Origin of the sequence: Streptomyces sp. NPDC002698, assembly GCF_042888945.1 — a bacterium.
In the GTDB taxonomy this organism is placed as follows: domain Bacteria; phylum Actinomycetota; class Actinomycetes; order Streptomycetales; family Streptomycetaceae; genus Streptomyces.
On sequence record NZ_JBIAQM010000043.1, the window covers coordinates 1 to 53,261 of the forward strand.

Annotated in this window: 44 protein-coding genes; 11 read left to right on the forward strand and 33 right to left on the reverse strand. The window is 74.9% G+C overall.

Features of this window, described 5'->3' with window-relative positions:
* The coding region (locus ACFYW9_RS35870; protein ID WP_389159312.1) for an ABC transporter permease at window positions 1–207 on the forward strand (207 nt) is incomplete at its 5' end.
* Between the two features lie 327 nt (window positions 208–534).
* Window positions 535–1,329 (forward strand): LmbU family transcriptional regulator, encoded by a 795-nt coding sequence (locus ACFYW9_RS35875; RefSeq protein ID WP_389159313.1) that lies wholly within the window; start codon window positions 535–537, stop codon window positions 1,327–1,329.
* Between the two features lie 28 nt (window positions 1,330–1,357).
* Here the strand turns inward: ACFYW9_RS35875 and ACFYW9_RS35880 are convergent, their stop codons facing one another.
* On the reverse strand, window positions 1,358–2,008 hold the full coding sequence (locus ACFYW9_RS35880; RefSeq protein ID WP_351867738.1) for an FMN-binding negative transcriptional regulator: 651 nt from the start codon (window positions 2,006–2,008) through the stop codon (window positions 1,358–1,360).
* Between the two features lie 456 nt (window positions 2,009–2,464).
* Here ACFYW9_RS35880 and ACFYW9_RS35885 point away from each other — a divergent pair, with 456 nt between their 5' ends.
* From ACFYW9_RS35885 to ACFYW9_RS35895, 3 genes are all read left to right on the forward strand, one after another.
* Entirely contained in the window at window positions 2,465–3,817 is a 1,353-nt protein-coding gene (locus ACFYW9_RS35885; RefSeq protein WP_389159314.1) for a lysine N(6)-hydroxylase/L-ornithine N(5)-oxygenase family protein, read from the forward strand.
* 274 nt (window positions 3,818–4,091) lie between these two features.
* Window positions 4,092–5,000, forward strand: a complete 909-nt coding sequence (argB, locus tag ACFYW9_RS35890) for an acetylglutamate kinase (protein ID WP_389159315.1) — start codon at window positions 4,092–4,094, stop codon at window positions 4,998–5,000.
* Window positions 4,997–5,722 (forward strand): hypothetical protein, encoded by a 726-nt coding sequence (locus ACFYW9_RS35895; protein ID WP_389159316.1) that lies wholly within the window; start codon window positions 4,997–4,999, stop codon window positions 5,720–5,722. Before argB ends, ACFYW9_RS35895 begins: the two co-directional genes overlap by 4 nt.
* Before the next feature lie 77 nt (window positions 5,723–5,799).
* Here ACFYW9_RS35895 and ACFYW9_RS35900 read toward each other — a convergent pair whose 3' ends face one another.
* The 15 genes from ACFYW9_RS35900 to ACFYW9_RS35970 form a co-directional block, all read right to left on the reverse strand.
* On the reverse strand, window positions 5,800–6,741 hold the full coding sequence (locus ACFYW9_RS35900) for a BTAD domain-containing putative transcriptional regulator (protein ID WP_389159317.1): 942 nt from the start codon (window positions 6,739–6,741) through the stop codon (window positions 5,800–5,802).
* A complete protein-coding gene (locus ACFYW9_RS35905) occupies window positions 6,738–7,493 on the reverse strand; it encodes a thioesterase II family protein (RefSeq protein ID WP_389159318.1) in 756 nt (251 codons plus the stop codon). The genes ACFYW9_RS35900 and ACFYW9_RS35905 overlap by 4 nt, the downstream gene beginning before the upstream one ends.
* A 477-nt stretch (window positions 7,494–7,970) precedes the next feature.
* Entirely contained in the window at window positions 7,971–8,432 is a 462-nt protein-coding gene (locus ACFYW9_RS35910; protein WP_389159319.1) for a nuclear transport factor 2 family protein, read from the reverse strand.
* Between the two features lie 29 nt (window positions 8,433–8,461).
* Complete coding sequence (locus ACFYW9_RS35915) at window positions 8,462–9,730, reverse strand: MFS transporter (RefSeq protein WP_389159320.1); 1,269 nt, start codon at window positions 9,728–9,730, stop codon at window positions 8,462–8,464.
* Between the two features lie 82 nt (window positions 9,731–9,812).
* Window positions 9,813–11,114: a M16 family metallopeptidase gene (locus tag ACFYW9_RS35920; protein WP_389159321.1), complete on the reverse strand. Its 1,302-nt coding sequence runs from the start codon at window positions 11,112–11,114 to the stop codon at window positions 9,813–9,815.
* Window positions 11,111–12,427 carry a M16 family metallopeptidase gene (locus ACFYW9_RS35925; protein ID WP_389159322.1) on the reverse strand — a complete coding sequence of 439 codons (1,317 nt, stop codon included), beginning with the start codon at window positions 12,425–12,427 and terminating at the stop codon, window positions 11,111–11,113. Before ACFYW9_RS35925 ends, ACFYW9_RS35920 begins: the two co-directional genes overlap by 4 nt.
* Window positions 12,424–12,966 carry a GNAT family protein gene (locus ACFYW9_RS35930; protein ID WP_351867767.1) on the reverse strand — a complete coding sequence of 181 codons (543 nt, stop codon included), beginning with the start codon at window positions 12,964–12,966 and terminating at the stop codon, window positions 12,424–12,426. Before ACFYW9_RS35930 ends, ACFYW9_RS35925 begins: the two co-directional genes overlap by 4 nt.
* A complete protein-coding gene (locus tag ACFYW9_RS35935) occupies window positions 12,963–13,883 on the reverse strand; it encodes an aminoglycoside N(3)-acetyltransferase (protein ID WP_389159323.1) in 921 nt (306 codons plus the stop codon). The genes ACFYW9_RS35930 and ACFYW9_RS35935 overlap by 4 nt, the downstream gene beginning before the upstream one ends.
* Complete coding sequence (locus tag ACFYW9_RS35940) at window positions 13,880–15,829, reverse strand: prolyl oligopeptidase family serine peptidase (RefSeq protein WP_389159324.1); 1,950 nt, start codon at window positions 15,827–15,829, stop codon at window positions 13,880–13,882. Before ACFYW9_RS35940 ends, ACFYW9_RS35935 begins: the two co-directional genes overlap by 4 nt.
* Window positions 15,826–17,100 (reverse strand): TfuA-like protein, encoded by a 1,275-nt coding sequence (locus tag ACFYW9_RS35945; RefSeq protein ID WP_389159325.1) that lies wholly within the window; start codon window positions 17,098–17,100, stop codon window positions 15,826–15,828. Before ACFYW9_RS35945 ends, ACFYW9_RS35940 begins: the two co-directional genes overlap by 4 nt.
* Window positions 17,097–18,293 carry a YcaO-like family protein gene (locus tag ACFYW9_RS35950; protein WP_389159326.1) on the reverse strand — a complete coding sequence of 399 codons (1,197 nt, stop codon included), beginning with the start codon at window positions 18,291–18,293 and terminating at the stop codon, window positions 17,097–17,099. Before ACFYW9_RS35950 ends, ACFYW9_RS35945 begins: the two co-directional genes overlap by 4 nt.
* Complete coding sequence (locus ACFYW9_RS35955) at window positions 18,290–19,267, reverse strand: JmjC domain-containing protein (protein ID WP_389159327.1); 978 nt, start codon at window positions 19,265–19,267, stop codon at window positions 18,290–18,292. The genes ACFYW9_RS35950 and ACFYW9_RS35955 overlap by 4 nt, the downstream gene beginning before the upstream one ends.
* The gene (locus ACFYW9_RS35960; RefSeq protein ID WP_389159328.1) at window positions 19,267–20,133 is read right to left on the reverse strand and encodes a JmjC domain-containing protein; all 867 of its coding nucleotides are present in this window, start codon (window positions 20,131–20,133) and stop codon (window positions 19,267–19,269) included. Before ACFYW9_RS35960 ends, ACFYW9_RS35955 begins: the two co-directional genes overlap by 1 nt.
* Before the next feature lie 72 nt (window positions 20,134–20,205).
* Complete coding sequence (locus ACFYW9_RS35965) at window positions 20,206–20,382, reverse strand: hypothetical protein (protein ID WP_351867782.1); 177 nt, start codon at window positions 20,380–20,382, stop codon at window positions 20,206–20,208.
* Between the two features lie 362 nt (window positions 20,383–20,744).
* Window positions 20,745–21,965, reverse strand: a complete 1,221-nt coding sequence (locus ACFYW9_RS35970; RefSeq protein WP_389159329.1) for an aminotransferase class V-fold PLP-dependent enzyme — start codon at window positions 21,963–21,965, stop codon at window positions 20,745–20,747.
* Window positions 21,966–22,366: 401 nt separating this feature from the next.
* Here ACFYW9_RS35970 and ACFYW9_RS35975 point away from each other — a divergent pair, with 401 nt between their 5' ends.
* Both ACFYW9_RS35975 and ACFYW9_RS35980 read left to right on the forward strand, forming a co-directional pair.
* On the forward strand, window positions 22,367–22,705 hold the full coding sequence (locus ACFYW9_RS35975) for a hypothetical protein (RefSeq protein WP_389159330.1): 339 nt from the start codon (window positions 22,367–22,369) through the stop codon (window positions 22,703–22,705).
* Between the two features lie 298 nt (window positions 22,706–23,003).
* On the forward strand, window positions 23,004–27,776 hold the full coding sequence (locus tag ACFYW9_RS35980) for an AMP-binding protein (protein WP_389159331.1): 4,773 nt from the start codon (window positions 23,004–23,006) through the stop codon (window positions 27,774–27,776).
* 34 nt (window positions 27,777–27,810) lie between these two features.
* On the opposite strand, the gene ACFYW9_RS35985 is transcribed toward ACFYW9_RS35980, so the two are convergent.
* From ACFYW9_RS35985 to ACFYW9_RS35995, 3 genes are all read right to left on the reverse strand, one after another.
* The gene (locus tag ACFYW9_RS35985) at window positions 27,811–29,046 is read right to left on the reverse strand and encodes a helix-turn-helix domain-containing protein (RefSeq protein WP_351867792.1); all 1,236 of its coding nucleotides are present in this window, start codon (window positions 29,044–29,046) and stop codon (window positions 27,811–27,813) included.
* 553 nt (window positions 29,047–29,599) lie between these two features.
* Window positions 29,600–31,717 (reverse strand): condensation domain-containing protein, encoded by a 2,118-nt coding sequence (locus tag ACFYW9_RS35990; RefSeq protein WP_389159332.1) that lies wholly within the window; start codon window positions 31,715–31,717, stop codon window positions 29,600–29,602.
* Between the two features lie 264 nt (window positions 31,718–31,981).
* Window positions 31,982–32,341, reverse strand: a complete 360-nt coding sequence (locus tag ACFYW9_RS35995; protein WP_389159333.1) for a hypothetical protein — start codon at window positions 32,339–32,341, stop codon at window positions 31,982–31,984.
* 762 nt (window positions 32,342–33,103) lie between these two features.
* On the opposite strand from ACFYW9_RS35995, the gene ACFYW9_RS36000 reads away from it, so the two are divergent.
* Window positions 33,104–33,352, forward strand: a complete 249-nt coding sequence (locus ACFYW9_RS36000) for a phosphopantetheine-binding protein (protein ID WP_351867802.1) — start codon at window positions 33,104–33,106, stop codon at window positions 33,350–33,352.
* A gap of 122 nt (window positions 33,353–33,474) precedes the next feature.
* On the opposite strand, the gene ACFYW9_RS36005 is transcribed toward ACFYW9_RS36000, so the two are convergent.
* The 10 genes from ACFYW9_RS36005 to ACFYW9_RS36050 all read right to left on the reverse strand — a co-directional run bounded on the left by ACFYW9_RS36005 (window position 33,475) and on the right by ACFYW9_RS36050 (window position 45,282).
* Window positions 33,475–34,296 (reverse strand): AfsR/SARP family transcriptional regulator, encoded by an 822-nt coding sequence (locus tag ACFYW9_RS36005; protein ID WP_351867804.1) that lies wholly within the window; start codon window positions 34,294–34,296, stop codon window positions 33,475–33,477.
* Window positions 34,297–34,644: 348 nt separating this feature from the next.
* Complete coding sequence (locus ACFYW9_RS36010; protein ID WP_389159334.1) at window positions 34,645–35,496, reverse strand: 4'-phosphopantetheinyl transferase family protein; 852 nt, start codon at window positions 35,494–35,496, stop codon at window positions 34,645–34,647.
* A gap of 123 nt (window positions 35,497–35,619) precedes the next feature.
* Window positions 35,620–36,384 (reverse strand): phosphopantetheine-binding protein, encoded by a 765-nt coding sequence (locus ACFYW9_RS36015; protein WP_389159335.1) that lies wholly within the window; start codon window positions 36,382–36,384, stop codon window positions 35,620–35,622.
* Between the two features lie 170 nt (window positions 36,385–36,554).
* Window positions 36,555–37,430: a BTAD domain-containing putative transcriptional regulator gene (locus ACFYW9_RS36020; RefSeq protein ID WP_389159348.1), complete on the reverse strand. Its 876-nt coding sequence runs from the start codon at window positions 37,428–37,430 to the stop codon at window positions 36,555–36,557.
* 314 nt (window positions 37,431–37,744) lie between these two features.
* Window positions 37,745–37,945 carry an acyl-CoA carboxylase subunit epsilon gene (locus ACFYW9_RS36025; RefSeq protein WP_389159336.1) on the reverse strand — a complete coding sequence of 67 codons (201 nt, stop codon included), beginning with the start codon at window positions 37,943–37,945 and terminating at the stop codon, window positions 37,745–37,747.
* A gap of 189 nt (window positions 37,946–38,134) precedes the next feature.
* Window positions 38,135–40,327, reverse strand: a complete 2,193-nt coding sequence (locus ACFYW9_RS36030) for a condensation domain-containing protein (RefSeq protein ID WP_389159337.1) — start codon at window positions 40,325–40,327, stop codon at window positions 38,135–38,137.
* Between the two features lie 122 nt (window positions 40,328–40,449).
* Window positions 40,450–41,832, reverse strand: coding sequence for a 4'-phosphopantetheinyl transferase superfamily protein (locus tag ACFYW9_RS36035; protein ID WP_389159338.1), 1,383 nt, complete (start codon window positions 41,830–41,832; stop codon window positions 40,450–40,452).
* On the reverse strand, window positions 41,826–43,211 hold the full coding sequence (locus tag ACFYW9_RS36040; protein ID WP_389159339.1) for a hypothetical protein: 1,386 nt from the start codon (window positions 43,209–43,211) through the stop codon (window positions 41,826–41,828). The genes ACFYW9_RS36035 and ACFYW9_RS36040 overlap by 7 nt, the downstream gene beginning before the upstream one ends.
* Window positions 43,212–43,267: 56 nt before the next feature.
* The gene (locus tag ACFYW9_RS36045; RefSeq protein ID WP_389159340.1) at window positions 43,268–44,314 is read right to left on the reverse strand and encodes an SRPBCC family protein; all 1,047 of its coding nucleotides are present in this window, start codon (window positions 44,312–44,314) and stop codon (window positions 43,268–43,270) included.
* Between the two features lie 95 nt (window positions 44,315–44,409).
* The gene (locus ACFYW9_RS36050; RefSeq protein ID WP_389159341.1) at window positions 44,410–45,282 is read right to left on the reverse strand and encodes a BTAD domain-containing putative transcriptional regulator; all 873 of its coding nucleotides are present in this window, start codon (window positions 45,280–45,282) and stop codon (window positions 44,410–44,412) included.
* A gap of 1,803 nt (window positions 45,283–47,085) precedes the next feature.
* Between ACFYW9_RS36050 and ACFYW9_RS36055 the strand changes: the two genes are divergently transcribed.
* Together ACFYW9_RS36055 and ACFYW9_RS36060 are read left to right on the forward strand one after the other, a co-directional pair.
* Window positions 47,086–47,388, forward strand: coding sequence for an ArsR/SmtB family transcription factor (locus tag ACFYW9_RS36055; protein WP_389159342.1), 303 nt, complete (start codon window positions 47,086–47,088; stop codon window positions 47,386–47,388).
* Window positions 47,385–47,777, forward strand: a complete 393-nt coding sequence (locus ACFYW9_RS36060; RefSeq protein ID WP_351867830.1) for a VOC family protein — start codon at window positions 47,385–47,387, stop codon at window positions 47,775–47,777. Before ACFYW9_RS36055 ends, ACFYW9_RS36060 begins: the two co-directional genes overlap by 4 nt.
* Window positions 47,778–48,272: 495 nt before the next feature.
* Here ACFYW9_RS36060 and ACFYW9_RS36065 read toward each other — a convergent pair whose 3' ends face one another.
* From ACFYW9_RS36065 to ACFYW9_RS36080, 4 genes are all read right to left on the reverse strand, one after another.
* A complete protein-coding gene (locus ACFYW9_RS36065) occupies window positions 48,273–48,926 on the reverse strand; it encodes a ScbR family autoregulator-binding transcription factor (RefSeq protein WP_389159343.1) in 654 nt (217 codons plus the stop codon).
* A gap of 359 nt (window positions 48,927–49,285) precedes the next feature.
* Window positions 49,286–49,951, reverse strand: a complete 666-nt coding sequence (locus ACFYW9_RS36070) for a ScbR family autoregulator-binding transcription factor (RefSeq protein ID WP_389159344.1) — start codon at window positions 49,949–49,951, stop codon at window positions 49,286–49,288.
* Between the two features lie 230 nt (window positions 49,952–50,181).
* A complete protein-coding gene (locus ACFYW9_RS36075; RefSeq protein WP_389159345.1) occupies window positions 50,182–50,952 on the reverse strand; it encodes an SDR family NAD(P)-dependent oxidoreductase in 771 nt (256 codons plus the stop codon).
* Complete coding sequence (locus tag ACFYW9_RS36080) at window positions 50,949–51,794, reverse strand: HAD family phosphatase (RefSeq protein WP_389159346.1); 846 nt, start codon at window positions 51,792–51,794, stop codon at window positions 50,949–50,951. Before ACFYW9_RS36080 ends, ACFYW9_RS36075 begins: the two co-directional genes overlap by 4 nt.
* A gap of 280 nt (window positions 51,795–52,074) precedes the next feature.
* Between ACFYW9_RS36080 and ACFYW9_RS36085 the strand changes: the two genes are divergently transcribed.
* Complete coding sequence (locus ACFYW9_RS36085; RefSeq protein WP_389159347.1) at window positions 52,075–53,250, forward strand: AfsA-related hotdog domain-containing protein; 1,176 nt, start codon at window positions 52,075–52,077, stop codon at window positions 53,248–53,250.
* Window positions 53,251–53,261: the final 11 nt, after the last annotated feature.

A 53,261-nucleotide genomic window follows, 5' to 3' on the forward strand; every position in this document is an offset into this window, starting at 1 on the left:
GCCTTCGTCCCGCTGCACTCCATGCCCGGCTGGTTCCAGCCGATCGCCCAGTACCAGCCCTTCACCCCCGCCATCGAAACCCTGCGCGGACTCCTCCTGGGCACCGAGATCGGCAACAACGGGTGGATCGCCCTGGCCTGGTGCCTGGGCCTCGCGGTGCTCGGCTACTTCTGGTCGGCCTCGACGTTCGACAGGGACGCGAACTGACACCCCGCGCGGCGGGCGACGTCCGCACCCTCGTTCCGCCCAGGGCGGCGTACACCGGCACCGGGCCGGAGTGCGCCGCCCCTTCCGTTCGGAAAACACCCGTCCACCGGTCCCCTTCTTTCCGGTCTTCTTTCCGGTTTCCCGGCGTTCGCGCGGCCGGTCCGCGGCCGCCGCATTTCCCGGCGAGACCGCCGCATTCGCCTGCGGGAAAGGCGGGCCCATTCGGCAAAAAATGTTCGACGTGCAACCGTTCGAGTGCCGCTCCGGTGCCACCCCAGGCTGTCCTGCGACGCTTATCGACGGTTATATGCACCGTTCTCAGGAGGCATGATGGCGCATCAGGCCGGTCAGACCGCGGGGCCGCACGGCGGCACCGCGACCACCGCCTCGCAGGTGACGCCGCGGCAGGCACGCGCCACGGCGTCCGCGCCGCGCCGGGTCCCGGTGCTGACGACCAAGGTGGGCCTGCAGATGCCCGCCAAGATGGCCTACGACGAGTGGGAGCGGGCCGGCCGGCAGCTCGCCGACGTCGTCGACTCCTCCTCCTGGTGGCTGGGCGACTGGATGGTGTACGGCAAGGACCACTACACCGACCGCTACCAGCGCGGGATACGCGCCGCCAACCTGTCGTACCAGACCCTGCGCAACTACGCGTGGGTCTCACGGCGTTTCGACCTCGGCCGGCGCCGCCCCGCCCTGAGCTTCCAGCACCACGCCGAGCTGGCCTCCATGCCGGTCACGGACCAGGAGCTCTGGCTCGACCGCGCCGAACAGCGGCAGTGGACCACCAAGCAGCTGCGCGGCGCCCTGCGCGCCGCCCGCCAGGGCGAGCAGCAGCCGGCCGCTCCCGCCCTGCCGGGCCGCCGCCTGGAGGTTCCCGGCAGCCGTCTGGAGTGGTGGCACCAGGCCGCCCAGCAGCTGGGCGTCGACTTCGAGCAGTGGGTGATGACCACGCTGGACAGCGCGGCCGCGACCGCCCTGGAGGCGTCCGGCACACCGGCGGAGCGCCCCGAGGCCGCCGGGCTCAAGGGCGTACCGGACAGGGGTGTGCAGGACAGGGGCGTGCAGGACGTGAAGGGGCTCGCCGAGCAGCGGAGCCGGCCGGTGGCCATCAGCGCCTGAGGTCTTCGGCGCCGGGGCCACCGGCGTCTCACGGCAGCCGGTTCATCAGCCCGGCGACCTCGCGCTTGTAGGTGCACCCGCTCTGCCCGAACGACGCCTGTACCCGCTCGCGCACCTCGCCCGGCTGCTCCTGGCTGAGCTTGAACATGCCCGAGGCCCCCGTGACCGTGAACCGGAAGGCCCCGACGGCGGGCACGAGCTGGCGGAAGTAGCCGAGCGAGTCGGTCATGTCCCAGCCGTCGCCGAACGCCTTCTCGAAGGCGCGCACGGTGGACTGCACCACGCCCAGCGTCTCCTCGGTCGAGTCGATCTTCTCCACCACGCCCCGGACGTGCACCGCGGTGAAGTTCCACGTCGGGGCGGCCGGAGTCTTCTCGTACACCGTGGGTGACACGTACGTGTGCGGGCCGGTGAACGTCAGCAGCAGCACGTCGCCCGACCGCAGCGCCGCCCAGTGCGGGTTGGCCCGGTTCATGTGCCCGAGCAGGGTGGTCCCCGTCAGCTCGTCGCCGGCGTCGCCGGACGCGTCGGGGTCGAAGATGACCGGCAGGTGCGTGGCGTAGGGACCGTCCTCGGGACTGCCGTTCGTCACCGCGAGAGCCAGCGGGTTGTCGCGGATCAGATCCGCCATCCAGGAATTATTCGGCTCGCGATAAAAGCTGGGCACGAACATTCGCATTCTCCTTTTCGGAAATCTGCCTGTTTCGAGGATTCCCAGGACCGTACGGCCGTCCCGCCGACAGGACAATGCTTCCACATGCCGAGGACCTGGAGAAGGTCTAAAGGGGTCTTCCAGCGGTCCTCGATTCTTCTTCGAGAAACGCTCCGGAAACACGCCGCTTTCGCCTTTTCCCGCCCGCCCCCGAGCCCCCGGCCCGCCCCCCGGCGCCTTCGGCCGCCCGGCGCGGCCGCCCGGCGCGGCAGGCCGGCGGACCTCGTCCGTACGGTGGGCTCTGGGCAACGCTCTTCCCGCCGCCGCAGGCGAACCCGCCTCTCCCACCAGCGACTCCGCCACCACTCCAGCGTCACGAGACCAGATCTCAGGATCGAGTTGCCAACATCATGGCAAGGTTTTGCCAGGCCGGAAGGCGTTGTGGGCCACCGGTTGATTTCCAGACGCATCGGGAGCATTCACATGGAGACAACGGGCAGGCAGAGCGAAGAGGTCTACGACGTGGTGGGTATCGGGTTCGGCCCGTCCAACCTGTCGCTCGCAATCGCTCTGGAAGAACACGGGGCCAGCACTCCCCAGCATCCGGTCACCGCCCACTTCTTCGAGCGGCAGCCCGCCTTCGGCTGGCACCGGAACATGCTGCTGCCGTCGACGACCATGCAGATCTCGTTCCTCAAGGACCTGGCGACGTACAGGAACCCGCTGTCGCGGTACAGCTTCGTCTCCTACCTGCACGCCTCGAACCGGCTGGTGCAGTTCGTGAACAACCAGGACTTCTTCCCCACCCGCCAGGAGTTCCACCAGTACCTGGAGTGGGCGGCCGCCGATCTGGACGACCGGGTCACCTACGGCGCCGAGGTCACCTCGATCCGGCCCGTCCCCGAGGCCGGGGCACCGGGCTGCGACCTCCTGGAGATCGAGGTGCGCGGCAACGACGGCACCACCCGGGTGGTCGCCGCACGCAACGTGGTCATCTCCACCGGCCTGGTGCCGCGCCTGCCGGACAACGTCGCGTCCGACGAACGGGTGTGGCACAGCTCGGAGTTCCTCAGCCGGTTCGACGCGCAGGACCCGAGGGACCTCAAGAGCGTGGCGGTGGTCGGCGCCGGCCAGAGCGCGGCCGAGATCACCCGGTTCTTCCACGACGAACTGCCGCACGCCCAGGTCTCGGCGGTCATACCCTCCTACGGCTACGCCATCGCCGACGACACGCCCTTCGCCAACCAGGTGTTCGACCCCGGCGCGGTCGACGACCACTACTTCGGCACCGAGCAGGCACGGGACGCCTTCTGGCGCTACCACCGCAACACCAACTACTCGGTGGTCGACTCCGACGTCATCCGGGATCTGTACCGGCGTTCCTACGACGAGCGGGTGCGCGGCACCGAGCGGCTGCACTTTCGCAACCTCACCCGGGTCACCGACGTCAAGCGCGCCGGGAGCGAGACACGGGTGAGCCTGCGCTCGCTGCTCGACGACCGGACGGAGGAACTCGCCGTCGACGCCCTGGTGTTCGCCACCGGCTACGACGGTCTGGACCCCGCCCGCCTGCTCGGCGACTTCGACCGGCACTTCCTGCGCGACACCGCGGGCCGGCACCAGGTGGAACGCGACTACCGCCTCGTCGGCGCGTCAGGGCTGACCAGCGGGGTCTACCTCCAGGGCGGCACCGAGCACACCCACGGCCTGTCCTCGGCCCTGCTGTCGAACATCGCGGTGCGCAGCGGCGAGATCGCCGATTCGATCGTGCTGCGGCGCACCGGGCGGGAGCTGAGCCGTACCGGCACCGTGCGGGCCGCACGCTCGGCCGCCTGAAGCGGCAGGCCGGGCCACCGTCCCGTTGACAGGACGTGACCCCGCGGCAGGACACTCGAGAACCCGCGCGCGACGACCGCGGCGCCATCTCTCGGGCCGGCCGGCGTTCACCGTCCCAAGAACCCGCAGCACAGCCAAGTCCTTTCGTGCAGCTTTCCAGCGCATGTCCACCGGTCATGGGTCCGACCCGTGGCCGGGGCCCCCACAGAAGGAGTCGTGACCCAATGAGCGCCAATTCCCCGGTCGGCGGGCTCGTTCGGCGGGCGAGGGTCTCATGACCGTCAGCGTGCACCAGGCCCAGGTCAAGGCCCGGTCCCTCGGCGACGCCCTGCCGTGGCTGGCCCGCCACCAGGGCCGCAGGGTCGTCATCAAACTGGGCGGACACGCCATGGTCGACGAGAACCTCACGGCGGCCTTCGCCCGCGACATCGCCTTCCTGCGCTACGCCGGGCTGCGGCCCGTGGTGGTGCACGGAGGCGGTCCCCAGATCGACGCCGAGCTCGAACGGCGCGGCATGAAGCGCGAGTTCGCGGCAGGACTGCGCGTCACCCCACCGGCGGCGATGGACGTGGTCCGCATGGTCCTGGCCGGCCAGGTGCAGCGCGAGCTGGTCGGGCTGATCAACCGTCACGGCCCGCTCGCCGTCGGCATGACCGGCGAGGACGCCAACACCCTCACCGCGGTGCGGCACGTGCCGTGGATCGGCGGGGAGCCCATCGACGTCGGCAGGGTCGGCGACATCACCGGCGTGGACACCGCCGCCCTGGACGGCCTGCTGGCGAGCGGCCGGATCCCGGTGGTCTCGCCGCTCGCCCGCAGCACCGAGGACGGCCTGGTCTACAACGTCAACGCCGACACCGTGGCGGCGGCGCTCGCGACCGCGCTGCGGGCCGAGACACTGGTCATGCTGACGGACGTGGCGGGGCTGTGCGCGGGCTGGCCGCACAGTGCCGAGGTCATCCCGCGGCTGACGGCCGGCGAACTGGAGAAGCTCCTGCCGGAGCTGAGCGAGGGCATGGTGCCCAAGATGACCGGCTGCCTGAAGGCCGTACGGGGCGGGGTGGGCGCGGCCCGGGTGATCGACGGGCGGATCCCGCACTCGGTCCTCCTGGAGATGTTCACCGACGACGGGATCGGGACGGTGATCGTGCCGGACCCGGACGAGGAGGAGGTCCTGCCATGAACGAGCAGTGGCGACAGCGACAGCAACCGCACGCCGACGGGCCGGCCGGCGCGCCCTGGCAGCCGGCGCACTTGGGGCGCGCCCCGCAACCGGCGGTGCTCGTGCACGAGTTGGTCACCGTGGCCGAGACGGACGAGGACCGGGCCCGGGTGTGTGCGCGCCGGCTCGCCGCCTGTCTGCCGCCCGAGGCCAGGTCCGTCCTGCTGGACGCCCTGGCCGAGGCGGGCCCCTGGCACGACGACGACGACCCGGGCGGGTACGCGGCCGGTGGCGGGCTCTGCTTCGACGGGCCCGAGTACACGGTGCCCCCGGCCCGTTCCCCCCTGAGCCTCCTGCCGGCCTACCGGGCACCCGGACCGGACCGGCCGGCCGCCGCCCCCGGCTCCGGCCCTGGCGAACCTGGCAGCTCCGGTGACCCCGGTGACGGAGAACGCGGGCCCGGTGACGGCGGCCTCTGGCCCGAGCCCCGCGACGAGCCGCCCGCCGCCGTCATCCGCCTGCGGTTCGCCGACGCGATCGCGCTGGAGCGTGCCGGCGCCTGCTTCGACGGTGCGGAGAGCGACCCCGAGACACTCATCCTCCAGGTCCCCGCGGACGCCGGCGTCCAGACGCTGCGCTCCGTGCTCGCGGTCCTCGACGCGGCAGCGCTCACGCCCGAGTCGCTCACCGTGCACACCAACGAACTCGACGACGTCTTCGCCGCGTTCACCCATCTGCTCTGAACCCCCGGCGGACCGGCTGCCGCGGCCGGTGCCCCGGCCGGTGCCGCCCGGTGCCCCGGGCGGCACCGGCCGCGGTGTCAGCGGCCCGCGTCCTGTTCCTGGACTCTGCGCATCAAGTCCGCCTGTTCCCGGACCAGTTGGTCGATCCGGGCCTGGAGGCTCGCGGCCTCCGCGGCCAGGTCCGGACAGCGCGGACGCGACGGGGCCAGCGTGGGGCAGTGGTTGAGGATCGCCTCCAGGCGGCACCGCAGCGCGGGGCCCGGTTCCACGCCGAGCGCGCCGACCAGCCGGCGGCGCGCGCGTTCGTAGACGCCGAGGGCCTCCGACTGCCGGCCGCACCGGTACAGGGCGACCATCAGCAGGTCGTAGGGGCGCTCGCGCAGCGGGTGGGCGGTGGTGAGGCGTTCCAGGTCGCCGACGATCTCGGTATGTCTGCCGCAGTTCAGGCTCGCCTCGTACAGGGCTTCCAGGGTGGTCAGGCGCTGTTCCTCCAGGCGGTCCGCCTCGGCTGTGCACAGGGGGCCGTGCGAGCTGTCCTGCAGGGCCGCGCCCTGCCACAGCGCCAGTGCCTGGCCCAGGAGGCGGGTCGCGTGCCGGGGGTCCTGGGGGGCGGCCGCCCGGCCCTGGCCGGACAGGTGGGTGAAGCGGGCCACGTCGGTCGAGGCCCTGCCCAGGCTCAGCAGGTATCCGGTGGGCAGGGTGCTGATCCATTCGTGGCCCGGGGCGGGCAGCAGCCGGCGCAGCCGGGCGACGTGGGTGTGCAGGGCGCTCGGCGCGTTGGCGGGGGGCCGGCCGCCCCACAGTTCCTCCACCAGGCGGTCCACGGAGAGCTGTTCGCCCGCGTGGACGACCAGCGTGGCGAGCAGGGCCCGCTGTTTGGGGCCGGAGGGCGTGATGCCCGTCCCGGTCCGTCGGTCGTACACGGCCACGGGGCCGAGCAGCCGGAACTCGGTCGCCTCGGTCGTCCTGGTCGTCTCGGTGCGTGCCGGGGCCGGTGCGGCGAGGCCGTAGAGGGTCATCGCGGTGTCGCAAAGGGGGCGCGGGCGGTCAGCAGGGCGCGGCGCACGTCGTCCTGGATCTGCCGGGCGACCTCGGGGAGGTGGTCCTGGAAGTAGAAGTGGCCGCCGTCGAACAGGTGCTGGCCGAGGAAGTGCTCGCTGGTCTTGGCCCAGCCGTCCAGGCGGTGCGGCGGCGCCACCTGGTCCCGGGTGCCGCCGAACACCGAGAGGGGCACCGGCAGCGGCGCGGTCAGGGGCGGGGTGCGCCAGGTCTCGCTCATGCGCAGGTCGGCGCGGATGGTCGGCTCGAACAGCTGCCACAGTTCGTCGTGGTCCATGACCTCGGAGGGTGTGCCGCCCATCGTGGCCAGCTCGTGGCGCAGTTCGGCGTCGGTCAGCAGGTGCCGGCGCACGGGGTCGCCGTCGGGGTGCAGTGTGCCGCGTGCGGAGATGCCGAGCCACAGGGGCGGTGTGCGGCCCGTGTCCAGGAGGCGGCGGGTCAGTTCGTAGGCGACGAGTCCGCCCATGCTGTGTCCGAAGAACGCGTAGTGGCCCGTCAGGCGGGTGTCCAGCTCGTGCAGGAAGTGGTCGAGCAGGGCGCCCGCGTCGCCCAGCGCGGGGCGCCGGTCGCGGGGGCCGCGGCCCGGTGCGTCGGGGATCTGCACGTCCCAGTGGGCGGGGAAGCTGGAGGACCAGCCGCGGTACGCCAGATGCGAACCGCCGGAGTGGTGGAACACGAACAGGCGCATCTTCGGTTCTTCCGCCTTGTGCATGGGCACTCCATTACGAGACGCTCCGGCGTCCGGTCCTACGGCCCGGGGCCCGGACCAGGGGAATGCCGACGATAGCGGCGTCCGGCCCGTGGCGGCCGCCGTCATGAGCGGACCTCGAACCGCTCTCGAGTCCTCCTGGACCGGTCCCTCGTGCGTCGACGCGCCCGCCCTCGTCGAGGACGGCGGGCGGGCGCGGACGGGGAGGGGATGTGCCTGCCCGACTTTAGGGCCTGTCTGACAATTCCCGTCTGCCCGGCGACGCCATGCACGCCCTCTCGCCGCACCGGCCCCAGACCCGAGTACGCCCAGTACGCAGGTCTGGGGCCGGCACGCCGAGAGCACGCACCTGACGCCGCCGGGCCGCCCTTCGGGCGACGACGCGAATTGTCAGACAGACCCTAGGCGGCCTTCGGCTTCGTGTCCCTTTGGCTGTACGGAACTTCGAGCCCGGCTGCAGCGGTGTTCGCCGGCCCCGGTTCAGGCCAGGTCGTCGCGGGTCACCCGGCGGTGCGCGATGCGCCACTCGCCCCGGGAGCGGACCAGGACGTCCTGCATGACGCACACGTACAGCACCTTGGGGCCGCCCTGGCCCGGCGTGACGTACACCAGCGCCGAGCAGCGGGTGTGCAGCGACCCGTCCGTCTGCGGCCGCACGTCGAGCATGCCGACCCAGTGGTCGAGGCGGCCGCCGGCCCTGCGCTGCCGGGCCGCGCCGGTGCGCACGTAGCGGTCCAGCGCGGCGCGCGCCCGTGTCGGCCCGGGCGGGGACGGCAGGTGCAAAAGGGCGTCCTCGGTGAAGGTCTCGGCCCAGCGCTGGGTGTCGTGCGCGTCCAGGAGCCGCATCTGGTGCGCGTAGAACCGCTGCGCCTGTGCGTACAGGGTGGCGAACTCCGTTCCGGGCAGGGTGTGTTCGGCGGTGCCCGCAAGCTCGACGGTCATGGTCCCAAGCCTCCGCTCGTGTCCGCTGTTCAGGCCGCCGTCTGCGGTTGGGGTGCGGACTCGGGGGCCGGTGCCGGTGCGGGGGCGGGTGCCGGGAGGTTGCGGCGGGCGCGGTCGACGGTGGGGCCGATGGCTGCCGTGCCGGCCAGGAAGAGGGCGGCCAGGGCGAGCCAGCCCAGGCGGTCGTGGCCGACGACGAGGAAGGCGACGAGGGCGGGTCCGAGGGTGGCCTGGATGACCATGTGGAGGTGGAAGGCGCCGAGGTATTCGCCGCGTGCGTGTTCGGGGGCGAGGCCGAAGCCGAGGCCGAAGCCGCTGGCGGCCTGCCACAGTTCGGCGAGGGTGAACAGCAGGACCGCGCCGAGCGTGACGGCGCCGGTGGCCCAGGATCCGGTGAGGGTCGCGGCGGCCAGGGCGGCGCAGGCCAGCACGCTCACCAGCCCCGACTTGCGGGCCGCGCGGACGGAGCCGTCCAGGGTCTCCGAGCCGCGGGCGGCCGCCACCTGGAAGAGGACCACCAGGACGGTGTTGACGGCGAGGATCAGCGGGACCAGGCCGCGTGGCAGGTCGGTGTTGCGGACGATCCACAGCGGTATGCCGGCGAGCAGGACGGCGCTGTGCAGGGCCAGGAGGCTGGAGGAGGCGATGACGCCGAGGAAGGGCAGGTCGCGCAGGACGCGGAAGGGTTTGCCGGCGTCGGCGGCGGCCCGGGCGCCGTTCGCGGGCAGTTTGAGCGCCAGGGCGGCCGCCGCCAGGAAGGTCAGGCCGTTGCCGAGCGGCAGCAGGGTGAGGGTGTCCTTGCCCAGGGAGATCAGCGCGGCCGCTGTCAGCGCGCCGGCCGAGAAGCCGGCGTTGAACAGGGAGCGCAGGGCCGCTCGCGCGGTGACGCGTTCGCCGTCGGGGACGAGTTCGGCGATCAGGGCGCCGAAGGCCGGTCCGCAGCCGTATTCCAGGGCGCCGATCAGGACGACCACCGGGAAGTAGACGGCCGGTGAGTGCACGGCCGGGTAGAGGGCGTAGGCGCCGGCCAGGAGGAACAGCAGGACGGTGAGCAGGCGCCGGGCGCCGGTCTTGTCGGTCATCCGGCCGAAGACGAGGCTGGCCACGAAGCCGCTGAGGCCGGCGGCGGACAGGCCCAGGCCGACGACGGTGGCGGGCAGGCCGGCCACGGTGACGAAGTAGACCGCGGAGCCGGCCATGAACAGGCCGTTGCCGAGGCTGTCGGCGAAGTGCAGCGCGCCGAGTGTTCGGGCCGGGCCGCGCAGTGAGGAGAACGTGCGCTGGACGATCGTTTTCACGGCGGTGGGTCCCATCCTTGATGTGGTCCGGGTCGGTGGGGCGGTCCGGGCCGGTGTCCGGCCCTGTGTTGCCGGGGTGTGCTCAGGTGTCCTCGGGTGCGGTGGGCGGCAGGCCGGGAAGGCGGGCGGGGGCGACGACGACGCCGGTCAGGGCGGGCGCGGCCAGGTGGGTGGCCGCGGCGCGGGCCACGTCGGCCGCGGTCAGGGCGCGCAGTCGGTCCTCGTAGCCGGCCGGCCAGTTCGCGGGCAGGCCGCCGGCCAGCACCGCGGCGTACGTCGAGGCCAGTCCGGAGCGGGAGGAGCAGGCCATCGCCATGGAACCGACGGCGTAGTTCTGGGCGTTGCGCAGTTCGCGTGCGCTGAAGGCGCCGTCCGCCAGGCGGCTGGTCTCCTGGGCGATGAGGGTCAGGGCGCGGGCGGCGCCGTCGTGCCGTACGTCGGCCTCCACGGTCAGTACGGCGTGTGCTCCCAGCGGGTCCAGGACGGCGCGGGGGGCGTAGGCCAGGCCCTCGCGTTCGCGCAGGACGAGGGTGAGGCGGCTGGCGTAGTAGCCGCCGAGCATGAGCGCGGCCAGTTGCAGGGCGGGGTAGTCGTCGTGGCCGCGGCCGGGCACCAGGCCGCCCAGGCGGAGCAGGGTCTGCGGGGTGGCGGGGTGGAGCAGGGTGCGGCGCGGGCCGGGGGCGGGCTGGGGCGGGGGTGTTTCGCCGGGCTCGTGGTGCGCGGCGGCCGTCGTGCGGGGCAGCAGGGCGGTCGCCTGGTCCAGGAGTTCCTCGGCCCGGTCCGGGCCGACGACGACGCTGCGGCGGCGGGGGGCCGGGGCGCTGTGCAGCAGGGCCTCGGTGTGCGTGCCGTCGACGCCGGCCGCCTCGGCGGCCGATGCCGTGCGGCCGTAGGGGTGGGGGCCGTAGGCGGCGGCGAGGAAGCTGCTGCGGGCCAGGAAGGCGGGCACGGTTTCGGCGGCGGCCAGCCGCCGGGCGACCCGGTCGGCGGCCGCGCGCACCCGGCGGGCCTCGTGGGGGCGGCCGGCGTCGAGGCAGTCGCGGATGCGGGCGCGGGTGGCGGCGAAGTCGTCGGTGAAGGTGCGTACCGCGATGACGGCGCGGTCGCTGCGTGCCTCGACCCTGAGGGTGGCGAGGTCCGCGGCGGCCTCGGTGAGGGCGTCGCGCAGGGCCTCGGCCATCACCTCGACCCGGCTCGGGTGCGCTCCGGGTGCCGCCGTCAGCGGGAACAGCAGTCTGGCTTCGGTCAGCCGGCCGGTTCCGGCGCGCTGGACGGCGACGGCCGTGCCGCGGCCCGTGGTGTGTTCGCTGTGCGCGGGGGCGCTGAAGTGCGGAACGGCCGCGGGCTGCGCGGGGGCGGTCCGGGGTGCGGTGGGGGCGGTCATCGGGTGGCTCCTGTGGGGACGGCGGTGACCGCGGTGGGGGCCGGGGTGGGAGCCGGCGGGGCGGGGCGGCTGGTGATGCGGGCGGCGGGGGCGGCGGCGTAGCGGGCGGCCGCGGCGGCCACCTCGGTGTCGGGCAGTTTCAGCAGGGCGTTTGGCAGGGCGGCCAGGTAGAGCGGGTCGCGGTGGACGGCGGCGCCGACGCACAGCCAGGACGCCTGGCCGGCCACGGAGTCCAGTTCGGCGTGCAGGGCCAGGGCGAGCTGGCGGCGGATGCGGGCCAGGGGTCCGGTGAGGTGCACGCTGCCGTCGGCGATGCCGGTGAGGACGGTGCGCAGGCAGTGTTCGGCCTCGTCGGGCCCGGTGTCCGCGGGGTGCGGGAAGTCCACGGCGAACAGGGCGTCGCGGGCGACGTCGAAGGGGTTGCCGGTGCGGTGGGCGCGGGCCTTGAACGCGCCCCAGGTCCGCCGGGTGCCAAGGTGGCAGGCGCAGTCGGTGCCCAGGGTCTCCAGCAGTTCGCCCAGCAGTACGGTGGCGAGGTGGGCGTGCGGTGCGGTGGCCGGGTCCGGGGTGCGAAAGCCGATCGCGGTGCGCGCGGTGCGGGCGATGTGTTCGTCGCGCAGGGCCCGGCGCGGGGCGGTGAGCGGGGCCTCGGGGGTGTGGGGGCGGTGCGGGGCGGTGCGGGGCGGCACGGATGCCAGGTGCTGCTCGACCAGGTCGCGGGCGTGTGCGGGGTCGAAGTCGCCGGCGAGGGCGAGGTGGATGTTGGCGGGTGCGTAGGACTCCTGGAAGAAGCGGCCCAGTTCGTCGGGGCCGAGGTCTTCCAGGGCGTCGATGTCGCCGTATCCGTTGTGCCGGTTGTGCCAGTGGTCGTGCAGCAGGGCGGGCAGGTCGAACAGGACCAGCCCGCCGTGCGGGCGTTGCAGCATGTTGCGGCGGATCTCGGCCTGGACGACGGCGATCTGCGCGGTGACGTGGGGCGGGCCGAGGTCGGGGTCGGTGAGGCGGTCGTGCTCGATGCGCAGGCCCAGATCGAGCGCGCCGGCCGGGAGGATCGCGGTGTACTGGGTGTAGTCGGCCGCGGTGCGCGCGTTGGTGGTGCCGCCGGTGGCGGCGACCGCGTCGGTGAGCGGCCTGCTGCTGGAGGCGCCCTGGGCCAGGACGTGTTCGAGCAGGTGGGCGGCGCCGGCGACCGGTTCGTTGCGAAAGCCGGTGGCGACGTGCAGGCAGGTGGCGACGACCTGGCAGCCGGGCAGCGGCTGCAGCAGGACGCTGAGGCCGTTGCCGAGGACGAGGCCGGTCGGCTGCGGGGTCATCCGGGCTCCTCGTTCCACAGGGGGGTGTCGGTGCGCAGCAGCGAGTAGAGCACCTGGTCGTGCCAGCGGCCGGAGCGCCACTGGGCGGAGCGCAGGGTGCCCTCGCGGGTGAAGCCGGCTTTTTCCAGGGCGCGTTGCTCGGCGAGGTTGGCGTGGTCGGTGAAGGCCTGGACGCGTTCGGCCCGGGTGTGGGCGAAGAGGTAGTCGACGAGCCGGCGCTGGGCGGCGGTTCCGGTGCCGCGTCCGCGGGCGGCGGGGAACAGGGCGATGGCGATGGTCCAGCAGGAGGAGGTGTCGGGGCGTCCCCAGGCGGAGGCGAACCACTCGACGCGGCCCACCGCCTGGCCCGCCGCGGTGATGGTGAGCATGCCGCCCTCGCGGCCCAGGAGTTGGTCCTGGGCGAAGCGGTCGCGCAGCCGGTGGGTGGAGGTGAACCCGAACCACTGGAAGGTACTGGTGCCGTCCTGGGTGGTGAACTCCCGCTCGAAGAGGTCGAGATCGCCGGGGGTGACGGGTCGCAGGGACACTTCGCTGCTCATCGGGTCTGCTCCTTGGCCGCCGGATCGGTGTGCGCCGCGCCGAGTTCTCCGGCGGGCACCGGGGCCCCGGCATCCATCACGTCGCGCCAGCCGGGCGGGGCGACGGCGCGGCTCAGGTCGCGGTGTTCGGCCAGCCAGCGGCAGGCGAAGCGCACCAGGTCGCGCAGCGGCAGGGCCCGGCAGTGCGCGCCGCCGATGTGTGTGTCGGCGAGCGGGGCGCCGGAGGTTTCGTAGGCGGCGCCGAGGGTGTCGAAGTCGCCTTCCCACACCAGGAGTTCGGGTACGTTCCGCCAGCGGCTGCCGCCGCGTCCGTCGGGTTCGGGCACCGCCCACAGGCCGTGGCGCCGGCCCCGGTAGGCGGTGGCGTACTCGGCGAGGTGCAGGGCGGTGGCCTTGTGCCAGGGGGCGCCGAGCAGCAGGACCGTCGCGTCGAGGTCCCACAGCCGGCCCAGGGGGCCGTGGGCGGCGAGCCGCCAGGCCGCGGGGTGTTCGCGCACGATGGTCTGGGCGCGGGGGCCCTGGGCGGCGAAGGAGACGTGCGGGTGGTGGGAGCGCAGGGTGCCGGGCTGGGTGCGCAGCAGTTCGGGCAGGACGCCCATGGTGCGGGCGGCCGGGGTGCGGCGGGGGTCGAAGGGCGGCATCTGGGCGGCGGTGCGCGGGTCGGCGGCGGCGCGGGCGAGGTCGGGTGCGCGCCAGGTCGCGGGATGGCACAGCTGGGGGGTGAAGGCGGGCATGACGAGGGTGCCGCGGGGGCCGAGGGTGTCGCGCAGGGCGAGCAGGACGCTGTGCGCCGCGCCGACGACGTAGCCGAAGGAGCTGAGGGAGGTGTGGGCGATGACGGTGGCGCCGGGGCGGATGCCCAGGGCGGTGAGGCCGTCGGCGATCGTGGACCGGGTGACGAGGTGACGGCCCGTCATCGTGGTTCCTCCGCGGGGGTGTCGGCTTCTTTCGGGGTGAGTTCGTCGGCGACGGCCGACAGGACCCAGCGGTACCAGGCGCGGATGTTCCCGGGCCGGCTGAGGGGGTGTGCCTCGGAGCGGAAGAACGCCACCTCGCTGCGCACCCCCTGGCGGACCAGGGCGCGGTGGGTGCGCAGGGTCTCGGTGGGCGGGACGAGTCCGTCCTGCAGTCCGTGCGAGAGCAGGACCCGGGTGCCGGGGCGTACGGGGCGCGGGGCGAGGCTGTTGATCTGGTAGAGCGGGCGCCATTCGGTGGGGTCGCCGAACTCGCGGATCCACTGCCAGCCCACGTCGCTGCCCTCGGCGACCTGGGTGAGGTCCAGGGGGGCGGCGTGGGTGACGACCAGGTCGGGGTTGAGCAGGTCGGCGGTGGTCAGGGCGAGGTAGCCGCCGAAGCTGCCGCCCATGAGGGCGAGGGGGGAGTCCAGCAGGCCTTCGGCGGCGCGGACGGACTCGACCTGGGCGGCGGCGCTGGCCGCGATGCCGCCGCGCCACTGGCGCCAGCCGGTGCGGACGGCGTCGGGGTAGCCGAGGCTGAGCGGGGGTTCGACCAGGACGACGGCCAGGCCGCAGGCGACGAAGGGCCACGGGTTCCACCGCCAGGACCATTCGGCCCAGCTCTGGAACGGGCCGCCGTGGTAGAGGACGACGGTGGCGTGGGGGGTGCCGTTCCGGGGCAGGCACACCCAGCTGGCGACGTCGCCGTCCAGGCCGGGGACGCGTTGGCGCCGGTAGTGCAGCCGGCCCGGCCGCGGGGGTGCCTCGGCGGCCACGACGTGTTCGCCGGGCCGGCCGGGGTGCAGTGGGCTGACCTCCAGCGCGGGGGGTGTGTCGGGGGCGGAGGTCAGGACGGCGGCCCGGCCGTCGTGGATGCGGGCGGTGATCACCGAGGCGCGGGCGGGCACCGGCCGCCAGGTGGCGTCGTCCAGGTCGTGGACGTACAGGCCGCGGCGGGGTCCGGACTCGGCGGTGCACACCAGGCGGCGCGGCCCGTCCCAGCCGATGGGGCGCTGCCACAGGCCGTCGTCGGCGGCCAGCAGTACGGGCTGGTGCAGTTCCTCGCCGACGAGGCAGGCGAACTGGGTGATGGGGGTGTTGTCGTGGCGCGGTGTGGTGCCGAGGTAGGCGACCTGCCCGCCGGGGCCGGGTACGGGGTAGCAGAGGTCGACGTCGTCGGAGAAGAGTTCGCGGGTCGCGTCCTCGTGGCCGGCGGTGAGGGAGAGCAGGCCGAAGTTGCGTACGCCGTGGCGGTGATGGCGCTGGGCGCCCAGGAGCAGGGTGGCCTGGGTGGCCCAGGCCGCCTCGCCGGAGAGGGCGAGGCCGGCGGGGACGTGGGGGGTGAGCGGGCGCGGGTCGGTGCCGTCCAGCGGCACGAGGTGGACCTGCCATTCCCCTTGGGGTTGTTTGGCGTAGCTGAGTGTCATGTCGGAGCCTTCGGCCCATACGGCGTCGGAGCCCGCCAGCAGGTCCTGGGGGTGTTCTCCGGGCCCGCCGAAGGTGCTGGTGGTCACCGCGATCTGGCCGCCGCCCGGCCGGGGGGCGAGTGCGCCGACGCGTCCGGGGGTGGTGAGCAGGAGCTGTTCGGGGCCGCCGTCGGCGGGGCGCAGTTCCACCAGGGTGCGCCCGTCGGCGCGGCGGACGCACACGTAGCCGCCGGGCACGGGCAGGGCCTGGGTGCCCCAGGGCAGGGTCCAGCCGGCGTGCCAGGTGCCGTCGGGGTGGCGCCGGTAGTGCACCAGGTGCGGGTGTTCGGCGCCGTGCCGGGTGGGGACGTCGACGCGCAGCAGCAGTCCGTCGTCGCCGTAGGCGGCGACCTCTTTGGGGCGTGGTTCGGTGCAGTAGGCCTCGGCCAGGGCCAGGCCTTGGGCGAGGCGGGTGGGGGCGGGCGGTGCGGTGGGGTTCATCGGGCCGCCGCCGGCTCCCGCAGCAGCCGGGCGATCAGGGTCAGGTCGAAGGCGCCGGCCAGCCGGGCGGCCTCGGCGGTGTCGCGGAAGCCGCGTTCCAGCGCGCACAGCCGGTAGTCGTGCTCGGAGCCGGCCTGCCACAGCCGGCTCAGCAGGGTGTGGCGTCGGGCGGTGGGCGGGGCTTGTGCGCCGGGCGGCAGCAGCAGTCTCAGGCAGCGCTGTTCCAGTTCGTCCAGGGTGGTGCCGGCGACGGCTTCGGCGGGCAGGTCCTGGTAGACGAGCCGGCCGGGCGGCAGGCGGAAGGTGCGGGCCAGGAGGCGTTCGTCGGCGGTCCAGTGGGCGGTGGCCTCGGTGCCGCGGGCCAGCCGGGCGTGGGGGCGGGTGGCGGGGGCGAATCCGGCCGCGCCGAGGAGCCGGCCGGCCGTGCCGGTGGTCCGGGTGGTGGCGGCGGCCATGCGCAGGGCGTAGGCGCGGTGCCGGTCGGGGAAGTCGGTGGCGAACAGCTGCTGGCAGGCCAGGGCGAGCCGGGCGCCGACGGCGGAGCCGGGTTTGAGCGGCCGGTGTTCGAAGTCCCACTGTCTGCCGTAGGAGCTGGTCCAGTTGTCGGCGGGGCCGGGGGCGTGGGAGGGCGGCGGGACGGGGCGGGCGGCCAGGGTGTGCAGGGCGTCGCGGGCGTCGCGGGTCTTGATGTCGCCGTGCCGCTGGAGGTGGTCCAGGAGCAGGTGCATGGCGTCGCGGTCGGGGCCGGCCTCGTGGCGCAGGCCCGTGGCGGAGCGTTCGGTGAAGTGCAGGCGGGCGGCGGCCTGTTCGAGGCGCGATGCCTGGTGGGTGTCCAGTTGCCGCGCTTCGAGCAGTTCGGTCAGTGCGTGGCGGACGCAGACCATCGCCTCGGTCAGCCGGCGGGCGCCGGCGCTGTCGTCGGTGTGGAGCACGGCGACGTCCGCGTCCGCGGTCAGGCGTCCGGCGCGGGCCTGGCCGTAGACCTGGCCCAGGCCCTGCATGCCGAAGCCGGCCAGTTCGGCGGCGCGCAGGGCGCCCAGGCTGGCGGTGCCGGCGACGTGCACGCCGCGGGCGAGCTGGGCGAGGATCTCCTTGTGCCGGATGGGCGCGAAGTGCTGGTAGACGCCGTCGACGATCAGAACCTGGTCCCCGGGGCGCAGGCACAGGTCGAACAGGTCGCCGTGCCGGACGGGCGGCCGGTACTCGAAGCCCGCGGGCCGCTGCTGTGCGGGCAGGGTGGGGCCGACGAAGGCGATGCGGCGGGGGGTCACGCGAAGCTCCTGCTGGCGAGGGACTGCGGGCGCGGGTGTTCCAGGGCGAGCCCGAGTCCGGGGGCGAAGACCTGGACGACGGCGGGCCACGGCCGGCGGTCCGGGGTGAGGTCGACGGCGATCACGGGCCGGCCGGTGGTGCGGTGCACGGCGGTGACGAGGCCGTCCAGCACCTCGCCGAGACGGGCGGCCGGCCCTCTGGTCGCGGTGGGCATCGGCTCGGTGTGCGCGGGGGTGGGGCGGGGCCGGTCCGGTGGGGCGCCCAGGCGGCGGAAGGTCCACTCGGGGATGTCGTCGCGTCCGCCGCTGATGGTGGAGCCCCGGCTCTGGACGGCTTCCAGCAGGGCCCGTTCGGCGGCGATCGCGGGGTCGGTGTGGCAGCCGGACCCGGCGAAGATCTGCCACATCTCCGGCTGGGTCAGCCAGCAGGTGTAGGCCCAGGTGCCGGGCAGGGAGGGGATGCGTTCCAGGGCGACGTCGGCGCCGGCGGCGTGGATCCGGGCGACGACCGCGCCGAGTCTGTCGCCCACGGTGTCCAGGTCGGTGGCGACCGCGTCGCCCGGGCGCAGCCGGGCCAGGGCGTCGCGTTCGACGGTCTCCAGCAGTGCGTGCAGGGCGGCCTCGACGTGGTCGTTGCCCGAGGCCAGGCCGTTGGTGGTGGTGACGAAGGTGGGGGGCTGCCAGCGGGCGGCGGCCCAGCCGCGCAGTCCGACGGCCGCCGAGGGCACAAGGGCGGGCGTGCCCAGGGCCAGGTCCCAGCCCCTGGTCCACTCCAGGACGGTGCGGTCGTCGACCAGGGAGACGGGGTGCAGGGTCAGGTCGTCGACCCCGTAGCCCGGGGCCAGGGTGCGGGCGGTGCCGCGGGTGACGCCGGGGGGCCGGGCCTGCTCGGCGACGGCGACCTCGAGGGACTCCATGACCGCGGAGATACGGGCGGCGGTGTGCGACATGCCCTTGCCGGCGCTGGCGACCAAGGTGGCGGCGGCGGGCCGGATCGCCGTCCACACCGGGACGTCGAGGATGTCCAGGCCGGTCAGGTCGGCGACCCGGGTGATGCCGCGGGCGCCGAGCTGCGGCTCCAGGCGGGCCCAGGTGGCCTCGAGGCCGGCCGTGCGCAGGGTGCCCTCGCTGACGGCGGCGGGTCCCCCGCCGCTCATCCAGGGTGCGCGGCCGGGCACCCGCGGTCCGCTCACCGGTGCTCCCTGCGCAGGGTGACGGCGGCCCGGGTCGCGGCGTTCTCGTCGGCGCGGGCGAGGTGGGCGAGCAGGGCCTGGCGCAGCAGCGCGGTGCGCTCCTCGAGGGAGTGGCGGTGGTGGCTGTCGTGCAGGTCCTTGAAGGCCTGCGTGCCCAGGAAGCCGGCGAGGAAGACCTCGGCGAGGTTCTGCGCGGTGGGCTCCTCCACGGTGATGGCGACGTGGATGGAGTTGCCCTCGCGGGCGGTCGCGTAGTGCGGGGTGCCGTGCGGCATGTACATCACGTCGCCGGGGCGCAGGGTCAGCTCGATGCGGCGCTCGTCGGGGATGGCGCCCTCGTGCAGGACGGAGTCGCTGGTGGAGGTCTCGTCGACGCGGCCCACCACCCAGTCCTTGACGCCGGCGACCTGCAGGATGAAGACGTGCGCGCCGTCCATGTGGGCCTGCATCGCCGTCCTGCCGGGCGGGCTGAGGAAGACGAAGGACTCCAGGCCGCCGCTGAAGTGCGGCTCCAGGGCCTTGACCAGGGTGCGGATGCGCGGGTGCCAGTGCTCGGCCTGGTTGAACTTGAAGGTGGCGCCGTTCGCGAAGTCCTCGCGGATCCGCTCCGGTTCGATGAAGCCGGGCAGTTCGTGGCCCACGACGTTGCGCTTGCGGGTCATGTCGCTGATCGCGGTGCGCACGCCCTCGTTGAAGACGGTGAAGTACGGCCGGGACAGCAGGCCGCAGTCGACCTCGTCCCACATCTCCTGCTCGGTGATGAGCCGGCTCAGGTCGCTGTGCGCGCGCAGCACGACGGGCTGGTTCGCCCAGTGCTCGCGGAAGAAGGCGCCGGTGTCGCCGACCAGGTGCTCCAGACGGTCCGGCACCCCGTCACGGCCGCCGTCACGCCCGGCATCGTCGGCGTGGCCGGTGGCGTGGCCGGCGGGCTGCGCCGGTGCGGCCTCACGGATCTCGGTGGTCGTGGTGGACATCAGCCGATCGCCTCCCGCATCGTCTCCAGCGCCGTACGCGCCCAGTGGTCCTCCTCCAGCGTCCTGGCCTGTTCGGTCAGGGCCGAGCGGACCTCGCCGGTACGCGCCCGCAGCGGGCGGGTGTGGAAGTGGTGGACGAGGTTGTGCTCGTCGTCGAGGAACCGCCGCAGGAGCGCGTCGACCAGGTCCTCGGGGGTCGGCTCGGTGAGCGTGAACGTCAGGTGCAGGGAGTCGCCGCCGCGGGCGACGGCGTCGTGCGGCCAGCCGTGCGGCAGGTACAGCACGTCGCCCGGTTCGAGGGTGAAGACGTGGGTGGGCCGGGCGGCGTCCACGTCCAGACCCGCCGAGGCGCCGACCTGGTCCGGTTCGGCGTACAGGTGCCACTCCTTGCGGCCTTCGAGCTGGATGACGAGCACATGGGCGGCGTCCCGGTGCGGGAGCATGCCGCGCGACTCCTCGGGCGTGAGGAAGACGTAGGAGTTGACCGCCACCGGCAGGAGCTCCTCCAGCTGCCGCGCGATGGCGCGGGTGGGCCGGTGCCAGTCCCCGATCTGGTTGAGCTTCAGGGAGGCGCCGTCCGCCATGTGGCGGGCGACGGCCCGCGCGTCGGCGAATCCGGCGGCCTTGTGCCCGATCACGTCCCGCTTCGTCGTGTACGACGACACCGTGGGCACCTCACCGTGCTTGAGCAGGGTGAAGTAGGGCCACTTGAGGAGGCTGGCGTCGAGCAGGCGCCGGACGGTGTCCGAGGTGAGCAGGGCCGAAGGGTCCAGGGCCTGCTTCTCGACGCGGTGTGCGACGCCCCAGGTGGTGTCACCGAGGAGCCTGCCGGTCAGGGCGGCAGGCAGAGGAGTGGCTGCGGTCATGCGCGTGCCAACCTTTCCGGTCGGGGGGCGCCTGGGAGCGGTTCGCTCCCAGGCGGCCGCCTGTCGTGCTGCTCAGGCCTCGTTGATCTGGCTGAGGACGGTCATGGGGGCGTCGGCGGCCTCCTCGTTGTTGTTGAGGACCGCGGCCTTCTCCGGGTCGAGGACGCCCTCGCCCGCCAGGCGGGACTCGGCCGGCGAAGCGACGGCGTCGGTCTCGTTGAGGGACTGGAAAACGTCGCGCAGAGCCATGCGAAACCTCCTTCGGGGCCACTGCCGTTCAGTGACCGCACCTGGAGGGAACACGAGCGGACTCGGGATGCGCCTGGAGACTGCTCGCGCCTTGCTCGAGCATCGGGCCACAGCCGCCGGGCGTACGGCGAAGCCCGGGAGTCCTTCCCCCCGGGCCCGGTGCGGCGGGTGGGCCGGCGGCCTGCCGGTGTCCCCGTCCGATGGCGCGGGCGCCGGGGCCCGAGGCCGGCGCGGATGGCGGGTGTCAGAGGGCCGCCCGCGTCCGCCCCGGCCGCACCGGTCGTCCCGGCCGGCCGGGGTGCGTGCCGTTCACGCGCCGGGCGAAAGCGGGCCGGTTTGCGGCGGCCGGCCCGTCACCAGGGTCAGGTGCCTGCGGCTTGCCGGCCGCGCGCGCGGGATCCCGGCCGCGCGCGCGGGATCCCGGCCGCGGCCGGCCGGGACGGCATCGTGTGCGGCGCCGGTGCGGCCGGCTCCGGGTGCCGGGCGGGCGCGGGGAGCGGGCGCGTCCCGGTCACGGCGTCCTTGAGGGCGTCGGCGAACACCTCGATGTCCTTCGCCGAGTTGTCGTGGTGGACGGATGCGCGTACGGCCGTGACGACACCCCGCTTCGGCAGGTACAGCGGGACCTCCTCGGCGACCGTCTTCCACACGACCACTCCGCGGTCCGCGAGCCGGCGGCGCACCAGTGCGGCCGGCACGTCCTGGTGCCGGAAGGTGACGATGCCGCTCTGGAGGCGTCCGGGGGCGATCAGCTCGGTGCCGGCCGTGTCCTCGACGGCGGCGCGCAGGCCAAAAGCGAGGTCGGTGCGCGCGGACACGGCCGCGTTCAGGACCAGGGCCTCGTTCAGCGCGGCGGCCGCGGCGCCGTGCGGCGGCAAAAGCGACAGGCCGCCGTGCGGGGCCAGGGCCTCACGCAACCGCGGTGCCACGCCGGCGAATCCGGCCGCGTAGGGGCCGCGCAGGAACCTCCAGCCGTCCCCGGTCAGCAGGTGGCAGCCGATACGGGCGGCGTCCACGGGCAGCTGCCCCGCCGCGTAGGAGGCGTCGACGGCGTACAGGCACCGGTGCGGGGCGAGGATGCGCCCGATGTCCTCGACGGGATGGACGATGCCGCAGCCCGAGGGAACGTAGGGGACGCAGACCAGGGCGACGTCGTCGCCGATGTGCCGTGCCATCCACTCCAGGTCGAGGTCGCCGTCGGGACCCAGCGGTACCACCTCCAGCCGGCAGCCGGTGCGCGCGCGCAGCGCGAAGACGGCGCTGAGGTTGGCGGCCGACTCGTAGGGAGTCGCCCAGACGCGGTCGCGCGGGCCCAACGGCAGCCGGGACAGCACGGCGGCGAACGCGTCGGCGGCGCCGGTGCACAGGAAGGTGTCCCCGGGCGGCGCGCCGAGCAGGGCGGCCAGGTGCTCGTGGACCTGCCGGTGCAGGACGTCCTCGAGGCGTTCGTCCAGCTCGTAGGGCCCGTAGCGGTCCTCGAAACGCGTCCACTCGGTGAGGACCTCCTCTACGGCCGCGGGCATGCGTCCGGCGCCGGCCGCATTGAGGTGGATCCTGCGGTCACCGTGGGATTTCTCGTTCACTTCAGGGGCCTCCCCCCACAGGTGAGGCAAATGATTGCCTACTTCATGGCAACACCTTGCCTTGAGTGTCGGAAGTTTGGCAACCTCGGGCAGCAGCGGCTCAGGTACGGCTCTAGCGCGGGGTCGACGACGGGGATCCCGGCCGCTCCCCACCCGGTTCTCCAGGAATTGCCAAGCGTTGCCAGAGCATTTCCGGCTCTGCCAAGGATTCTCGTTTCCGCAGCTCAGGGCGGCTTTTTCTAGGCAAATCCGTGGCTCCGGACCGCCTCCTGGAGTGTTCCTGGCGTGCACCTTGAGTCCGAATCGACCCATCCACGACCAATTTGCGAGCTTTTGTTGCCAATCTTCTTGGCAGAAGGTTGCCAAGCAACGAAAACGAAATTGACACCGAGGAGCCCGCCATGAACCGCATCGCCCGCATCGCCATCGCCGCCACCGCCCTGACCGCCTTCTCCGCCGCCGGCACCACCGCCGCGAACGCGATCGACTGGCCGGCGACGGCGAAGACGGTCTCCGCGGTCCAGTCCGGCAACATCGACTGGCCGGTCGCCCCCGCCGCCCTCCAGACCGGCAACATCGACTGGCCCGTCGCCCCCGCCGCCCTCCAGACCGGCAACATCGACTGGCCCGTCGCCCCCGCCACCCTCCAGACCGGCAACATCGACTGGCCCGTCGCCCCCGCCACCCTCCAGACCGGCAACATCGACTGGCCCGTCGCCCCCGCCACCGCCAGCGTCTGATCCGCGTCCGGGCATCCGTGCCCGCCCCGTGACGCCCCCGCAGGCAGCCATGCCGCGCGGGGGCTTCGGCGTTTTCGGGCGCCGTCGTGCGCGGGACCCCCGGGTGATCGCCGGGCACTCCCCCGGCTCCGGGCGCCTTGGCAACCTCGCGCCCCGGACCCTGGCGGCAACGCCCCCGCGCCACCAGCGGCTCCAGTGCCGCTCGACCACTTCAGGACGCCTCCTCAGGCCGCCCTTGCCAATATTCAGGCAAGGTTTTGCCAAGCCGGAAGGCGCTGTCATAAGGGAGCGGGTACCGATGTCCATCTCCGACCTCATCGAGCAGCAGGTCCAGGAGCGTCCCGACGCGGTCGCGGTGCGCCATCCCGGACAGGACGACGGCGCCGGCGGCCGCCTCACCTACCGGGAGCTGGGCCGCGCGGCCAACCGTCTCGCCGCCCATCTGCGGGCCCGCGGCATCGGCCGCGGCGACCGGGTGGCGACCTCGCTGCGGCCGGGCCCGGAGACGGTGACGGCGTTCCTCGGGATCGTGCGGGCCGGAGCGGTCTGCGTCCCCCTCGACCCCGCCGACCGTGCGCGGCGGCGGCGGCTGATCGTGCGCGACAGTGCGGCTGTCGCGGTGCTGACCGGGAGCGCGGGCGCCGCGGACTACGCGGGTCTGGACGCGGTGGTCCTCGCGCTGGACGCCGAGGCGGCCGAGATCGCCCGGCGCTGCGAGGCCCTGCCCGAGCAGGCAACCGGCCCGGACGACGCCCTGTGTGTCTGCTACCCCTCCGCCGCCACCGGTGCCGTCGAGGGGGTCGTCGTGCCGCAGCGCGCGGTGCTGGACCTCGTACGCTCCGCCGGTCCTGTGCGGCCGGACGCCGACGGCGTGGTGGCCGGGGCGGGGCCGGCCTTCGACGCGGTCGCCTTCGCGGTGTGGACGGCCCTGGCGCCGGGTGCCGGGCCGGACGGACGGACAGACGCACGGCCGGACGGGGACGGTGGCGGGCGGGAGGCGGCCGGGCAGGTGCGGGACCGGGTCGAGCTGTGCGGCCAGAGCTTCGGGCTCGGGGAGGTCGAGTCGGTGCTGAGCGCGCACCCGGCGGTGTCCGCCGCGGTGGTGTCCCTGCACGAGGGCGCGGACGGCGCGGGGCGGCTGGTGGCGCATGTGGTGCCGGCCGTCGTGGTGCCGGCGGCCGCCGAGGAGGACGCGCAGACCGCCCGGTGGAAGGAGATCCACGAAGCGCTCCACGCCGGTGCCGCGGCCCGTGGCCCGGGGGAGGACTTCACCGGCTGGAACAGCAGTTACGACGCGCTGCCGATCCCGCCGGAGGAGCTGCGGGAGTGGCGGGACGCCACCCTCGGGCGGATCCGGGAGCTGCCGCGCCGCAGGGTTTTGGAGATCGGTGTGGGCACCGGGCTGCTGCTGGCCCGCCTGGCCCGCGACGAGGAGGTCCACGAGTACTGGGCCACCGACTTCTCCCCCGCCGCGCTCGCCGCGCTCGCCGCGGGGGTGGAGGCGGACCCGTTGCTGAAGGACAAGGTGCGGCTGGACTGCCGCGGTGCCGAGGACACCGGCGGGCTGCCCGCCGGCCACTTCGACCTGGTCGTCGTCAACTCGGTGGTCCAGTACTTCCCGGGCCTGGCCCGTCTGCGTACCGTCGTCGAGCGGGTGCTGGCGCTGCTCGCCCCGGGCGGCTCGCTCCTTCTCGGCGATGTGCGCAGCCTCGATCTCGCCCGCTGTCTGCAGACCGGGATCGCGCTGGCCCGGCCGGGCGCCGCCGAGGGCGACCGGGAGGCGCTGCGCCGTGCCGTCGGCCGCCAGGTGGCCACGGAGAGCGAGCTGCTCCTCTCCCCCGCCCTGTTCGGGGCGCTCGCCCGGGACCTGCCCGCCGTGCGCGCGGTCGACGTGCGGATCAAGCGGGGTGCGCACCACAACGAGCTGACCCGCTACCGCTACGACGTGGTGCTCTCCACCGCCGAGCCGGTCGCCGACCTGGGGGTTGCGCCCGTGGTGCGCTGGGGCGCGGACGTCGCCGGCGGGCTGGAGGCCGTGGACCGGGCGACGGCGGCGCGTCCTGCCGTGCTGCGCCTGGCCGGGGTGCCCAACCGGCGGGTGCACGACGAGTACGCGGCGATGCGGTCCCTCTTCGATCCGCTGGAGGGCATCGACCTGGCGCCGCAGGACGCGCCCGCCCCCGGTCCGGAGGCGCTGTGCGAGAGGGCCGAGCGTCTGGGCTACCGGGCTCTGCCCACCTGGGGGGAGAGTCCCGAGCTCCTCGACATCGTCCTCGTCGATCCCGCGCGGGTGCCCGCGGGTGTGGTGACGGGCACCTGCGCGGCGCCCGCTGCCGGGGCCAAGGGGCGCACCGGTGCGGGGGCGGAGGGCTGGGCCAGTACTCCGGCCGCTTTCGAGGACGCCGTGGATCTGGAGGTGGTCCTGCGCGCCCATCTGCAGGAGCGGCTGCCGGAGCACATGGTGCCGTCGGCGCTGGTGGTCCTGCAGGCCCTGCCGCTGGACGGGGCCGGTGCGGTGGACCGTGCGGCGCTGCCGGTGCCCGCCCCCGCGGCCGGCCGCGGGGGCACCCAGCCCGGCACGCCGCTCCAGGAGATCGTGCGTGATCTGTTCGCCGAGGTGGTGGGCCTGCCCCGGCACCGGGTGCGGGCGGAGTCCGACTTCTTCCGTATCGGCGGCCATTCGCCGGCGGCGGCCCGGCTGCTGTCCCGGGTCCGCGAGGTTCTGGGCGTCGACCCGGGCAGCCGGGCGCTGTACGAGGCGCCGACCCCGGCCGCGTTCGCCCTGCTCGTCGGCGACACGCCCGCGGCGGTGACCGGGCCGGGCGACACGGCCGGCGACAGCCGGGCGTTCTCGCTGCGGCTGCGCGGTCCGCTGGACGGGCGTGCCCTGGAGGCGGCCCTGGAGGATCTGGGGCGGCGCCATGAGGCGCTGCGCAACTCCCGGCTGGGCTCGGCCGGTACCCGGCTGCGGGCGCTGGCGGCCGAGGACCATCTGCTGGAGCTGGCCCTGCCCGCCGACTCGGTGGATCTGTGGTCGCATGTGCCGCTGGCCGCCGACCTGGCCCGGGCCTATGGGGCGCGGGCCGGCGGGGGCAGCCCGCACCGCCGTCCCGCCGGGCTGGACGCGGCGCCCCGCGCGGTCTTCGGCGACCGGCCGCCGGCCGTGCTGCCGGGCAGCGGGCCGCGGTCGGGGCCCGCCTCCTACGGCACCCTGGACAGGAGCCTGGACGCGGACCTGCACGCGCGGCTGACCCGGCTGGCCGCCGGGCAGGGCGTCACCTTGTTCATGGTGGTGCACGCCGCGCTGGTGGCGCTGCTCGGCCGGCTCGGCGCGCAGGACCCGGTCACCGTGGCCGCGCCGGTCCCGGCGCGGGACACGGCCGCGCTGCGCGAGGCGGTGGGCCCCTACGGGCGGGTGCTGGCGCTGACGGTCGACACCTGCGGGGATCCGGCCTTCACCGAGCTGCTGCGCCGGGTCCGCGAGCGGGACCTGGCCGCCTACCGGGACGGTGGGGCGGCGCTGGCGGCGCTGCCCGGCGGGGTCGCGCTGGCGGTGGTGCAGGAGTGCGTGGGCCGGTTCGAGGCGGGTGGGCTGTGTGTGCAGGCCGAGCAGTGCACGCCCGCGGTGCCGGCCGCGGACCTGGGGCTGACGCTGACGGAACGGCAGGGTCCCGCGGGCGAGGCGGCCGGTATCGCCGTCAGCGTCTCCTTCCGTCACGAGACGCTCGGCGAGAGGGCGGCGGCCGCCCTTGCCGACCAGCTCACCGCCGTACTGCGTTCGGTCCTTGAGGCACCCGCCACGCGGCTGAGCCGGCTGCGGCTGCTGCCCGGAGCGGTGGCCGGGAGCGGGGTGTGGGCGGGTGCGCAGGTGCCGCTCGTGCGCCGGGACGTGGCGTCACTGTTCGCGGCGCAGGTCGCGCGGGCTCCTGGGGCGCTCGCGCTGGAGGGCCTGGACTACGCCGAACTCGACGCCCGTTCGGACCTGTTGGCGCACGCCCTGATCGAGCACCGGGCCGGTCCCGGCAGCTGTGTGCTGACCGCGCTGTCCTCACCGGCGGGGTTCGCGGTGGCGGCGATGGCGGTGGTGAAGACCGGGGCCGCGCTGGTGCCGGTCGACCCGGCGCTGGACCTGGCCGAGTCGCTGCGTCCGGTGGTGCTGCTGCTCGACGAGACCGCGGACCTGCTGCTGCCGGCCGTGCCCGGCGCGGCCCGGCTGGTGCGGGAGGACGTGGCCGGCCGGCAGGCGCCGGCCGGGCACTGGCCGGTGACGCAGGGCGAGCGGACCCGGCCGCTGCGCGGCGGGGACCCGCTCCTGCTGCTGCCCGGTGAGGGCGGCACCGTCGCGGTGGGCGGTGAGGCCGTCACCGCGGCGGTGCGGGCCGACGCGGCCTGGCTGGTGCGCGGCTACCCGGACGGGGACGCGGCGATCGGGCTGCTGGGCGCGCTGGTGGGCGGGGCGCGCGTGCACGTCCCGGACGGTTCGCTGGCCTGCGACGTGCCGCACGAGGTGCTGGGGTGGCTTGGCCGGCAGGGGGCGCGGGTGGTGCTGGGCGGCGCCGACGACGTGCTGAGCGCGCTGGTCTCGCTCGCCCGGACCGAGGGCGCGGAGCTGACCGTGAGCGGCGGCTGGGCCGAGGCCAGGCTGGTGGTCGAGCACACGCCGGGTACCCCGGCCCGGCCCGCTCCCGGCCACCGCGCCTATCTCCTGGACGCGCGGCTGTGTCCGGTGGGCCCGGGCCGGACCGGGTCCCTCTACATCGCGGGCGCGGGCGTGGCCCGCGGCTACACGGGGGCGGGCGCGGCGGGCGGTGAGCGGTTCCTGCCCGACCCGTTCGGCGGACCCGGTGACACCACCGCCCGGATGTGGCGTACCGGCCGGGCCGCCCGGCTGGACGAGTACGGCAATCTGCGGGTGCTGGACGGTGCGGCCCACGACGATCCGTTCGACGACGCGTCCGCCGCCTTCGTGGTGCTGGCCGACGCGGCCGGCCACCGGGCCCGGGGGCCGGCCGCGGCCGCCGTGCCCCGGGGCTGGCACGAGGCGCGCGCGGAGGATCTGTACGAGCGGTGAGGAAGTCCTGGGGGGGAGCCCTGGGGGCGGGTGCTCAGGTCCCGGAGGGGGCGGGGCCGCTTTGTGCGGCGGAGCCCGCCAGGGATTCGGCGAGGATGCGCCAGATGTCCGCGGCCAGGTCGATGTTGGCGCCGGCCTGGGCCTGCTCGGCCAGGTCCCGCAGTCCCTGGATGCCGCTGGGGTCACCGGAGCGGATGCGCAGCTGGTTGCGGAGGATGTCCAGGCGTACCCGGTCGCGGTAGCTCATCCTCAGCTCCATCTCGGCGAGTTCGCCGAGCAGGGCGTTGACCTCGTCGTAGCGGGCGAGGAAGAAGGCGACGTCCGCCTTGAGCGCGAGCAGGTCCTGGCGCAGGCCGGGGGTGCCGACGAAGGCGAGCGCGGGTTCGGCGTCGGTGAGGCACCGCTCGGCGGCCTGGGCGTTCGGCGGCTGCTTTTGCAGGTACAGGCGGCTGGCCGTGAACCGCAGGCGCAGCCACAGCACGAGGTCGTCCTGGCTGCTGAACTTCTCCAGGGCCTCTTCCAGGTAGATCTGCGCGGCGGTGTGGTCGCCCTGGCGCAGGCGTACCACCGCGGCGGTCCACATGGACTCCGCCCACAGTGCGTCGCTGCGGCCCGCGACGAGTTCGACCAGTTCGTCGGCGTGGGCCCGCGCGTCGGGCATGCGGCCCGCTTCGGCCTCCACCGAGATCAGTGCCAGCAGCACCGCGGCGCGGTCCTCCGCGTCGAGGTCGTCCTCGCGGGCCAGGTGGTGGGCCGCGGTCGCGGCGTCGAGGGCGGCGGTGATCTCGCCCAGCGCGCGCAGGCAGCGGGCGAGGCGGGTCAGGCCGCGGACCCGCAGGGCGACCAGTCCGACCGCGTCGCCGAGCCGGACCAGTTCCTCCAGGTACTCCCGCTCGCCGGCGTGGTCGCCCTGGAGGCGGCGCTGTCCGGCGAGCTGCCACAGGGCCTGCCAGCGCAGTACCGGTGCTTCGTGTCCCTCGGCCGCCAGGGCTTCGCGCAGTGTTTCCATCGCCGTGCCTGAGCCGGTGGAGGAGACCAGCGACAGGGCGTGGGCCAGTGAGCCGCCGGCGGGTTCCTCGAAGTCGGCCGCGTCCAGGCCGAGCCGTTCGGCGAGGTGGGCGACGGCCCGTTCGGTGGGCTGGCGTGCGCCCGACTCCAGGCGGGAGAGGTATCCGGTGGACATGCCGTCACCGGCCAGGGCGGTCTGGGACAGCCCGCGGGCCTGTCGCAGTTTGCGGAGACGACGGCCGAACGCGGGCTGACGCAGCATGTGACCATTCCCTGGGACGGGCGGGTGGGGGGCGGCCGGTGGGGCGGGACGGGGCGTGCGACCGCCCCGGTGCACCGGGTGCCGCAACGAGCCTAGGGGGCCGGGCAACGGCGGGGCAATGTTTTGCCAGATGCCGTGCCTCGGAGTTCGTGCGAACCTCATGGATTCGTCTGGCGTTCCTCGAGCGGTTCTTGAGCGGTTGCGGGCAATGTCTCAAGCGCCGGGGCCGGTACCTGCGCACCGGTCCGTCCTCGTTCACGGGAGCTGTCCTCGTCCGCGTCCACGGAGGGTCTGATGAAACACGCGGTTCCTGCCCGCCGCGCCGTCCGCATGGGCCTGGCCGGCCGACCGGCGCCGATGCGTGACACGTCGTCCGACGACGACATCAACTGGCCCTAGAAGGGGTCTTCCCCCCGTGGTGCTCTTCCCCCGTGGTGGTCTTTCCTCGCAGTGGTCTTTCCTCGCAGTGGTCTTCCCCCCGTGACGGTCTTTCCCCCCGTGACGGTCTTTCCCGTGGTGGTGCGGGCGTGACGGGCGCAGGAGGCGTGACGGCTCAGGGCCGGGCGGCTGACGTGCTCGCCCGCTGCAGGGCGCGTGCCAGGCTCCGGGGCCCGCCCGGGTCGTGGCCCGCGCCGCCGACCACGACCAGCGGTGTGCGCACTCCGGACGCGGTGACCTGCCTGGCCAGTTCGCAGGCCAGAACGCCGGTGCCGGAGTACCCGCCGAGGACCAGCCGGCCCGCCGAGCGGGCGAGCCGGGTGAGGACGTCGGCCTGGGCGGCCTGCCGGCCGGCGGTGAGCCGCAGCGCGGTCAGGGCTTCGGGTCCCCGGTAGTGCCGTACCAGTTCGCGGTGCCCGGTGTGCGGGGCGCCGGGGACGTCGAGCAGGCACACGGTGGCCGCCGTGGGTGCCGACGCGCCGCGCAGCACCACCAGGGGTGCGGTGTCCCAGGCGGCGGGGCCGTCCGGCACCGGGGGTGTGGCCGTCTTCGGCATCCAGGCCAGCACGTCGGCGACGGTGGTGGTCGCGCTCGCCGTGGCGGGCAGCAGGCGCAGCAGGCGCACGGTGTGTGCCAGCAGGGTGCGGGCGGTGCCGGTGTCGATGAGGTCGCGGTCGTAGGCGCAGGTCAGGACGAGCGCGCGGTGGGTGTCGTGGCCGGCGCGCAGGCGCAGGGCGTATCCGGCGGGCGTTCCGGCCGCTTCCTGTTCCTCCAGGCGGATGCCGTGGGCGGCGAGTTCGTCGCCGTAGGCGGTCTCGGGGCGCGGGCCGCAGTCGAAGGCGAGCAGGCCGCCGGCCCGCGCCGGCGCGCCGGCGCCGGTGGCCGCCGGTCTGCTCGCGGTGGCCCATTCGTAGGCGGACAGGTCCATCACCTGGTCGCGCAGGGTGCGCAGCAGCCGGGGCAGTCGCAGTGCCGGGTCGAGGGCGACGGTGAGGGGCAGTGCGTTCTCGAACGGGCCGGGGACGCCCTCGATGCCTTCCAGGAGCAGTCCGCGGCCGGGGAAGTCCAGGCCGAAGCCGACGGTCGCGGGGGCGGGTGCGTTCTGGCGGGCGCGGTAGAGGAGCAGGGTCCACACGGCCTGGAGGACGCTGCTCTCCGCGACGCCCCAGCGTGCCGCCCAGTGGGCCAGGTGGGTGCTGCGGGCCGGGGACAGGGCGGCGCGCAGCACACCGGTGCCGGTACCGGTACCGGTACCGGTGCCGGTGTCCGTGGGCCGGGCAGGGCCGGGCGCGGGTGCGGGTGCGGGTGTGGGTACGGGGGGCCGGTGGGCGGGGCCGCGCCAGAAGTCGTGGGCGGGGCCGGGGTCCTGGGCGCCGAGCAGGCGGGCGCAGTCGCCGAGGTCGGGACGGCGCCGGCCGCCGGGCAGGGTCCCCCCGGCGAGGTAGGCGCGGCAGCACTCGCGCATCAGCAGCCGCACGCTCCAGCTGTCCAGCAGGGCACGGTGATAGGTGACCAGGACGTCGGTGAAGGGTTCCGCGGTGTCCTCGGGGCCGCTGTCCAGCAGGGCCAGGCGTACCGCCGGCGGGCGTCGCAGGTCGAAGGCGCGGGCGCGTTCGCGGGCCGCCAGCGCCGTGCGCCGGATCACCGTGGTGCCGGGGTGGCGGACGATGTCGGTGAAGGCGCGGTCGAAGACGACGGCGCGGGGCCCGGGGTCCCATACGAAGGCGGTGCGCAGCACGCTCTCCCGCTCGCCGACGGCGTGCCAGGCCGCTTCGAAGCGTGCGGTGTCCAGGGGGCCGTGCCAGCGCCAGAGGATCTGCTCGGCCTGGTGGCCGGGCCGGGCCAGGGCGTCGGCGAGCCGCTGCTGCTGCAGGGGGGTGACCGGTTCGGTGCGCGGCAGCGTCCGGCAGGGCGGGCCCGCCGCTGCGGCGGCCGGCCCGGCGTCGGGGCAGGGCTCGGGGGCGGCGGTGAGCAGGTCGGCGAGCAGGCCCGCGGCGGCGGGCGCGGGGGCTCCCCCGGTGCCGGGCAGTTCGACGGTGTGCAGGCCGGGCTGGTGCCGCAGCAGCCGGAATCCCCCGTGCCGGGGACCGGGGCGGATCTCCGCGACGCGGTGCAGGGCGCGGTGGAAGGAGGCGGTGTCCAGCGCCCCGTGCAGTTCCATGGTGGTGGTGTCGTGCTCACCTTGTTCGGGGTCGATCACCGCGCACACACCATCGGGCCGGTCACCGTTCATCGTCTCCCCCTTTCCGGACACCCCGTACGGAACGAGCAACCGCCCCCGGGCTCGGGGGGCCGGCGGGCCCTGGCGGGCGGGCACGCGCCGACAGGGCCGGAGCCCCGGTCTGTTCACGCTAGCTCCGGCGCGTCCGGGCCGTCCGTTTTCTCCAGCGGCCCGCGAACGGTCCTCGGTTCGGGCGGCGCGCTGCCGTCCCGGCGCTCTGCCGTCCAAGCCGTCCCAAGCCGTCCCGGCGCGCTGCCGTCCGGGACCGCTGCCGTCTCAGCCCGCTGCCGTCTTCGCCACGAGCAGGTCGTGGCACTGCTCGACCCGGCCCGCGGCATCGAAGCGGAGCTCGGCGGCCAGCGACCAGGCCGCCCCTTCGGCACGGGCGGTGGCGCGCAGGGCGACGACGTCGTGGTCGGCGACGACGCTCTCCAGGGTCAGCCCCAGCCCGTCGGGCAGCGTGTGTCCGCCCGTTTCGGCGGCGCCCGCCCAGTGACGGGTGAGGTGATTGACCTCGCCCCGGTTGCCCGCCGCGACCAGCGCGAGGACGAGTTCCCTGTTGCGCTCGCGCAGGCTGCGCGCGGCGAGGAGTTCATGCAGCGCCCCGCTGAGGGGCTCGGTCAGTGCCAGTGCCATGGCGAGAGGCCCTTCCTCGTGGTCCGTCATCCCCTTTGCGGCCGTACGACCGGCCCGGAAATCATGGCTGTTCACGCTGGAGCGGCAATGGAGGACGGGTAAATCCCGGAACAGCGCGGCCAATCGACCGGAAATCCTTTTCCGAAAACCGTGAAATGATCCCGCGGCCGGCTTTCCCCTTTTTCTCCGCCTTTCTGAAATCGTTGCCGGTCGAATGCGCGGGCCGCCCGGCGCGGGTTTTTCCGCCCCGGCCATGGTTTCGTCCCGCGTCCGGCCGCGGCTCCACCGCCGCTGTAGGCGGCGTGGCCAGGCTGGCCCGGTGGGGGTGGAGCGACCGACAGGACCGCTATGACGCTGGCCGGCAGGACCGCGGTGATTGTGACGGACGCCTTCACCGACCGCGCCCGGAGGTGCTCCCGCGCCGTCCCGGCAAAGGGGCCCGCGGGCCGGGGCGGTAGCGCGCCCGCACGCCCGGGGATCGAGCGGGCGGCCGCCGTGGACACACCGCGCACGTCCGCGGGTCCGGCAGCGGCGGCCCCGCTTCCGCACGCCCTCCCGGCCCCGCCCCTCCCCCTCCCCCTCCCCCTCTCCCTGCCTCTCCCCTGTGCTTCCCGGCTCCGGCCGCGGCAGACGGGTGCGCCGGCGAACGGGCACGAGGGCTTGGGACCGGCAGGTGCGGGGCTGCACCACAGCCCACGCCGACGGCCCGCGCGGCGGACAGCGACCGATGAGACGACGACACACAAAGGGGTGAGGTCAGCCATGGCCTGGGACAAGAAGTTCGAGGAACTGCTGCGCGAGTACCTGCCGTTCCTCGACGCCGGTGAACCGCTGGAGGCCGACACCGACCTCAGGCTCGCGGGTCTGGACTCGCTGGGCGCGGTGGAGCTGCTGGGCTCGCTGGAGGGCGCCTACGGGGTGCACTTCGTGGACGATGTCCTCTCCCTGGACACCTTCGCCACGCCGGGGGTCCTGTGGGCGACGCTGACCCGGCTGCGGGCGCTCGTGTGAGCCCTCCCGCGGCACAGGCCCGGTGGCCGGACCCGATGGCGGTCCGGCCGCCGGGCCGCGGACCGGCGGTGGCGCGGGAGGGCGAAAAAGGCCGCCGGCACCGGGCCGGGCGGCGCCGTCCCTCACGCCGCGAACAGGTCGAACGTCGAGCCGTGGCGCGGTCCCGCCAGCATGTCCAGCTGCGGGTCCACGGCCAGCATGGCCTGGTGCATGCGCTGCAGCTGCGGGGAGGGTTCCACGCCCAGCTCGTCGATGAGCCGGATGCGCAGCCTGCGGTAGACCTCCAGCGCGGTGGCCTGCCGGCCCGAGCGGTACATCGCCACCATCACCTGGGAGTGCAGTCCCTCGTGGTGCGGGTGGCGGGCGGTCAGCTCGGTCAGTTCGGCGATCAGCTGCGCGTGACGGCCCAGCCGCAGGTCGGCGTCGATGCGCCGTTCGACGGTGACCAGCCGGCTCTCCTGCAGCCGCATCACCTCGATCTCCAGGACGGGACCGAGTCTCACGTCGACCAGCGGTGCGCCGGTCCACAGGTCCAGTGCCGTGCGAAACCGCGCCGCGGACACCTCGTCGTCGCCTTCCACGAACGCCGTCTGTCCCTGGCGGATCAGCTCCTCGTAGGCGTGCACGTCGACACAGCTCTTGTCGATCTGGAGCAGGTATCCGCCGTGCCGTGTGGCCAGAACGTCCTTCGCGCCGGACGGTGCGCCCGGGCCCATGGCCGTGCCGAGCCGCCGGCGCAGCTGGAGTATGTACGTCTGCAGGGTCGTCAGTGCGCTCGCCGGGGGCTCGGTTCCCCAGAGCTCCTCCATGAGCGTGGGAACAGGCATGACCCGTCCCGGGTAGAGCGCCAGCAGCGACAGGATCTGTCGCGGCTTGCCGGCCGTCGGAACGATTGATCCCCCGTTGACCTCGGCACTCAACGGACCCAGAACCTGAATCTCCATGGCGGCCTCCCCACCTCGTCGAGTTCCTTGTCCATTTCCTTTTGATGGCCGGAAATCTCCGCCGCTAGGCACGCTAGCCGTGTCCGTGCCCCCCGAGCGTTTTCCTGTAGCGGTCCTCCAGCGGTGCTCCACGTGAGGTGGTGCGCCGAATGTGCGCCTGCCCCGGGAACTCCGCGCCCGGAGGAAAACTGAATTACTGATTCCGGATTGCGGTCCGGTTTCGGGACGGCGGACGATACCGCGCCGCGTCCGCCCCTCTCTTTTTTTCATCCGTGCTCCGCCACGCCGCCCCATCCCACGCCACGCCGGTCCGGTCCGGCGTGGCGTGGCGGGCGTGGTGGTCCCGTCTCAGCCGTGGCCGTGCGGTGCGCCGCCCACGGGCCCGGGCAGGGCGATGGTGTGCGGTGCGGCCCGGTCCCAGGGGAATCCCTGGTGCAGTTCCAGGTGCGGGGCGCGGTTGTCGTCCGCGGGCAGGGCCACCGCGGCCAGCACGCCGGGCACCGGCTCCAGTTCCAGCAGCCTCCAGCGTCCGGCCAGGTCGTCGGCGGGCGGCTGGAAGGCGAGCACGCCTTGGTCGTCGTCCAGGGTGAAGGCGAACTCGTCGAAGGGCAGGCCCAGTCCCAGTCCGCGGGCCTTGGAGTAGGCCTCCTTCAGGGTCCACAGCCTGAGCACCCGGCGGTCGCGCCGGCGTCCCGGGGGCGCTCGGCGCGCCCAGTGCTGCTCGCCCGGGGTGAAGGTGGTCAGGATGGTCTCCAGGGCGCCCGCCTCGCGGTCCAGGCACTCCACGTCGACGCCGACGCGCTGTGTGCGGACGATCCCCAGCAGGCTGTAGCCGCCGGCGTGGGAGAGGTTGAAGTCGAGATGGCCGCCGCCCCGGGGCAGGCCGCCGGGCAACGGCTGCAGGAAGGGCCGCCCGCGGGAGGAGCGCCAGATGACCAGCTCGGCCTCGCCGAGGCCGGCCTCCAGCGCCAGCGCGCGGCGGACCAGGGTGTGGGCGACGAGGTACTGCCGGCGGTCGCGTTCGAAGAGGAACCGGGCGGCGGTCTCGTTCTCCCGTTCGTCGAGCCAGTGCGAGGCCAGGATGCCGGCGACGGCGGGCGGGAGGGCGTCGTTGGGGCACAGCCACAGCTTCACCGGGGGCACCGTCTCGTGGTGCGGGGCCAGCGGGGTGCCGGGCGGCTCCGGTGCGGTGAAGGTCATGGTGTCGTCTCAGTCCGTCTCGGTTCGCCGTCCCGCCATGGACGAGGGGACGTCGCGGCGCGGGGGCCGCCAGGGCCCGGGCGGGCGCAGAGCTGCCGGTGCTCCACAGGTGGTGGCCCCCGTTCAGGCCGGACGGTTCGCCAGCAGCGCGGCGGCCTCGTCGACGCCGATCCGCTCGCCGCGCACCGCGTCGAGGAGCGCGAGCACCTCCTGCCGGGACAGCGCGGGCGGCCCGGGCGCCGCGGTGACGGCGGGCGGCCGCTGCGCCTCGGGTGCCTCGGGTGCTTCGGGTGCCTCGGGTGCTTCGGCCGGGGGGGTGTCGCGGGCACCGGGTGCCGCGGGGGCCGGTGCGCCCCGGGTGCGGGAGGCGATGTAGGCGGCCATCGAGGCGAGGCTGGGATGCTCGTGGACGGTCAGGGGACGTTCGCTCAGGCCGTAGGCGCGGTTGACGCCGGCGGCGAAGTCCGCCGCCAGGATGGAGTCGATGCCCAGCTCCGCGAAGGCGGCGCCGCCGTCGATCTCCCAGGGGTCGCAGTGCAGGATCTGTGCCAGCTGGTGGCGCAGCACCTGCAGCACCGCGGCCACGGCGCCGGAGTCCTGGACCGCGGGGGCCTCGCCGGTGCCGCGGCGCAGGGCCGCCAGGTGACGGGCCAGGAGGGCCGGCGTGGCGTACTCGTAGAGGTCCGCGCCGGCGATCCGCAGGCCGAAGTGCCCCTCGATGGCCGAGACGAACTCGATGGTGAGCAGGGAGTCCAGGCCGAGGACGGAAAAGGGCTGCCCGGGGTCGACCCGGTCGGGGTCGGCGTGCACGACATGGGCCAGCACGGCCGTGAGCTCGGCGAGGATGTCTCCGTGGCCGTCGCAGGGCGGCGTCGGCTCGCTGGTCATCGGGTCGTCCCTTCGTGGATGCCCCCGGCCTTCGGGCCGGGGTGGGGTGCCTCCCGCTCGCGGGAGAGAGTCGGGCTCCGGCCCGGGCGGGCACGCCTGCGGGAAAGAGAGCGGGCTCCGGCCCGGGCGGGGCGGCGGCGTCCGCGTCACCGCCCCGGCGGGGTGGGCCGCTACCGGCCGGCGGCGGCCCGGGCCGCGGCGTCGGGGTGGTGCACGGCCCGGGCGGCACGGGCCGCGGCCGGGGCCGGCGCGGTCTCGGGCGCGTCCAGCAGGATCGAGTGCTGGAGCCGGCGCAGCCGCGGGGAGGGTTCCAGGCCCAGGTCGCGGCCCAGGGTGGTGCGCAGGTGGGTGTAGGCGTTGAGCGCCTCGCCGCGCCGCCCCGAGCGGTGCAGCGCGATCATGAACTGGGCGTGCAGGTTCTCGTGGCTGCGGTAACGGCTGGTCAAAACCGTGAGCTCGGCGAGGACTTCGCGGTGCCGGCCCAGCCGCAGGTCCGCCTCGATGCGCTGGTCCAGTGCGCACAGCCGGCCCTCGTCCAGGCGCCTGGCCTCCATGGCGAGCTGGGCCCCGGTCTGCACGTCCGCGAACGCGGATCCCGACCACAGGTCCAGGGCGGCGGCCAGGCTGCGGGAGGCGCCCGCGAAGTCGCCGGCGTCCATGGCCCGGTAGCCCAGTCCGGCCAGCCGGTCGAACTCGCGGACGTCGCTGGTGCCGCCCGCGGCGGCCAGCAGGTAGCCGCCCGGCAGGGTGACCAGGACGTCCTTGGCGGTGCGGCGTCGCGGCCCGGCGGCGGGCTGCTGTGCGGCGCCGTGCTCCAGCGCCGCCCCGATCAGTTCGCGCAGCTGCAGCACGTAGGTCTGCAGGGTGGTGCGTGCGCTGCGCGGCGGCCGGCCCGACCACAGTTCCTCGATGAGCGAGGCGACCGGCACCGCCCGGTCCGCGTGCACCGCCAGCAGCGCCAGCACCTGGCGGGGCTTGGGCGCCGTCGGAGCGACGGACACCCCGTTCTCCCGCACGTCCAGAGCACCTAATACGTCGATGTCCACGCCGTCTCCCCTGTCCACGTGCGCTGCTGACACTCCAACATTAAAAAACAGCACAGGCGGTATGTCAATACGAGACCGGTCGTCCTGTTTTTGACCACCCGTCCAGCAGCGGTGCAGCGGTCCCCGAGGACGGCCTTCCACGTGGCACCTCGCCCTGGAACGGCGGCCGTTCGCACACCCCGCAGCCTGCCCGCGGACCGGTACGGGACCGCGGGGCCCAAGGGGTCCGCCCGGCCGGAGCGGACCGGGCCTGCTGCCGGGAACACCCTCAAACAGACCGGCAAGTCTCCTCGTTCCGGGCTCCGCCGGGGGCCTCACCGCCAGCCGTGCGCCCCGTGGCGGTGAGGCCCGCGCAGCCACCAGCGCGAGCCGCCGTCCGGCCGGCCGGGGATCCGCCCGGGTGCCGGCCGGGCGCGCAGGGCCAGCAGTACGACGGTCAGCGCGGCCAGTTCCTCTTCGGTCGCGGTGCCGCGCTCGACCCGCAGAGCCGGCTGTGCGCGGTCCAGGTCGCCCATGGCGCCCTCCTTCGTCTGGCGCCACCCTTCGCGACGGCACTCAAGAAACGCTCTCGGCCCGCTGGACGGCACCGCCGCACACCGGACGCCGGACCCTGCCGGCCTGCCGGGACCCGGGCCCTGCCTGCACGCCAAGAACGCCTGCCGGGCGCCGGGCCCTGCCGGCGGGCGCTCTTGGCGTGCCGGGAGTCAGGCGCTGCGCGCCCGCACCGCCCGCAGGGCCGGGGGGGGGGGGGGCGGGGCGGGGGGGGGGGGGGGGGCGGGGCGGGGGGGCGCCGGCGCCGCCCCGCCCCCCCCCCCCCCCCCCCCCGCCCCCCCCCCCCCCGCGCGCCGCCCGCCCCCCCCCCCGCCGCCGGTGCCGGTCATGACCACGGCCGCGGCCACACCCGTCTCCCGCGCCGTGCGGCGGGCGGCGGCGTGGGCGACCCGGCCGGCGGGCCCGGCGCCGCACACGGTCAGCCGCCGGCTCCGGCCCAGGAGTTCCTCCAATACCCCGGCCGGCACCTGCCCCCCGGCGACCGTGAGCGAGACGATGCGTTCGGGCCCCTCGTACTGGCGCAGGAGCAGGTCGTAGGCACCGGGGGTGACGCCGGGGACGGTGAGCAGGCACACGAGATCCGCCCCGGGCCGCCCGGGGCGCAGCACCGCCGGCGCCAGGGCGGTGCCGGCCGCTGCCGGCGCCGTCATGGCGGGCACCTGCGAGGTGCCCAGCAGACGCAGGGCGTCGGCGACGGTGAACGCCCGGTCCGGGTGGTCGGGCAGGCCGCGCAGCAGGTGCAGGCACTGCGCCAGCGCGTCGGAGGCGTCGGCGTCGGTGAACCTGGCCCGGTCGTACAGGGCGCTCAGCACCAGGCAGCCCTCGCCGTCGTGGTGCGCGACGAGCGTGATGGGCAAGGCCGTGGCGCCGCCGGCGCTGTGCGGCGCGCCCGCCCCGATGCCCTGCGCCGCGAGTTCGGCCCGCAGGTTCACCGGCGGCTCGAAGCGGCCCTCGAAGCGCACGGTGCTCTCGGTGAGAGGGGACCCGGGGGCGCGCCCGCTCCACCGGCGGACCTGGTCGCCGCCGACCCAGGCGTAGGCGCTCAGGTCCAGTGCCGCGTCCCGCACCCGCAGCAGCAGGTCCACCAGCGGCGCGGCCGGGTCCACGGTGACCGTCATCGGCAGCGGGTTGCCCAGCAGCCCGGGAATGCCGGCGGCCCCCCGCAGCGGCAGGTCCCGCCCCGACAGGTGCACGCCGAAGGCCACCGGCAGCGGCCCCTTCGCCCCGGCCGCCCGGTACAGCAGCAGGGCCCACACCACGTGCAGGACGCTGCTCTCCCCCGCGCCCCGTCCCGCGGCCCAGGAGCGCAGCTGCGCGGCCTGCGGCGCCCTGAGCCGGCGCCGGATACGGCCCGTCCCCTCACCGCGCCGGGGCGGCCCGCCAGGACGGGCGGGGCTGACGGCGGCGCCGGCGGGCGGTGCGCCGGCCCTCCAGAACTCCCGGGCCGCGGCCGGGTCCTGGCGGCTCAGCCAGTGGGCGTAGTCACGGATGTCGGGCCGCCGCTCCGCGCCGGGCAGCACGCCGCCGGCGAGGTAGGAGCGGTAGAACTGGCGCACCAGCAGACGCGCCCCGCGCTCGTCGAGCAGCGCCCGGTGATAGGTCACCAGCACCCGGACGGACACCGGCCGCCCGCCCCCGCCGGCGGCGGGGGTGTCGGTGGTGGGGGTGGTGGGGGCGGGGGCGGGCGGGCGGTCGAGCAGGGACACCCGCAGCAGGCCCGGCCGGTACAGCTCGAAGCCGCGGTCGCGGTCGCGGCGCAGCAGTTCGTTCCAGCCGGCGTCGGTGTGCGCGTGGCGGACGACCTCGAGGACCGCGTGCTCGTGCAGCACCAGACGGGGGGCGCCGGCCCGGTCGAAGGACGCCCGCAGCACCGCCTCGCGCTCGGCGACGGACTGCCAGGAGGCGGTGAACCGGGTGAGGTCCAGCGGGCCCGTCCACTCCCAGTGGATCTGCTCCACGTACCGGCCGGGGCCGCCCTGGCCGGTGACCGCGGCCGCGAGCAGCGCCCGCTGATGCCCGCTGACGGTGAGCGTGCCCGCGGCGGGCGGGGCCAGCAGGTCGGCCAGCAGGTCGTCGGTGAGCGGTGCGCCGGATCCGGCCGGGGCACGGGAAGCGAGCCGCAGAAGGTAGCGGCCCGCACCCGCCTCGCCCCGCGGCGGGCCCGGCGTGTCGTCCAGGGCGACGTCGTAGGACCGGTGACGCCGCGCGACGCGGGCGGCGACGGCCTCGGCGTCCGTACGGGTCAGTCCGCACAGTTCCAGGACGAGCGGCGACCGGTCGTGGGCGCCCGGCGGTTCGTGCACGACGGCGACGACGGCGCCGGCGCGCGAGTGATCACTGCTCATCCGCCCCCGGGATGCCGGACAGCTCCGCCGCAGCAGCCCTGTCCCTCACCCGGACCTCCCTTTTCGAATCGTTTCTGCACGGCCGGCCGCAAGCCCGCGGCCGGCCCACCCGGGATCTCTGCTCACCGCGGTGGGCCACCACGCCGCTGGGAAAAGTCCAGGACCCGGCCGCCGTACGACGCCCGCACCCCGGACGGCCCGGACGGCGCGTCCGGCGCGTCCGGCGCGTCCTTGACGACGGGGGCGCGCGGCCCCTGCGGCGGCACGGCGGCCGGCCCGTCCGGCCCGTCCGGCGCGTCCTGGACGAAGGGGGCGCGCGGCCTCTGCGGCCGCGGTCCCTGCGGCGGCACGACGGGCGGCCCGTCCGGCGCGTCCTGGGCAAAGGGCGCGCGCGGCCCCTGCGGCCGCGGTCCCTGCGGCGGCACGACGGGCGGCCCGTCCGGCGCGTCCTGGGCAAAGGGCGCGCGCGGCCCCTGCGGCCGCGGCCCCTGCGGCGGCACGGCGGCCGGCCCGTCCGGCCCGTCCGGCGCGTCCTGGACGAAGGGGGCCCGCGGCCTCTGCGGCCGCGGTCCCTGCGGCGGCACGACGGGCGGCCTGTCCGGCGCGTCCTGGGCAAAGGGGGCGCGCGGCCCCTGCGGCTGTGGCGGCGCGGCGGCCCGGTGGTGTGCCCGGCCGCGGTGGTGCCCTTCGTCCCCGGCCCCGGTTTCGTCCCCGGCCCCGGCCCCGGCCCCGGTTTCGGCTTCGGCTTCGTCGTGCCGGTAGGCCTCGCTCACCAGGTAGCGTCCGTCGACGAGGTGGGTGGCAAAGGCCCACCGGCCTGCCGTGTCCCCGGCGAGCCGGGCCCTTCCGGCCGTGTCCCACTCGAAGCCGATGGCCGTGAACCGGCGCCGCATGCCGTGCCCGAGCGCCTTGGCGTAGGCCTCCTTCAGGGTCCACAGGCGCAGGAACGTCCGCGTGCGCTCCTGCTCGGGCAGGGCCTCGATCAGTCGGGCCTCCTGCGCGGTGCACACGTGCTCGCACAGCGCCGGCAAGGAGATCCGGCGCCCGGCGGGCTCGGCGTCCACGCCGAGCGGTCCGACGCGGCTGACGCCGACCACGATCAGCTCGTCGGTGTGCGCGAGGCTCACCTGCAGGTCCGCGCCGAGCCCGCGCAGCACGGGCCGCCCGCCCGGCAGGTAGGCCAGATCGAGCCGGCCGGGCGGGACCTGCAGCACCTGGGCCGCGGTGTGCTTGAGCACGGTCCGGGAGACGGCGAGGATCAGCCGGCCGGCCGGGGCCGGATGCTGCCGGTAGCGCGGCCAGTCACGGCCCAGCAGGGTGCGCAGCGCGGGGTCGAGCAGGGCCGCGGTCAGCCACTGGCCCCAGGTGGTGTGCACCACCGCCCGTCCGGTCCGCTCGATGCGCTCCTGGACCTCCTCCCACGGCCCGTCGGGACCGGGCACATGGCACGGCAGGAGCGCGGGCACCGGTGTGCGGCCGTCCGACGCGCCGTCCTGGCTCACCACGCCGGCCTCCTCGCGTACAAATCGCAGTCCACGCCGTTCGCCGCGCGCCGGACCAGTTCCTCCCACACGCCCGGCTGCGCGTCGGGCAGCGGGGCGGGCAGCGGCAGCCCGAGCCGCACGGTGATCCGCCCGAGCGCCAGCAGCGCCCAGCCCGCACCGCCGGGGAAGGACCGGTGTGTCCCGGCCGCCGCCTGGCACGCGCCGAGCGTCCGGGCGGCCAGCACCAGCAGGCCCTGACGGTCCGCCAGGGCACGCGCCGCGGGATCGGCGGGATCATGCACGGCGGTGGCCGCGCAGGCGGCGCGCAGCGCCCGCCGCTCGGCACGGAGCCTGCGGGCCAGGCGGGCCAGCGCAGCGGCACCGGCCTCCTCCGCCGTTCCGGTGCCGGCCGCCTCCGCGGTTCCGGTGCCGCGCAGCAGCGCTGTGTGCTGTGCGCCCTCGTCCTGCCCCGTGGCGTGCGCCGCGTTCAGCCCGCGCACGATGCGGGCCTGAGCGGCATCGGTGGCCGCGCGGCCGGCTCCGGCGAGGACCCGGTGCCGCACGATCCTTGCCAGCGTGCGCCGTTCGAGGCTGTGGCCCTCGAAGCCGCACTCGTTCAGCACCAGTTCGAGATCGCCGAGCAGTTCGACGGCGAGCCGGGGCACGAGACAGCCCGTGACGGCGGCGAGCATCTCCCGGTCCGGATCCAGGTCCATGCCCGGATCCAGGTCCATACCCGGATCCAGGTCCATACCCGGGGCCGGGGCCGGGTCCATGCCGGGGCCGGAGTCCGGGTCCGGGTGGGGGTGGGGGTGCTGTGCGGTCGCCGGGCAGGAGCGCAGCGCCGCTGCCGTCAGGCTCTCGCAGGCCAGCAGGTCGGCGAAGACGGTGGCCAGGACCGGACGCCACTGGCGGGCGGCGGCCTGGTGGCGGCTCAGGCCGTCCACGATGCGGGCCGTGCTGTGCAGGACGCCGCCCGCCGCCGCGAGCAGTGCCGCCGGGCCCAGCAGCGCGGCTGCCGGGTGCGGCACCGCGGCGTGGGACAGCGGGCGGATGCTCCAGGCGTGGGCCAGGGCGAGGTCGCGGCGAAAGAGCGGGCGCAGGGCACGGGCGAGCTGGTCGGCGCCCGGCACGTCGGCGATGCCGGGCAGGCCGGCCGGCGGGGCGGGCAGCGCGTCGGGGTCCGCGGCCCACAGGGCACGCCGGCCGTAGGGGTTGCGGGGGTCGCGGGGGTCGCCGAGCAGCGCCTCCAGGCGCGCCGCGTGCCGCGCCGCGCCCAAGGACGCCCGGGCCCGGGCCAGGGGTTCCTGGGCCTGGGCCATGGGTGCCTGTACGGGGTCCGGGGGTGTTTGGACCGCCGGGGGCCGCCCGGCGGTCCGGACCGGCCGGGTCGGGGCCATCGCCGCTCTCCTCCTCGTCGTGGTGCCGCTCGCCGCGGGCTCCTCGCCCGGCGCGCTCACCGCAGTCGGCGCAGGGCACTCTCGGCGTGCCAGCGCGCCAGGGTCAGGGCCTGCGTGCTCGTGCGTCCCAGCCACTCGCGCACCTGGCGGCGGGCGTCGGCGGGCAGGACGCCGGAGCCCGGGGCACCGTGCAGCACGCTCTCGCGGAGCATCACCTGGTGCGCGCAGGCCACCCGCACTCCCGAGGCGTCGGGCTCCAGGTACCACTCCCCGTAATAGGCGGCGACCAGGCCGGACGCCAGGACCTGCCCGGAAACGGCCCGCCCCGCGTCGGGGATCTGCTCGGGGGCGGCCTGCCCGGCGTCGGGGATCTGCTTGTGGACGATCCGCCCGGCGGCCGGGAAGCACAGCCGTACGGCCCTGGACACCGAGGTGTCCCCGGTGCCGGGGTCGCTGGTGTGCAGGAGGGTTTGCTGCACGCCGGGGCGGTCCTCGGTGACCTCGGCGCGTTCGACGTGGGGAACCAGGTCGGCCCAGTCCCCGACGCGGTACAGGAAGTCGTAGACGATCTCCGGGGAGCCGCAGGCGTAGACGCTGTCCTCGAAGGACAGCAGCAGTTCGTCCAGGCGGTCCCAGCGCTCGGCCGCCTCGCGCACGGCCTCGAGCTGTGCCCGCACCTGCGCCTGCAGCACCCCTGCCTCCCCGGGCTCCCCTGCTTCCCCGGGCTCGCGGGCGCCCGGCGCGGGTGCGGCCGGGCGCCGGCGGCACAGGGTCAGCAGGCAGCGGCCGGCGCCCTGGGGTGACACGTTCCAGCTGCCGGACTCCGGCACGCCGGGCGGCAGGAAGTCCTGCAGTTCGAAGTCGATGCGGCGCTCCTGCGGGTGCAGCGTGCGGCGGGCGTGCGCACAGCGCACCTGGCCCTGCCGCAGGTGCCACACCTGCAGGCGCTCTTGGACGCCGTCGAAGTCGACGCGTTCGACGTGCAGGCAGGAGGGCAGCAGGACCGGCCAGCGCGGTGCGTCGGCGAGCAGGCCGTAGACGACACCGGGGGGCGCCGCGACCGCGACGGTGTGCCGGGCGCGGTCCGTGCGCTGCGACGCCATGCGCGACCCCTCCTCCTCCAGATGTGATCAACGCTGCACGCCGGGGGCCGAGCCGTGCTCGATTCCTGGTGGAGAGGGCGCGCGGCGGGCGCGCCTCAGCCCGCCCGGACCGCTGTCGCGCTCATCGGGGGGCGGGCCGGGAGGGTCTCGGGGCCCGACATCAGCAAGGAGCGCTGCAGCTTGGCGAGCGCGGGCGAGGGCTCCAGGCCCATGGTGCGCACCAGGGTGGCGCGCAGCCGCTGGTAGGCGTCGAGCGCCTCGCCGCGGCGCCCGGAACGGTAGAGGGCGAGCATGTACTGGCCGCACAGGCTCTCGTGCATGGGGTACTGGTTGATCAGCACGGTCAGCTCGGCGAGCAGTTCACGGTGGCGCCCCAGGCGCAGGTCCGCCTCGACGCGCTGGTCCAGCGCGCACAGCCGGCTCTCCTCCAGGCGCTTGGCCTCGGTCTGCAGCTGGGGGCCGGTGTGGACGTCGGCCAGCGCGGGGCCGCTCCACAGTCCAAGGGCCTGGCGCAGCAGACGGGCGGCCTGGGGGTAGTCCTCGGCGTCCATGGCCCGGTACCCGCTGCCGGCGAGCCGCTCGAACTCCCGTACGTCACTGACGCCGTCGCCGCTCTTGAGCAGGTAGCCGCCGGGAACGGTCAGCAGCACGTCCTTGGCCTGACGCCGCCCGGCACCCCCGGCATCCACGGCGTCCCCGGCGTCCCCGGCGCCCTCGGTGCCCCTGGCGCCGCTTTCCAGGGCGGCGCAGATGAGTTCGCGCAGCTGCAGGATGTAGGTCTGCAGGGTGGCGCGGGCGCTGCGCGGGGGCCTGGCCCCCCACAGCTCCTCGGCCAGGACCCCCACCGGGACGACCTGCCCGGCCCGCAGCGCCAGCAGGGCGAGCACCTGGCGCGGCTTGGGCGCCGTGGGCGTGATGGAGACGTTGTCGAGCCGTACGGCGAGTGTGCCGAGCACATCGATGTCCACAGCGTCTCCCCCATCGTCGGTGCCGTCCGGAGCGGTCACCTGGCACCCACCAGTAAAAAACAGCATGGGCGGTATGTCAATGCCGCGGGGGCCGTCCCGCCCGGCGCTGGACCCGGACTCGAGGCAGCCGCAGGACACACGTGTCACCGCACCGGGCAGGGCGCACCGGCCCGGCCCGGTGCGGCGACCGGCGACCGGCGACCGGCGACCGGCGACCGGCGACCGGCGACCGCACGGACCGCTCCTGGCGTAACCGGGGTTCCCGGTCCCGGCGGCCGTCCTCCGCGCCACCGGGCGCCGCACCGTCGTTCTCCGCGTCATCGTTCTCCGCGTCATCGTTCTCCGCGTCATCGTTCTCCGCGTCGCCGGGCGCCGCGGGCTTCCCCTCGGGCCCCTGTCCGGCGCGCCGGCCCCGGCCGCGGGCAGCGGGCGGGGGCGGCGCAGACGGCCCTTCGGGAGGGATCCCGGCCGGAAAGAATTCCCGGGCCCGGCCTGCGGGGCGGACGGCACGCTCTGCGCACGTGTCTCGATCGTGGCGGGAACTTCTCGGGGGTACCGCGCAGGCCCGCGCCGGCGGGGTGAGGTCGCCTGCGGCCGCGCATGCGCTCCGGTGATCCGCCGCCCGCAAGGCGAACCGTCCGGGCGGTGTCGTCTCCCGGGGCCGTCTGCGCGATGACGCCCGGACGTGCTGCCCCGACGGCGTCCTGCGGATCGTCACCGGGTGGAACGGCGCCCCGCCGGCGCGGCGGCGCGGGGCCGGTGACCGCTTCGCCGGGGACTGCCGCTGCTTCGCGCCGCCGCACCGCCCGTTCCTGCGCCACGCCGGCGATACCGGGGCGCCCGCGGTCCGGTATCGCCGACCGCCTCGGCCCGGACACCCTCCATGCCGACCACGTGGTCACCGAGTACGGGGACCAACCGAGTACCGGGACGGCGAGCGGGGCCGGCTGCCCGCCGGTCCGCAGCCGGCCGACCCGGCGGTCACCGGCAGGCGGCAGGCGGGCTTCGGCCCGGTGAAGGTGCCGCGCGACCGCTTCCGGGCCGCGGGCAAGGCGCGGCAGGCCATCCGGGCGGGCGGTCCGGACCCCAGGACCTTCGCACCGCGCTCCCCGCTCCCCGCAAGAGGGGCCGGTGTCCGGGCGGTGGTTCGTGGCGCACGGCGTCCGGACCGGCCTCGCGGCGCCGGACAGGGTCCAGACGCCGCTGCGGGACATATGGGCAACGGGGCGGGCGGCGGCAGGCAGGTGACGGACCCGGCCCGAAAACGGTACGGCCACGCCTCGCCGGTGGCGTGCGACGCCGCCGCCTTCGGCGCGGCACGAAAACTGTCCACGCAGGACGAGGGGCTGCGAACACCGGAGAAGGTGCTGTCACCGGCGCCGTTCAACGCTCCCGGCGAAGTCACCCTCCGCCGGCCCGCGCGGGCGTTCGGTCATGCAGGTGCGCCCGGCCGCCCGCCTGCCGGGCGTCCGGGGCATGACCGAACGCCAGGACCGGCCGCCCGCGCGCCGGGACGCAACAGGACCGGCACGCCGTCCCGGCGGACACCGGCCGCCGGGACGGCGTGCGGCAGACGCGCCGCGGCCCGCCGGCCCGGCCGCGGACGGCGCCCCGGCCCCGGCACGGCCGTGACCGGCCGGCGGGGCGCCGTCCCCAGCCGCCGGGCGGACGAAAAACGCCTCCGCCGCGGCACGGGCCCGCCGTCTCCGTCCCGCAGCCGCGAAAGGGCGCGGGCCACGCGGAGGGGCGGGCGCGCCGCACCCCGGCTTGATAGGCAAGTGATGACTTGCCTATCGTGTGGTCGTGGCCGACGATCTTTTCAAAGCCCTCGCCGACCCCACCCGGCGCGCCATCCTCGACGAGCTCACCGAGAAGTCCGGACAGACACTGTTCGAGATCTGCTCGCGGCTGAGCATGAAGCACCAACTCGGCATCTCGCGCCAGGCGGTCTCCCAGCACCTCGCCTCGCTGGAGGCCGCCGGGCTCATCGAGACCAGGCGGGAGGGCCGCTGCAAGTTCCACGACCTGAACACCGCCCCGCTGCGGCAGATCACCGAGCGGTGGCCCCTGCCCGGCACACCGCAACCGGAAGAGAGCACTCCATGAAGATCCGTCTGACCAGCGTCTTCGTCGACGACCAGGACAGGGCCCTGCGCTTCTACACCGAGATCCTCGGCTTCGTGAAGAAGCACGACGTCCCGCTGGGCGGACAGCACCGGTGGCTGACCGTCGTCTCGCCCGACGAGCCCGGCGGCACCGAACTCCTCCTGGAGCCGGCCGGACACCCGGCCGTCGCGCCCTACCGCGACGCGCTGGCCAAGGACGGCATCCCGCTCGCCCAGTTCGCCGTCGACGACGTGAACGCCCAGTACCAGCGGCTGCGCGGCCTCGGCGTCCGCTTCACCCAGGAACCCCTGGAGATGGGCCCCGTCACCACCGCCGTCTTCGACGACACCTGCGGCAACCTGATCCAGATCGCGGCACAGCAGCAGTAGCGGGCCCGCCCGCCACGGCGCGGCCACGCCACGCGGCCCGCCACCCGCCCGGCCCGGCCGCGGCGAGATTCCGGAACAGCACCCCGCGCACCGCCCCCGAGCGGCCCGGGCGCCGAACCGCCCCACCCCCGGCGCCCGGCCCCGGCAGCCCCGGCCCCGCGCGCCGCCGGCACCCGCCCCCGGCCCCGCGCGCCGCCGGCACCCGCCCCCGGCACCGCCGCGCGCGCCGCCGGCCGCACGGCGGCGAACAGAGCCCCGCACCACACCGACCGGGCCCCGCAAGAGCCCCGCAACGCGCAGAGCGGGCCCCGCAGGAGCCCCGCGCCGCACCGGCCGGGTCCCGCAAGAGCCCTGGACCGCCCGGCACACCGTCACCGGGCCGGTACGCCCGCCCGCCGCCGGCCCCGGCCACCGGGCCACCGAGCCGCCTGACCACCTGTCACCCGGCCGCCTGACCACCTGGCCGTCCGGGTGCCCGGGTGCCCGGGTGCCCGGTCATCCGGTGGCCGTGTCCCCGTCCCGCGGTCCCATAGCCCCGCCGGGCTTGGGGAGCACCTGCTGCGGCGAGGCGGCCAGCAGCGGCAGCAGGAAGGTCCAGAACTGCGTGGTGCGCTCCGGCGACACCCACCGGCGGTCGAAGTCGCCGAGGGTCTCGAAGCCGACCGTGGCCGCCACGACGGCCGCCACCGCGCCCTCGCAGGAGACCCCGTAGGCCAGTTCGCCCTCCCGCGCGGCCTGGGCGAGGAGATCCTGCACCCACCGGCACCACCACCGCACCAGCCCTCCCCCGCCCCGGCCCTTCGCGCGCGAGGGGTCGCGGCCCAGCTTGAAGCCGGCCCTGACCACGGGATCGCTGCCCACGGCGTCGAGCAGCCGGCAGGTCGCGTTCACGAGCGACTGCAGCAGGGTGTCCTCGGCGCCGCGGCAGCCCGCCGCCATCTTCTCCACCAGGTCGGCCGCCGCCTCCTCCACCTCCCGCGCCAGCGCCTCCTTGCTGGCGAAGTGGAAGTGCAGGGCACCGGTGCTCACCCCGGCCCGCCTGCTGACCGCGGGCAGACTGGCCAGCGCATAACCGTTGTCGGCGAAGACCTCGGCCGCGGCGACGATGAGGGCCTCACGCGTACGGACCGCCCGCGCCTGCTTGACCATTGCGCCCTCCTTGCTCCCCGTCCGGCTGCACCACTTTAGCAAACCGCATGCCTGGTAGGTTTACAAGAGGGCAGAGTGACGCTCTGCTTGAAGGCTTCAACAATGCGGAGGGAAAGTCCCCTGCTCGGCGGGAAACCCTCCCGGACGGCACGGCCCCGCGGGGCCGGCACGGAACCGTTCGGGCGGTCTGTTCCGTGCCGTCCGGGCCGGGGCGGCACGGCGGGAACGCGAAAAGAGAGGGAGAACGGCGAGAACACGCCGCGGAACCCGGCGGCCCGGCACGAGGAGCCGCCGCGGGAAACCTTCCATAAGGTTTTGTTCCGCGGGGCGCCGGCGCCCGCCGGCCCGGCCGCGCCCGCTCAGCCCGCCGCCGCGGCCGGCGGCCGGCCCGCCAGGCGCTCGGCCTCCTCGATCACACGAAGGCCCCGGTCCGGCGCGATGTCCAGATTGACCAGGGTGGCGGGAGTGGCGATCGCCGGAAGGATGTAGCGGTAGAGCATGGAAGCCCGCTCGGGCAGGTCGCTCCAGTTGGCGTAGGCCTCCGACAGGAACTGGATGCCCAGCCAGGAGCCGAGGAAGAACTCCGCCGTCTCGTTCGGGTCGATGTGCGCCAGGACCTCCCCCTGCTTCTTGCCCTCGGCGAGCTTGCCGGCCACCACCTCGGTCCACGCGGGCCAGGCACTGCCGAACAGCTCCCGCCCCTGAAGGTCCGCGGAGAGCCTGATCCCCGCCATCAGGACCACGTCCTCGGGAATCCGGTGGGCCAGCATCATGCAGATGTCCACCCACTCCTGGAGCTTCAGCTCACGCGGCACCCAGTGATCACGCGTGATCTGCGCGTCGATGACACCGCGCGCCAGCGCTTCCTTGGAACCGAAGTGGAAGTAGAGCGCGCCCTTGGTCACATCCGCACGCTCGAGGATCTCCGCGATCGTCGCCGCCGCGTAGCCGCGCTCGGCGAAAACCGCGGCCGCCGCCTCGACAACAGCACGCCGGGTCCGTACCGCACGTTCCTGCCGCGCCATGGGACTCTCCAGGACAGGATAAACAAAACCGAACGTGAGGTACCTTACCCCACCCCCAGGCTCCTACCCGGACCAGGACACACCCATACCTGCACGGCACCGCCCCCACCCCCGCCCGCCCCCGCCCCGCGCCCCCGCCCGCCGGGGGCACGGTCCCGGCGGGTCCCGGCGGGCGGGGCACGGTTCCCGGCGGCCGAAAGGCACCGGGGCGGCGGCGTGAGCGGGCGGTGTCACCAGGCGGTCCGCCCCCCGTCCACGGACAGGGTCGTGCCCGTCACGAAGCCGGCCCGGTCGCTGCACAGCCATGCCGCCGCCTGCGCCACCTCCTCGGGGTCCGCGGCCCGCCGCAGCGGCGCGGAGCCGAAGGCACGCTGCCTGGCCTGCGGGTCGGCGAGCCGGTGCTCGACCATCTCCGAGCGGGTGAGCCCCGGCGCGACGGCGTTGACCCGTATGCCGTCCCCGGCGTACTCGACGGCGGCCGCCTTGGTCAGCCCGATCACCGCGTGCTTGGAGGCGATGTAGGGCGCGCCCGCCGAGGAGGCGAGCAGACCGCCGACACTGCTGGTGTTCACGATCGCTCCCCCGCCGCACGCCAGCATCGCGGCGATCTCGCTTCGCATGCAGTTCCACACACCGCGCACGTTGGTGTCCATCACCGCCTCGTAGACGTCGTCCTCCAGCAGGTGCATCGGCGACCTCTCCAGCCCCACACCGGCGTTGTTGAACGCCGCGTCCAGCCGCCCGTACCGCTCCAGCACGTACTCCACCGTGGCCCGCACCCCGGCGGCGCTGCGCACGTCAAGGACTCGCCAGCTCGCCTCGGCGCCCGAGCGCCCCAGCTCCGCCACCAGCTCGCGCAGCCTCTCCTCGCGCCTGGCCGCGAGCACCACCACCGCCCCCTGCGCGGCGAACACCCGGGCCGCCCCCGCGCCGATCCCGCTGCTCGCGCCGACGATCAGCGCCACCTTCCCGGCCAGCGGCGCCGCCGCGTCCGCGCTCACACCGCCCCCTTCACACACCCGGCACCCGCGCCCGCGCCCGCGAGCCGCCCGCCGCCCGCGAGCCGCCCGCCGTCCGCGGGCCACACCCCCCGCGCGGACCACCCACCGTCCGCGGACCACACGTCCTCCCGCCCGCCCCGCGGGCCCCGCGGGCCCCACACACCGTCCCGCCCGGCCTCGCCGTCCACGGTGCGCAGCAGCGTCTCGTCGACGGCGTCCAGGCGGTCCACCAGGTGGCGCACCCCGATCTCCCGCATCGCCCGGCGCTGGAAACCGTGCCGGAACGCACTGGGATGCCCGATGAAGGGCGCCCGCGCCTGCCGCGCGTGCTCGGCGAACCGCGCCGCGTCGTCGACGAAGAGCACCTGCCCGAGACCGAGCCCGAAACACCGGGCGATCTCCTTGATGCCCGGCCGGAAACCGTCGGTGCAGATGTAGCCCGGAGCGGTGAAACACGGCCGCCAGGAACCCAGATGACGCTCGAAGTGCCCCTGCCCCAGACCCCCGTAGCACACCACCTCCAGACCCAGCCCGCGCAGCCGGCCCACCAGCTCCAGAGCCCCCTCGTTCACCCGCACCGGATGCTCTCGCAGATACCGCTCGCGCTCGGCGAAATAGGCCCGCACCGTCTGCCCCACACCCCCCCTCGCCCCGGTCGCCCGCGCCAGCGCCCGCGCCGCGACATCACGCGGCTGCGACAGCACCGCCCGCTCCAGCTCCGCGGTGTAGGCCACCCCGTACGCCGTGACGAACCGGTGGATCACCGGACTGAACGTGTCACTGAGCAGCACACCGTCGATATTGACGGCGGCCAGCCGCAGCGTCTGCAAAACAGCGGGCATCGCGGACTCCCTGTCGCGGACCAGACCCGGCACCCGCCGGCCGGCCTTCCTCGGACCGCCCCCATCGCACCGGAGACAAAGAAAACCGTCAAGCAGGTTTCCACCGGGGACGACCTCACGGTCGAGTGGAATACATCGCCGTGACACCGCAAAACGGAGTCACTTATTCATGTTTCGGCCACATTCTTGGTCAAGTCTTTACCCAGCAGCGCCAGTCAACAAAACCGGTAGGTCCGTATCTTATGGACTCGTCGGACGCGGCTTCAAGACGGGGGTAACGATGAGAGCGACCACCGCCCACAGCGCCACAGCAACACGCGACCCGCGGGACTTACCCCGGCTGACCACCACGGTCCCCAAGGAGTACGTCCACCGCGCCAGCCTCGCCGAGGTCTTCCTCAGCTCCTGCACCCCCCGCGCACCCCTCGCCTACACCCTCACCGGGCAGTGGCCCCGCGCCCACACCTACTTCACCGGCCCCGACCCCAGCAGCCACGACCCGCTGCAGGTCGCCGAGACCATCCGCCAGGCCGGCATCCTCCTGGCCCACACCGAACTCGGCGTCCCCCTCGGCCACCACTTCGTCCTGTGGGCCCTCAGCTACACCACCGACCCCGCCGGCCTGCGCATCCACAACCGCCCCACCGACTTCACCATCCAGGCCCGCTGCACCGAACTCCTCCAGCGCCGCACCACCATCAACCGCGCCACCATCGAAATGACCCTGCACCGCGACCACACCCCCATCGCCCACGGCGCCGTCACCTTCTCCACCATCAGCCCCGCCGTCTACACCCGCCTCCGCGGCACCACCACACCCCGCACCGGCACCAACACCAGCACCGGCGCCAGTGCCGGCACAGGGTGCGCCGGCGCCAGTGCAGGGTGCGCCGGGGCCAGTGCCGGTGCGGGGTGTACCGGTACCGGTGCGGGTACGGGGTGCGCCGGTACCGGTGCCGGGTGTACCGGTGTGAGTGCGGGGTGCACCGGTGCAAGTGCCGGTATGGGCTGCGCCGGTGCGGGTGCGGGGTGTGCCGGTACCGGTACCGGTGTGGGTGCGGGGTGCGCCGGCGCCACCCCGCCCATGACACCCGCCTCCGTCAACCGCCGCTCCCCCACCGACGTCGTCCTCACCCCCACCAGCCACCCCCGCCGATGGCTCCTCACCCCCAACCTCGACCACCCCGTCCTCTTCGACCACACCGGCGACCACATCCCCGGCATGGTCCTCCTCGAAGCCGCCCGCCAGGCCGCCCACGCCACCGCCAACACCCCCGCCTTCACCCCCACCCACACCACCACCACCTTCACCCGCTACACCGAATTCGACCACCCCTGCACCATCGAAGTCACCCACACCCAACCCGACAACAACACCACCACCACCATCCACATCACCGGACACCAGCAAAACCACACCGTCTTCAACACCACCATCACCGGCCCCACCACCTAACCCACCAACAC

Coding starts and splice junctions, on each gene's coding strand:
- ACFYW9_RS36030 (WP_389159337.1), bottom strand. CDS start 40,327: ATGAGCAGTGATCACTCGCGCGCCGGCGCCGTCGTCGCCGTCGTGCAC.
- ACFYW9_RS36070 (WP_389159344.1), bottom strand. CDS start 49,951: ATGGCGCGGCAGGAACGTGCGGTACGGACCCGGCGTGCTGTTGTCGAG.
- ACFYW9_RS36005 (WP_351867804.1), bottom strand. CDS start 34,296: ATGGAGATTCAGGTTCTGGGTCCGTTGAGTGCCGAGGTCAACGGGGGA.
- ACFYW9_RS35895 (WP_389159316.1), top strand. CDS start 4,997: ATGAACGAGCAGTGGCGACAGCGACAGCAACCGCACGCCGACGGGCCG.
- ACFYW9_RS36015 (WP_389159335.1), bottom strand. CDS start 36,384: ATGACCAGCGAGCCGACGCCGCCCTGCGACGGCCACGGAGACATCCTC.
- ACFYW9_RS35920 (WP_389159321.1), bottom strand. CDS start 11,114: ATGACCGCCCCCACCGCACCCCGGACCGCCCCCGCGCAGCCCGCGGCC.
- ACFYW9_RS35985 (WP_351867792.1), bottom strand. CDS start 29,046: ATGCTGCGTCAGCCCGCGTTCGGCCGTCGTCTCCGCAAACTGCGACAG.
- ACFYW9_RS35880 (WP_351867738.1), bottom strand. CDS start 2,008: ATGCGAATGTTCGTGCCCAGCTTTTATCGCGAGCCGAATAATTCCTGG.
- ACFYW9_RS36060 (WP_351867830.1), top strand. CDS start 47,385: ATGAAGATCCGTCTGACCAGCGTCTTCGTCGACGACCAGGACAGGGCC.
- ACFYW9_RS35910 (WP_389159319.1), bottom strand. CDS start 8,432: ATGACCGTCGAGCTTGCGGGCACCGCCGAACACACCCTGCCCGGAACG.
- ACFYW9_RS36045 (WP_389159340.1), bottom strand. CDS start 44,314: ATGGCGTCGCAGCGCACGGACCGCGCCCGGCACACCGTCGCGGTCGCG.
- ACFYW9_RS36040 (WP_389159339.1), bottom strand. CDS start 43,211: ATGGCCCCGACCCGGCCGGTCCGGACCGCCGGGCGGCCCCCGGCGGTC.
- ACFYW9_RS35975 (WP_389159330.1), top strand. CDS start 22,367: ATGAACCGCATCGCCCGCATCGCCATCGCCGCCACCGCCCTGACCGCC.
- ACFYW9_RS35995 (WP_389159333.1), bottom strand. CDS start 32,341: ATGGCACTGGCACTGACCGAGCCCCTCAGCGGGGCGCTGCATGAACTC.
- ACFYW9_RS36000 (WP_351867802.1), top strand. CDS start 33,104: ATGGCCTGGGACAAGAAGTTCGAGGAACTGCTGCGCGAGTACCTGCCG.
- ACFYW9_RS35885 (WP_389159314.1), top strand. CDS start 2,465: ATGGAGACAACGGGCAGGCAGAGCGAAGAGGTCTACGACGTGGTGGGT.
- ACFYW9_RS35960 (WP_389159328.1), bottom strand. CDS start 20,133: ATGACCGCAGCCACTCCTCTGCCTGCCGCCCTGACCGGCAGGCTCCTC.
- argB (WP_389159315.1), top strand. CDS start 4,092: ATGACCGTCAGCGTGCACCAGGCCCAGGTCAAGGCCCGGTCCCTCGGC.
- ACFYW9_RS36085 (WP_389159347.1), top strand. CDS start 52,075: ATGAGAGCGACCACCGCCCACAGCGCCACAGCAACACGCGACCCGCGG.
- ACFYW9_RS35905 (WP_389159318.1), bottom strand. CDS start 7,493: ATGCACAAGGCGGAAGAACCGAAGATGCGCCTGTTCGTGTTCCACCAC.
- ACFYW9_RS35935 (WP_389159323.1), bottom strand. CDS start 13,883: ATGACGGGCCGTCACCTCGTCACCCGGTCCACGATCGCCGACGGCCTC.
- ACFYW9_RS36065 (WP_389159343.1), bottom strand. CDS start 48,926: ATGGTCAAGCAGGCGCGGGCGGTCCGTACGCGTGAGGCCCTCATCGTC.
- ACFYW9_RS35940 (WP_389159324.1), bottom strand. CDS start 15,829: ATGAACCCCACCGCACCGCCCGCCCCCACCCGCCTCGCCCAAGGCCTG.
- ACFYW9_RS35930 (WP_351867767.1), bottom strand. CDS start 12,966: ATGAGCAGCGAAGTGTCCCTGCGACCCGTCACCCCCGGCGATCTCGAC.
- ACFYW9_RS35980 (WP_389159331.1), top strand. CDS start 23,004: ATGTCCATCTCCGACCTCATCGAGCAGCAGGTCCAGGAGCGTCCCGAC.
- ACFYW9_RS36080 (WP_389159346.1), bottom strand. CDS start 51,794: ATGCCCGCTGTTTTGCAGACGCTGCGGCTGGCCGCCGTCAATATCGAC.
- ACFYW9_RS36025 (WP_389159336.1), bottom strand. CDS start 37,945: ATGGGCGACCTGGACCGCGCACAGCCGGCTCTGCGGGTCGAGCGCGGC.
- ACFYW9_RS35965 (WP_351867782.1), bottom strand. CDS start 20,382: ATGGCTCTGCGCGACGTTTTCCAGTCCCTCAACGAGACCGACGCCGTC.
- ACFYW9_RS35925 (WP_389159322.1), bottom strand. CDS start 12,427: ATGACCCCGCAGCCGACCGGCCTCGTCCTCGGCAACGGCCTCAGCGTC.
- ACFYW9_RS35955 (WP_389159327.1), bottom strand. CDS start 19,267: ATGTCCACCACGACCACCGAGATCCGTGAGGCCGCACCGGCGCAGCCC.
- ACFYW9_RS35875 (WP_389159313.1), top strand. CDS start 535: ATGATGGCGCATCAGGCCGGTCAGACCGCGGGGCCGCACGGCGGCACC.
- ACFYW9_RS36010 (WP_389159334.1), bottom strand. CDS start 35,496: ATGACCTTCACCGCACCGGAGCCGCCCGGCACCCCGCTGGCCCCGCAC.
- ACFYW9_RS35900 (WP_389159317.1), bottom strand. CDS start 6,741: ATGACCCTCTACGGCCTCGCCGCACCGGCCCCGGCACGCACCGAGACG.
- ACFYW9_RS35990 (WP_389159332.1), bottom strand. CDS start 31,717: ATGAACGGTGACCGGCCCGATGGTGTGTGCGCGGTGATCGACCCCGAA.